This is a genomic window from Enterococcus sp. DIV1421a, from assembly GCF_051711025.1.
GTDB classification, from domain to species: Bacteria; Bacillota; Bacilli; order Lactobacillales; family Enterococcaceae; genus Enterococcus_B; species Enterococcus_B hirae.
The window spans coordinates 864,043-921,713 of the sequence record NZ_JBIOLU010000001.1 but is presented as its reverse complement, the minus strand read 5'-3'; the positions used below and the strand labels follow the sequence as shown (position 1 = coordinate 921,713).

The window sequence follows — 57,671 nt, the reverse complement described above, 5'->3', positions numbered from 1 at the left end:
ATTATAGCCAAAGGTCAATAATGGTCAATAACATTTTTTACCTTTTCAACTTTTGAGTAAATGAGGGTTATTCTTTTACCTTCATAGTCACGCGTTGTAAAATAGAATGGAAACATGTGAATCATGTGAAAGGACGTGAATCATTTATGCTTTGTCAAAATTGTGGGAAAAATGAAGCAACGATCCACTTATATGCAACAGTAAACGGACAGAGAACGCAACTTGATTACTGCCAAAGTTGCTATCAAAAAATTAAAAATCAACAAAATGGAGGTCTGACTAGTATGGCTCAAAATGATCCTTTTGGTTTTGGCAGCTTGGACGACTTATTCCGCTCCATGTCCCGCCAAATGCAACAGCAAGGAAACTATGAACAAACTCCTCCAACCCAATTCGGTGGTAACAACAACTTTAACGGCGGTCAACCACCGCAACAAGGAAATTCCGAAGGTCTTTTAGGAGAATACGGAATCAACATCACCGAACAAGCTCGTCAAGGTGACATTGATCCTGTGATCGGCCGTGATGATGAAATCAAACGTGTGATCGAGATTTTAAACCGTCGAACAAAAAACAATCCGGTATTAATCGGTGAGCCTGGTGTTGGTAAAACTGCCGTAGTTGAAGGACTTGCACAAAAAATCGTAGATGGCGATGTGCCGCAAAAATTAATGGATAAAGAAGTGATTCGTTTAGATGTGGTTTCTTTGGTTCAAGGAACTGGTATCCGTGGACAATTTGAAGAACGGATGCAAAAATTGATCGAAGAAATTAAGCAGGCTGAAAATGTCATATTATTCATTGATGAAGTCCATGAAATTGTCGGTGCTGGTTCTGCCGGTGATGGGAACATGGATGCGGGAAATATTTTAAAACCAGCTCTAGCTCGTGGCGAACTACAAATGGTTGGTGCCACTACATTAAATGAATACCGCATCATCGAGAAAGATGCAGCTTTAGAAAGACGGATGCAACCGGTTCGGGTCGTTGAACCTTCTGTTGAGGAAACAATCAGTATCTTAAAAGGATTGCAAAAACGCTACGAAGACTACCATCACGTCAAATATACCGATGAAGCAATCGAAGCTGCAGCTATTCTCTCAAATCGTTATGTTCAAGATCGTTTCTTACCAGATAAAGCGATTGACTTGCTTGATGAAACTGGCTCAAAGAAAAACTTAACGATTCAAATCGTTGATCCTAAAACCATTGATAAAAAACTTGAAGAAGCACAGGAACAAAAAATCCAAGCTTCTAAAGAAGAAGACTTTGAGAAAGCCGCTTATTATCGTGACCAAATCAGTAAATTAGAAAAGATGAAAGAACGTCAATTAACAGATGAAGAAACGCCTGTTATCACAGAAAAAGATATGGAAAAAATTGTGGAAGAACGTACGGGCATCCCCGTTGGCGATCTAAAAGAAAAAGAGCAAACACAATTGAAGAATCTTGCGACTGATCTAAAAGCACATGTGATTGGACAAGACGATGCCGTAGATCGTGTGGCAAAAGCTATTCGTCGTAATCGGGTTGGCTTGAGCAAGAAAAACCGCCCTATCGGATCATTTTTATTCGTAGGTCCAACTGGTGTCGGCAAAACTGAATTAGCCAAGCAACTGGCATTTGAATTATTCGGTTCCGAAGATTCAATGATTCGTTTTGATATGTCTGAATACATGGAAAAACATAGTGTATCTAAATTGATTGGTTCTCCTCCTGGCTATGTGGGCTATGAAGAGGCAGGTCAACTTACTGAAAAAGTACGTCGTAATCCTTATAGCTTGATTTTATTGGATGAAGTGGAAAAAGCACATCCTGATGTGTTACACATGTTCCTCCAAATTTTGGATGATGGCCGTTTGACTGACGCACAAGGTCGGACAGTAAGCTTTAAAGATACGATCATCATTATGACAAGTAATGCTGGTACAGGTAAAGTCGAAGCAAATGTCGGTTTTGGAGCAGCTCGTGAAGGGGTTACTCGTTCTGTTTTAAACCAACTAAACAATTACTTCACACCTGAATTCTTGAACCGTTTCGATGGAATCATCGAATTTAGTGCGCTATCAAAAGAAAACTTAATGACCATCGTTACCTTGATGCTAGATGAAGTCAATGAAATGTTAGCAGCACAGCAACTGCATATCGAAGTGCCGACAAATGTCAAAGAAAAACTTGTTGACTTAGGCTATGACCCAGCAATGGGCGCACGCCCTCTTCGTCGAACGATCCAAGAACAAATCGAAGATGGAATTGCTGAATTTTATTTAGACCATCCTTCAATCCATGAACTAAAAGCAAAATTGGATAAAGAAGAAAAAATTGTGATCACTTCTAAACCAGAACGTTTAGTCAAAGAAACGACAAACGAGCCAACAAACTAAACATCTGACAAAAACTTCGCTTTGCGACTGATAAAAAATGAAGCACCCATGAAAAAGCGACAGCTTTTCTCACGGGTGCTTCATTGCTCAAAGCGGATTTTTGATTGTTTTTTGACAAAAAGCAAAATACTGTTCTTTTCATTAGAAAAAAATTATAATGAAATTAAGTTGTATCTAAAATCTACATAAAAGAGGTGAGCGCCATGAAATTTGTCAATGTAACAAATAGTCATTCACGTTTGGTTTTAAACCAATTGGAAAATACAGATGCTCATATGGTGAAGGTTTACACTGCAGGCAATACAATGATTGTTTACACTGAAGCACCGGAACATAACGAGATTTTACTGATTAATGAAAAACGAAAAATACAACCCAAAGAAATTGAAGAAGTCAAAACGTACTTCCTCAATAAAATCCATGACGCCCTATATCAAGAAAACGAAATCCAAGTAATTGAATTAGATGACTTAGTTGAAATCTCGATTCCGAAACATCATCCCCACACTGAGGTTGCAATGTGATGATTACAAATAAACAAAAAAAAGAAACCTTTTTTAGAAGGATTGAAGGATAATGTTTGATTTTATCCTTGATCCAGCTCATTTATAGAGCTGGATCTTCTAAGATTGATTGGTTTCTTTTTTTGGTGTTTTTCCTAGCCGAACGATTGCTCTTACTTCGTTAACGATCGATTCATTATGCTCCCAACCTTCAACATCTAACAGCCTGCATAAACGCTGCATTTCTAACTTTTTTCTTGCTTTACGTTGTTTTCGTTGCTCCAGTGTTTCCATCCAACTCCCCCTTTTTTCTTTTTATATGTACACATCTTTATTTTAATTCATTTTATTTCAAAGAATTTACCAATTTTTTCTTTAAAATAAAAAAAACTTTCCACCAAAATTGTTGGAAAGTTTTTTTTTGCTTTTTTGGTAACCTGTAATCAATGAAATGAGGCTGCGATAGACTCTAAGATTCGTTGACTTGCGTAACCATCTCCATAAGGATTTTTTGCTTGTGCCATCTTTTCATAAGCCTTTACATCAGTTAACAATTGTTTTGTCTCGTCATAAACTGTCTCTTCGTCTGTACCAACGAGTTTTAAAGTTCCGGCTTTTACACCTTCCGGTCGTTCAGTGGTATCACGTAAGACAAGAACCGGAACACCTAAAGAAGGTGCCTCTTCTTGAACTCCGCCTGAATCAGTTAATATAAGATAACTTTTGGCTGCACAATTGTGAAAATCAATGACATCTAATGGTTCGATCAGCTGAACATTCTCATATTGTCCTAAAATAGTATCAGCTAATTCTCGTACTTTAGGATTTTTATGCATCGGAAAAATAATGGATACATCAGAAAATTCTTCAGCAATCCTTCCTAATGCTTGAAAAACGTTCGCCATTGGCTCGCCTAGGTTCTCACGTCGATGCATTGTTACTAATAATTGTTTAGTGGAGCTGCTCGAAAGATGATCGCTTTTTTGATCCGCCACGATCGTGTACCTCATCGCATCGATCGCCGTATTGCCAGTAACGAAGATGTTTGCTTCATCGTGGTGCTCTCTTCTAAGATTATCAGCACTTTCATTGGTTGGCGCAAAGTAGAGATCCGCTAAAACATCTGTGGCTTGCCGATTGATTTCTTCAGGAAACGGTGACCATTTGTTCCAAGTTCGTAATCCTGCTTCGACATGTCCGACTTTAATTTGTTGATAAAATGCTGCGGTCGCTGCAGCAAATGTTGTGGTCGTATCTCCATGAACTAAGACGATATCAGGCTGTTCTGCTTGTAAGATTGGTTCTAATGATAAAAGAACTTTCGTTGTAATAGCGGTGAGTGTTTGATTGACACTCATCACATCTAGATCGTGATCAGGAGTAATTTCAAACACTTCTAACACTTGGTCTAACATTTCACGGTGCTGGCCTGTAACCGTCACGATTGATTCAAAGCGCTCATCTTTTTCCAGCGCTTTGATCAAAGGTGCCATTTTTATTGCTTCTGGACGTGTTCCAAAGATCGACATTACTTTAATCATCATTAAATTCCTCCGGATTATTTAGTTATTCTCTCCCGGCTATTTTCATAGTACTCCCAAAGCACCACCATGTGATGAGCGCTTTACATTAAACTTTTTAATTTGACATTTGGGTACTTGTCAGCAAACCAACGTTCAGCAAATTGGTTTTCGAACAAGAATAATGGCTGATCAAAACGGTCACGTGCCAAGATATTACGACTAGAACTCATCTTCTCATCTAAATCTTCGGGCTCGATCCAACGGGCAATTTTATGACCCATAGGTGACATAATCACTTCTGCATTGTATTCATTTAGCATCCGGTATTGGAATACTTCAAATTGAAGTTGTCCAACTGCGCCAATGATGTATTCTTCCGTCAAATAAGTTTTATAAAGTTGGATCGCACCTTCTTGGACTAACTGATAGATACCTTTATGGAATGATTTTTGTTTCATCACATTTTTAGCAGTGACTTTCATAAATAATTCCGGAGTAAAGGATGGTAACTCTTCATACGCCACCTTCAATTTTCCTTCATAAAGAGTATCGCCAATTTGATAATTTCCTGTATCATAGACCCCGATAATATCCCCTGCTACAGCATTCTCGACATTCTCTCTTGAGTCAGCCATAAACTGCGTCACATTACTTAACTTCAATTTTTTACCTGTTCGTTCTAATTGAACATCCATCCCACGTTCAAAAGTTCCAGAACAGATTCGCACAAAAGCAATCCGATCTCGGTGAGCTGGATTCATATTGGCTTGGATCTTAAAGACAAAACCTGAAAATTCTTCTTCATAAGGACTAACTTCTTGTCCTGATTGTGTTTGATGTCCGTAAGGTGAAGGGGCTAATTCCACGAAGGTTTCTAAAAATGTTTGCACACCAAAATTTGTTAACGCTGAACCAAAGAAGACCGGTGTCTGATCTCCCCGAGCAATTTTTTCTTCATTAAAAGAATCTCCTGCTTCTTTCAACAATTCTACTTCTTCAAGAACTTGTTCATACAATGAATTTTCCGTCAAAGGATGGCCTTCTGGCAGCAATCCTTCTTCATCCAAGGCAACAAGGCGCTCATCATTATAGTTTTCTGGACGATAAAACTCAATACGATTATGGTGGATATCATAGAGTCCTTCTAAGCCTTTCCCCATACCAATCGGCCAATTCATTGGATAAGACTCGATATCGAGCAACTCTTCCAATTCTTCTAAAAGTTCTAATGGTTCGCGACCATCTCGATCTAATTTATTGATAAAGGTAAAAATAGGGATTCCTCTTTTTTTAACGACTTGGAATAATTTTTTTGTTTGAGCTTCAATCCCTTTGGCACTATCGATGACCATAACCGCACTATCGACAGCCATCAATGTCCGATACGTATCTTCAGAAAAATCTTCATGCCCTGGGGTATCTAAGATATTGACTCTTTTACCATGATAATCAAACTGCATCACAGAACTGGTAACTGAGATTCCACGTTGCTTCTCAATTTCCATCCAGTCAGATTTTGCAAAGTTACCAGTCTTTTTCCCTTTGACAGTTCCTGCCTGACGTATTGCGCCACCAAATAAAAGCAATTGTTCAGTAATCGTTGTTTTACCAGCATCCGGATGGGAAATAATCGCAAACGTGCGTCGGTTATCTACTTGTTGTTTTAAGTTAGGGTTATTCATGTTTTACTCCATTTCTGTTACATCATTATCATCTTATTCGTCATCCTGTTCGAGGAATGATCGAACTAGCTATCTCAACTTACCAAGTATATCATGGAAACTATCAAAAAATAAACACTTGTTATGAGTCTTCTCTCTTTCTCTGTTGAATATCATATAAACGACTTTTTCAATAAGAGAAAATAAAGCTTTTCCTGCTACTATAACAACTGAAAACAGATTAAACGAAAAAAGTTGAACTTGGAACAGGCTTTTGTTCCAAGTTCAACTGTCTATTTCAATCATCTACAGACAAATGATTATTTATTTTACCTTGTGTTTTTCATCAGATTACTTGCCTAATTTATTTTGACTCCTCTTAGATTCCTTTCGACCTTTCAATAGGAACAAGCTAACGAATACCACTAATAAAATTGTATATCCTAATTTTTGAATAACTTGGTTATTTTTTTCACCTGTTTTTGGTAATAAACCTTCCTTACCAGTCTCTTCACTAATAGAAGATTTACCTATTTCATTGTTGCCCTCTTGTGTATTTTTACCTTGCTCTGCTTTATTATTGATGTTTTTATCTTCCTCAGAGGATGATGCAGTTTCTTTATTCTCTAATTGTTCGATGGCCTGCACCAAATCGTTCATCACTAGTTCGACTTCGGCTTGCGTAGTATTTGGATCAGTTAACACTGCTTGTGCTGCTTCCAGCGCTTTACGGAACACTTGCCAACTTTCCGCTGTATAACCACTTGCAACTCGGTTTTGGTTTTCTTCAACCAATTTTTTTAATGCTGTTTTGTCTACTTTAGTTACTTCTTGCAGTTGCTCGATGGCTTTATTCACTGCTTGGATTGCTTCGTCTACTTCAGCTTGCGTAGTATTTGAATCAGCTAACACTGCTTGCGCTGCTTCCAGCGCTTTGCGGAACACTTGCCAACTTTCAGCCGTATAACCACTTGCAACTCGGTTTTGGTTTTCTTCGACCAATTTTTTTAATGCTGTTTTGTCTACTTTAGTTACTTCTTGCAGTTGCTCGATGGCTTTTCTCACTGCTTGGATTGCTTCGTCTACTTCAGCTTGCGTAGTATTTGAATCAGCTAACACTGCTTGCGCTGCTTCCAACGCTTTGCGGAACACTTGCCAACTTTCTGCCGTATAACCACTTGCAACTCGGTTTTGGTTTTCTTCGACCAATTTTTTTAATGCTGTTTTGTCTACTTTAGTTACTTCTTGCAGTTGCTCGATGGCTTTTCTCACTGCTTGAACTGCTTCATCTACTTCGCTTTGCGTTGCTCTTGGATCTGTTAATACCACTTGGGCTAATTCCATTGCCTTAGTGAAGACTTTCCAACTTTCTTTTGTATAGTCGCTTTCGTTTCGGTTTTGGTTTTCTTCGACCAATTTTTCTAATGCTGTTTTGTCTACTTTAGTTACTTCTTGCAGTTGCTCGACGGCTTTACTCACTGCTTGGATTGCTTCATCTACTTCGCCTTGCGTTGCCTTTGGATCTGTTAACACCTCTTGGGCTAATTCCATTGCCTTAGTGAAGACTTTCCAACTTTCTTTTGTATAGTCGCTTTCGTTTCGGTTTTGGTTTTCTTCGACCAATTTTTCTAATGCTGTTTTGTCTACTTTAGTTACTTCTTGCAGTTGCTCGATGGCTTTTCTCACTGCTTGAACTGCATCGTCTACTTCGGCTTGCGTTACTTTTGGATCTGTCAACACCGCTTGGGCTAATTCCATTGCCTTAGTGAAGACTTTCCAACTTTCTTTTGTATAGTCGCTTTCGTTTCGGTTTTGGTTTTCTTCGACCAATTTTTCTAATGCTGTTTTGTCTACTTTAGTTACTTCTTGCAGTTGCTCGATGGCTTTTCTCACTGCTTGAACTGCATCGTCTACTTCGGCTTGCGTTACTTTTGGATCTGTCAACACCGCTTGGGCTAATTCCATTGCCTTAGTGAAGACTTTCCAACTTTCTTTTGTATAGTCGCTTTCGTTTCGGTTTTGGTTTTCTTCGACTATTTTTTCTAATGCCGTTTTATCTACTTCTGAAGGAACTTTGATAGTAATTGATCTCGAACTTCCTTTTAACCCTTTGCTATCAAATAGAAATGCTCCTGAATCCATGGTAATTTCGGACTCTTTTTCGATAACCTCAATGATCTCTTTCTCAATCGAAAATTCAATCACCTTATTATTTTGAACAGGATTCGCAATTGACAGTCGATAAGTATCATTACTCAATTTTTCTGCAATAATGGATGCAGGTTCAGATACGTGAACAAAAGCTGCCTGTTGATTTCCACTCCAAGCGTTCAACATGAGATAGTCTTTTGTCTCAATCGCTTGGATTTCTGGTGTGTTTGCTAACACATTATAGCTTTTATGTTGCGCCATTTCTGCCATTTCTTCTGCTGTCTTTCCAGCAACAGTCAAATACTCATAAGTATCATTTTGAGCGTTACTTCCATGATTTTTGATGATTTTTACAAATTCTTTTGTATATGATTGATCATTGACAAAATATTCGTTGATATCCAAATATTTGCCAGATCGAATTTCTTTTTGAACGTCAACGTTCGACATGGTATTTGGAAAAATGTAACCTAAATTATTGAGTGGATTTGTCGAAGTAAGATTGATCCAAGTAGAATCAGCTGTTTTCTTTTGGATAATTTGCATGTTACTTGAATCCATCATTCGATTATCAAGGATCGTCTCAATTGTCGCATTCGTTGTTCCGCTGATTCCACTGCCTAAATTAATCAATTTATCTTCTAACAAAAACCATGATTTCTTTGCTACCAAATCCATATTTTCATTTTTCTTATCTAAAAACATTCCGACTGCAGCTACTTTGCCATTATTCGATCCTCCCACCCAAGACTGAGGACTCTTTTTACCAGTAGAAGCACCTTCTGCTAACACTTTTGTATCTATGGTGGTACCTGGTAAGCGATAAGAATCAATAGTGACCCAATAACCTTCATCAAATTGAGCGAGGTCACCGTTATAAAGATAAACCATCCCATCAGCCGTATGCCATCCTTTTTTATTTTCAGTATTTCCATATTCATAATTTCCAATACGACTAGAGTACATACTTATTCCGAGACTATAACTCTCGTTTTTTTGAAACACCCGATCCATTGAACCATAAACATTCACGAGATTTCGCTCTTCTTTACTAGTTATCGAAGGCTCATTCATGATTTTCTTAAGATCAATCAACGCTTCAAAGTCTCTTGGGTTTTCAAAAAAATCATAAAAATAACTACTATGCTCAAGCCATGCTTTAATAGACGAATCAATTTTCTTGCGTAAAATTTCTGGCGAAAATTTCGCTACTAATGTAAGATTGGCGATCGTTTCCTTTCCAGATTCAAATTCAGAGGTAAAGGGATTCGTCCCAGGAGCTCTAGAAATACTTCGTCCTGATACCATTGAGGGCATTTTTCCATTTACCATCAATTGTAAATAACCTTTATCGGTTACTTGAAACAAGTTATTTATATTATCATCTTTGATTTCCCAATGTATCCCTTGCAAAATCGTTTGAACCCGTCCAAAGCCTTTCAGCAATTCATTTCCATAACTTCCGTTATATGGGAAATGACTATGTTGGATTAATGAGCCGTCTGAATATAAGCCATCTCCTCCTGTCACCATTTTTAAAACGGATGGAACAGCGCTTTGAACTGCCTCTACTCGGGTATCATTTTCTAATAAAATGGCTGTTCCTAAGACGGTAATAGATATATCTGTTAAGTTCGCTCCTGTAGCCGTATAGCTAGGCCATTGAACTTTAGGATCTTGCGCATAGTGGTTTAAAGGTTCAACAAATTTAGTTAAGATTGCATCATCTTTTTCGATTAAATCATCATGTAATAAAATCAGTGTATCTGTTAATGGCTGTGCTGATCCAATTTGCCAATCCCACCAATTCCCACTCCAGTAAGTTCCATTGTAGTTTTTGGTTTCAATCATAAAATCAATTGCTTTCAAAATTTGCGTAAAAACCTCTTGATTCTTATGTAATGAACTCGAAGGATCATAATAACCTAATGTCAATTTTTTGATGTTGGTAAATTGAGTGGTATAGTCTGCTGATAATGTGTCTGAACTTTTTTTCTCCCACAAATAAGTTCTATTTTCTGACTTATTAAGTGTTTGCCATAATTCTAAACTATCTTTGGCTATTCTCGCTCGATATTTTTTTACGTCCGAATCCTGATCAAATTCTTCATGATCTTCTTTAGATCCTAGCAAGCGTGCTTTCCATCTCTCACGCATTTCACGATACTCTGCTTTTTCTTGAATAACCGTAACTGGAATCGTATCACTTAAATCCGTATTTTTGATTCTCACAGTCACCTTTGCTTCTCCGGTTTTGAGTGCTTTCATTCTTCCTTGACTGTCTACATTGACAATACTAGGATCACTACTGCTCCACTCAATTTGTTTTTCAGGAACTTGGACGCCTGTTGGTGTTAATATGTAAGTTAATTGTTTGGATCTTTTCTCGCTGATTTCGGCTGAATCAATCGAAATCTTTATCCCATCAGGTAAACGTGCTTGACGATAAGCTTCCATTGAAATAATGCTCGAACCATAATATTGACCATTCGTGTGCTTCCACATTTTTAGTTGTTGGTATTTAATATATCGAGCTGTTACATTCGCTACTTCAATATATTTTTTTGCTTCTTTCCCGCCACTTCCACGCTCCTCCTTATAGATGGATTGATAATTTTGATTGTCGTTAGAAACTAATACCTCATATTCTGGACTCTCCGCATGAAAGTGTAAAACCACCTGACCAATTGTTTTTTCTTCTCCAATATCAACAGTCAGCCACTGATTATCTGTTTTATCCGCTGACCATCTCGTCGATACATCCCCATCAACCGCTTTTTCACCTACAAATTGCGGATATTTCCAATTATCTCCTTGTTTCCCACCTTCTACTCCTGAGTAGGTAACATTCTTTTGAAACAAAAAATCTTCAGTATCTTCAGCACAAACGATTGGACTGTAAAAAAATGTAACAACAAGCGCCAATCCTGTTAAAGCAAAAATGATTGCCTTCTTCATAAAAAAATTCCTCCTTTAGTTAAATAGAATAGTCGATAAAAAATTTTAAGTCGTGAGGCAAAATGAATGATCATCAATTTTTTATCCATTCTTTGCAACTTTTGTACATACTACTTTTACTTGAGAAAACTACCTAATATTCGTTCTTAGTTTTTTAGTTTCAATTGAGATAAATCATTGGAAGAATCGCTCATATCTGCTTATTCGTAAAATATTTAAAATCTGTCTTTCTACTAAAAACACTACTTTACATTTTCCCCACCTCCTCACTGATTCACTTAAACATATAAAAAAATAGGCATGAAAAAACGACGGAAGACTCCGTACGTATTTTCCATGCCTAGTATAACCTAGTCACATGAAACTTGTGTTTGCGTTTTCATAATACTCTAGCAAAAATTTATTGTCAACCAACAAAACGTTTAAATATACTGGTTATATTATGTATAAGTTAACTGGGACCATAGGATCTTATTGTATGTTTTAGTAATCTTTAAAAAAGGGTAAAGCTCTGCCTCTCTTGCTTCTGACTACCCCTCAACTTAGGGAACCACACTGATTTACGTATCAACTTTGAAAAAAAGAAAAAAACATCCTTGCACAAAATCTCTTCTGTGCAAGGATGAAACATATCTTATCTTCTCGGCTCATTTTCATCAAAATCTTTATAAAATAAACGACGTTCCTCATCTGGTTCCACAATTTCTTCTTTAGGATCATGGAACACCACGCGAATTTTTAAAATTCTAGAACCTTCCATTTCTTCAGAAGTCAAGGTAATGTTGTCTACATCAAACGATAATTTTTCTCCCTCATCAGGGATCATGCCCAAAGCAGTAATTAAATAGCCTGCCATCGTGTCAACATCGCTCATGTGTAAGTTACTGTCAAATACTTCGTTGAACTCATCGATCAACATTCGTCCTTGGATCACGTATTCATGTTCAGCAACCTTTTCATATAATTTTTCGACTTCATCTGATTCATCATCAATTTCACCGACGATTTCTTCTAGTAAATCTTCTAAAGTTGCTAAACCAACGACTCCACCATATTCATCCAGTAAAATAGCCATCTGGTTTTGAGTTTTTTTCATTTCGTACAAGAGATCATCAATGAATATTGTCTCTGGTACAAATAAAGGTTCTTGCATGATTTTTTGAATATTTAAATGTTCAAAGCCAAATTTATGAGCAGCTTTCAATAAGTTTTTCGTATGAAGAATCCCAACAACTTTGTCTTTGTCTTCATTATAGACCGGAATCCTTGAATAATTTTCTGATAAAACTTCATTGACATTCTCTTCAACGGAGTCATTGATATCGATCATAAAAGCATCTGTTCGAGGAACCATTACTTCCCTAGCTACTTTGGTATCTAAAGAAAAAACACCTTGCAGCATTTCTAACTCTTCATTATCAAGTACACCTTCAGTTTCCAACATATACCGCATTTCATCTCTCGTCATTTTTGAATCTTCATCATCAAAAGTCATTGGTGTGACACGAGCTAGTAAACTAGTCGATGCAGATAATAACCAGACGAAAGGTTTGGTAACCACACCGATCAGACGGATGATTCCTGAAGTAAAGTTGGCTACTTCTTCTGATTTGTTCAAGGCGATTCGTTTAGGATACAATTCACCAAAAACAATCGATACGTAGGTCAAAATAGCTAAAACAATAATATTGGCAATATTTCTTGCTGCTACACTACCACCTAATAACGGTGCTAATTTTTCTGATAATGTATTGGCTAACGAAGCACCGGATAGGATATTGACTAACGTGATTCCTACCTGGATCGTTGACAGAAAGTTATTTGGGTTCTGCAATATTTTTAAAAGCTTTTGAGATTTAACATCTCCTTCTTCCGCTTTTTGCTCGACTCGATTTTTGTTGATCGAAACAACAGCAATCTCGGAAGCAGCTAAAAAAGCATTGATCAAAGTTAAAATGATCAGTAATAAAATTTGCGCTAACAGCGACTGACTCTCAGGGTCAGCATTCATAATCGCATTCTCTCCTTATATTTTTTAATTTTTTTGTTTACGATAGAAAAAAAGCGTGACTATAAAGATAGCCACGCTAAAATGTTATCACAAAGAATTTTTCTTTGCAATAAAAACAACTATGAAGCAATTAGTCGGAATTGCTGATACGTTATTCCAATGTCGTTGCAATTTTTTTCTTTTTTTCATTTTGCTGGTCTTCTTTAACAATTTTGATGACATAAGAAATAATCGTCTTACAAATGGCATAAAACGGTACACCTAAGAAAATCCCGATCAAACCAGCAATGTTTCCTGCTACTAATAACACAATGATGATCGTTAGCGGATGGATTTTTAATGATTTTCCGATGACATTTGGATAAATCACATTTCCATCCAATTGTTGAACGATCAAGACAACGACACAACAAAGCAGTGCTTTAACAGGATCATTGAATACTGTCACTAAAAATGCTGGAGCTAAGCCTAGGTAAGGACCTAGATAAGGAATCAAATTAGTCAAACCAGCGATGACGCCAAATAAAAAGGCATAATTGACCCCTAGAATCAGATACCCCAAAAAAGTAAATGTTCCGACAAAAAGACATTCAATCGCTTGACCACTAATGTAGTTAGCTAATGTTTTGTTCAATTGACCAAGTAATTCAACAATTTGATCTCTTCTCTTTTCAGGAAAGAATTTCTTGACTGTCGGAACCATTTTTTCTCCATCTTTCAACATATAAAACAAAATAAATGGAGCTGTGATGATTACGATTGTAGCAGAAGCGATCGTACCGACAAGCGATCCTAAGCTGTTTGAAATCCCGCTGAGGAACTGTTGGATAATCTTAGCATAAGAAATATCTAATTGATTCAAATAATGATTGATATCTACTTCTTTGAAGATCGGTAGTTGGGCCATATTATTTAACCAAGTCTCTACACGACTAATAAAGTCAGGAATATTCGATGCGATGGATGAAATTTGTTGGATCAAGCTAGGAATCACGCTGAGCAAAATCCAGATGATCGCTGCGACAAGCAAAAGTAATACGATTGCTACCGCCCAAATGCGTTTGATTTTGATTTTCATCAATAGTTTGACAATAGGGTTCAACAAATAATACAAAAATCCAGCAATCAAGACTGGTGCGAATAATGTTGAGAAAAACGTTCCAATTGGTTGAAAGATAAAATTGATTTTTGAAGAAACCAAGATCAACGTGGCGATAATGAGTAATTCGCAAGACCAAAACATCAATTTTGATTGTTTCAATTTTTCAAACAATATACTTCCTCCTTTCGTCTTTTTTACTAGTATATATTATTTGTGTGAAAATTTCTTTTATTCTTACTGCTATTTGTTTTTTTATCCACTTTTCATTTTATTTTCTTTACAGTATACTAAACGAATGAAAGGTGGGTTTCGGATGAAAGTCGTTCAAACAAAAGATACATTAAGTGATATTTACCTTGATGCCGTTCGTATTAGAAACCAAGTTTTTGTCAAAGAACAAGGCGTTCCTATAACTAGAGAAATTGATCAAAATGAAGCACATTGCATCCACTTTGTTCTTTATTCAGACCAAAATCTACCTTGTGGGACTGTTCGGCTATTACCATTAGAAAATGGAAAAATGAAGTTACAACGAATGGCGATTCTTGCAGATTATCGTCATCAAGGATTAGGTCAAATTTTAGTAGCTGAAGCTGAAGCTTTCGCCAAAAGTCAAGGATATAATACGATTTTGCTAGGCGCCCAAGCAACAGCTGAGAATTTCTATAAAAAATTAGGATTCACTGCTTATGGAGAACCATTTGAAGATGCTGGTATTGCTCATATCGCAATGAAAAAAGTTTTTTAATTATTGACAGGCTATCAAAGCAAGGATCATCCCTTGTCCTTTTTCTTCCATCATCAGTGTCTATGTTGAAGAACCCATAGCAAAAAAGCAGTAAGCGCAAAACTTTTGCGCTTACTGCTTTTTTTTGTTTACTTGCGCGACAATTGCTTGTAACGGTTATACCAAATATCAATATAGCCTTCGGAGAAAGGGCCCTCACCATTATTGATCCAGTCAACCAAGATCTTCACGTTTTCTTTTAGGATGAAGTCGATATCATTCGGATAATTCATCATTTGGCTATGCATCTCATATTCATCGACATCTAGTAATCGTTTCTCTCCATCAGGAAAAACTTTGATATCTAAATCATAATCAATATACTTCAATGCCTCATCGTCCAGCAAAAAAGGTGAAGCTAGATTACAATAATAGGAAACCCCCTTTTCTCGAATCATTGCTATTACATTGAACCAGTACTTTTTGTGAAAATACACAATTGCTGGTTCTCGAGTCACCCAACGACGTCCATCAGACTCTGTAACTAGAGTATGATCATTGACACCGATCATCGAATGCTCACTTGTTTTTAATACCATGGTATCACGCCACGTTCGATGCAATTTGCCGTCATGTTTGTAACTTTGAATCGTTACAAACTCACCTTCTTTTGGGACTCCCATAGCAACCCTTCCTTACGCAGCATCTCATGCTTTGTGTTTGGGTGTTCATTACACCGACATCGTAATTATTATATCAATAAAAAAGAGCTTTGCCTAGAAAGGATTACTATTGTTTCGATTTTTCTCTAATTGTTCGTTTAATTTGACCTGTACTTTTGGAAAAGCCACGTTATCGAAGTCTTCTGGTAATAACCATTGTGTTATTTCAGTTTTAGGAAATTTGTCATTTGATTGAGAAGGTATTCGACCGTAAAATAGTAATACGTGCCATTTCAAATGGCTAAAGATATGCGTTACCTCTCCCAAATGCCGCTTTTGCCAAATCAATTGTTCTTTAAAATGAAAGGGTAGCTCCGTTTCTTCTTCTGCAACTTTGTCTTGATCGAATAAGCTTGGTTCATGAGATTGAGCCCATTCAGCTTGCAACCATTCGTATTTCTCTTTTGTGACTTCGACCATCGGGAACGTCCACATGTTTGCTAATAACCTTTGCGTATGTCGTTCCTCAAAATAATAGGCTCCAGCCTCATTTTGAATCGCTGCACACACATAATAGACATCTTTCGGTTTGGCTTTCTTTGTTTTTACTGGAAACGAGGTTTGCTCATTTTTTTTGTAAGCTAAGCAAAATGATTGGATCGGACATGATTCACAATTAGGCGAAGTAGGTGTACAAATGGCCGATCCTAGGTCCATCATTGCTTGGTTAAACTCACCAGGATGCTTCTCATCAATGATCCTACGCATCGCCTCATCAAAAATTTTCCGACTAGAAGCTTTGGCGATGTCAGCTTCAATACAAAATAAGCGACTCACGACTCTCATGACATTCCCATCGATTGCTGGTTCTGGCAAGCCAAAAGCAATACTTGAAATAGCGCCTGTAGTATAAGGACCAATCCCTTTCAATGAACTGATTTCTTCTGGTGTTTGCGGCATACGTCCATCAAATTCTGTCATGATCTGTTGGGCAGCAGCTTGGATATTTCGAACGCGAGAATAATACCCCAATCCTTCCCAAGCCTTTAAAAGTTTTTCTTCTGGTGCCGCAGCTAACGCTTCAATCGTCGGAAACCATTCCATAAAGCGATAAAAATAAGCAATTACCGTATCTACACGGGTTTGTTGGAGCATGATCTCAGAAATCCAGATACGATAAGGATCACGATCATAGCGCCAAGGTAGATTGCGTTTTTCTTTTTCGTACCAGCCAACAAATTGCGTTTGAAACTGTGCGATTTCCTCTTCCGTCCATTTTTCCCATTCTTTATTCACTTGCTTCTTCCTTTTCTACGATAAATCGTTGGATCATTTCTAAATCAAATCCTTTTTGATATAAGCTTTGTTTGATTTTTAAATTACGTTTTTTCGGTTCAAATCTCTCATTTTTACGCCATAACTTGTCCCCTTGTGAAACTAATGCTTCATATTCAGCGTCTTCATCCGTTTCTTGTGGTAAATGGGCGATGGCTTGTTGGATCGCCTCTTGGGTGAATCCCTTTGTCATCAAGTTTTGTTGAATTTTTCTAAAAAGTTCTTTATGACTTTTCCCATGATTTTTATTGAATAATTTTTCTGCCGTTTGCGATGCTATCGCTATTTGTTCTTCTTCTGGATATTGCAACAGCGCCTGCTCGATGATTTCCGGTTTCAAACCTTTTTGTTGTAATTGCTGAGCTATTTTTTTTGGTCCTTTGTCACTTAGTCGTACATTTGTCCGCACGTAGTTTTCACCATAGACGAGGTCATTGATCAAATCTAATTCCTTTAAACGATCCACGATCTTATTACGGTCAGCTAGTTCTATCTCTTTTTCTTTCAAATAAGTTCTAATTTCTTTTTCCGAACGCAATTGATAACTTAGATAATTGAGCGCTTGTTGGAGACCAAAGTCAAACCCACTACTTTTCTTGATTTCCTCAATTGTTTCTTCTGTTAATTCTTGTCCCTTTAACAAGCGGTAACGCACCAAGATATCTTCTGAAACCTTCAAAGAATCCCCTTCAGATAATTCGACTTGATAAAATGGACCTTTGCCTTTACTGATCCTAGTAACTGTTATCATTGAGTTACCTCCTCGAACGTATATTCTTATCATAACATAGAAAATCCCCATCGCTATTAATAATATGTTAGAATAAAACCACACTATTAGAAAAAAGGAAGATACTTATGACAGAAACCATTGTCAAAAACGGCCAAACCATCCCTTTAAAAATCAAACGACTGGGTATCAACGGTGAAGGGATCGGTTATTTCAAACGTTTGATCATCTTTGTCCCTTATGCACTACCCAAAGAAGAAGTCCTTGTCAAGATCACAAAAGCAACACCTCGCTATGCGGAAGCTCAGTTACTCAAAGTTAAAAAGCAAAGCAAGGATCGAGTGGTTGCGCCTTGTCCAGTGTATTATGAATGTGGTGGCTGTCAGCTTCAACATTTAGCATATCAGGCACAACTTGATTTCAAAAAAGATTTGCTTATGCAAGCGCTAGAAAAATTCAAACCGGCTGGCTTTCGTTCTTACGAATTACGTCCAACGATTGGCATGGAAGAACCATGGCATTACCGAAACAAAGCACAATTCCAATTAAGAAAAAATAAGAAAACACAACAAATCGAAGCTGGGCTATATCAAGCAAATTCCCATGAACTTGTGCCATTAATCGATTGCTTAGTTCAAGAACCACAGACACAGAAAGTGATGAATACGGTCGTCGAGTTATTGAATAAGTATGACCTTCCTATCTATGATGAACGGAGCAACAGCGGCATTTTTCGGACGATCATGGTACGTGTTGGAATAAAAACGGGTGAATTACAAGTTGTCTTTATTACTCGCAGTCAAAAATTTCCACAAAAAAATGCAATCATCCGTGACATTAACCAACAATTGCCAGAGGTTGTTTCAATCATGCAAAATGTTCAACCTGCTAAAACTTCTCTCGTAATGGGCGATGAAACAATCCACCTTTGGGGAAAAGATGCTATTGAAGAACATCTCAATGAAGTTACTTTTGATCTCTCACCACGAGCTTTTTTCCAGTTGAATCCGCAACAAACAGAAGTCCTTTATAATGAAGGAATCAAAGCACTCGCGATCCAACCAAATGAAACGATCGTAGATGCTTACTGTGGTGTGGGAACGATTGGTTTAAGTGTAGCAAAACAAGCGAAAGAAATCCGTGGAATGGATGTGATTCCTCAGGCTATTGATGATGCACGTAAAAACGCTCAACGTTTAGGGTATACTAATACCCATTATGAAGTTGGAACTGCTGAAGATTTATTACCAAAATGGCTTGAAGAAGGATTTGAACCAGATGGGATCATTGTCGATCCCCCTCGTACAGGGCTTGATTCTCAGTTGATTCAATCGATCCTCAACTATCCGCCAACGAAATTAGTATATATTTCCTGCAACGTCTCAACCTTAGCACGAGATCTGGGACAATTAAGTAAGAAATTCAAAGTGGAATATTTGCAGTCAGTGGATATGTTTCCCCAAACGGCTCGATGTGAAGTCGTTGTAAAATTGACTAGAAGATCAAGTGTTACCAGCAAAAATTAGTTGAACTTTTTTCGGTACTTTTTCTGCTCGTCTGACTTAACCCAACCTAAGTAAATAAAAAACATCCAAAACACAGCTCTGTGTTTTGGATGTTTTTGTTATGCAATAGTTCATGATTGTCCACTTTTTTAATTCTTACTAATTCAATTTATCCACTAAATATTTACTTTTTGATACTTTTTAATGCACGAAACAATGTCTGGGATTGTCCTTTGAATGACATGACTTGTTCAAATATATCTTCCCCATCATTCAGCATCTTTACGGTGGTCCACCCTAGTGATTCGGTGATGGCACTTGCAACGGTGGCATTGATCGCTGCCCCTGTAACAGTTCCAACTGCTGGTACAAATTTGACAATATTTCCGACAGTACTTCTTCCTAAACTGACTACTACAAGTTCTTTAGAAACACTTTTCCCTAAACTTTCTGACCAAGGTTGTCCAAAAAGTTTATGTAGCCGAGCCATCATAGTCAATTGAACTGGAACTAATAAAAACGCATCTGAAAAAGGGATCGGGGAGCAACCGATAATTGCAGCCGTTAACGAAGCCGCGTGAATGATCCTATGACTTTTTTTGCGTGTCGTTTCATCGACTCCTTTTAAAAAATCTTTAAATACATGATCAAATTTTGCTTGATTTTTTGCAAGGATTTTTTCTGCTACGATTTTCGATTGGTCATAAGCATTAAGGATCACTCTAGCTGATTTTTGTGGCATTTTTTTTAACACTTCAGCAAAGAAAGAGTCGAACTCTTGCTGCTCAAGTGTTTCTTTAGCAAGTGGTGCAACATGATTAGTTTCATCGCTTGTATCTTGCGTATTCTTCTTAAAAAATCTCATCATACTTTTCCCCCTACTAAAAACTACCAATACTCCATTTAATGAAGCATTGTTGTAGCTCTATCATACATTAAACCTTTCCTTAACCAAAATCATTCACTCATGAACAAAAGAAGGTTGAAACAACAATGTTTAGCATCAATAATTTAGAACGAATTTCCGAAAACTGCTTCTCAAATTTAAAGATGAAAATCTCGAAACAGCTTCTCATGTTTTGAAAAATTCAGGCTTATTTCGAGGAGCTGATGATTGAACACCATTTACACATTTTTAGAAATAAAGAGACTGAAGCAAGTTTTGCCTCAGTCTCCTACACTTGTCTTTGAATAATTGGTATTTCTAGCACAGATTCGCTGAAATTGAACCCAAAAGATTCTTATGCTTTATTATTGAATATTCGCATCAATTACTTGATAAAAGGCATTGGTTGTATCACTAATATTCCATACAGCCAAGATCACGTGATAGCCTTTACGATCTTTTGGAATATTGATTGTTTGTTTGACAGTTTGTGGCGGTCTTGCACCTTTGTCATCAATTTTTGATATCAATTCAAAATCACTGATTTTCAATGGTGCATTAGGATTCCAACCAGTTTTAGTGATATAGTAATCCCAAGTACTTGTACTATGCTGCGCAGTTAAAAACCAAGTAATATTCAAGTTGCCAGTATTGATGATATTTTTATGCCATCTAGTTGCTGTTTGCTCATCTAGTGGCTCAAATCCAGTAACCCCAGCACTTGCTATTTTCCCATCGATAAAGGTATTTTTTGGTGCTTCAATACTTTGTGGCTCCCACTCTGCTCGTCCAACATTTTGGTTCAAATTACCAGCTGCTGCAGTTCCGAAATAAGCACGACTTCCAGGTGAGGTAATATAACCATGAGCATAGCCAGATGCACCAAATCCAAACAAACCTAACATAACAACGCCAACAAACATTAAGATATTAACCTTTTTCATGATGAACCTCCCATTCATTGATAGGTTCATTGTAAGCGCTTTTAATAAAAGAATCAAACATTATGCTTTTATAACTTTTAATAGATTCTTACCCATAAAGCTTCTGTAATATCTGGTTCCCATCCCTCAGTAGCTGGATGTGGTTGAATACAACGATAACGATGTCCCTTATAGGTAACGATATCGCCTATTTTATATGATTTTCCGATAACCCAAGTATCACCTTGCGTACTTTCACTTGTGGTTTTCACTGAGATTGCTTGGCTAAAGTCAGAGGTTCCTGCAGCGTTAACTGCTTTAACTTTATAGCTGTAGGTTGTATTTGCTTGTAAATTTTGATCTTTAAATGTATTCGTTGCACTTGTAGCGATGCGAATATTGTTTCGATAAACTTCATAATGAGTGACTTTTTCTTTTGAAGCATTATTAGTCCAGTTTAAAGTCACTGAATTTTGCGTAACATTACTACTAGTTAAATTTACCGGAATGGATGGTTTAGTTAGCGTTTCTACTGGGTCATTTTCTCCACCAGTCGTTCCATCAGTGAATTGTTGGGCAACAGTTAAGAACTCATATTGATTTTTGACTTGACCTTGACCACCATCGACCATGGCATCACGGTTCATTGACCAATAAGAAACCATCCCGAGTTTTCTTGATTTTGCATGTTGGACGATTTTATTGAACATATCAGTTGTAAAGTATGGATGTGTGTCTCCTTCAAATCCAACGGAAGGGGTTGTTCCTAATTTAGCATAAGCTTGAGCATCAGTTAACGTTTTGTTCGCATAACGTTTGTAGTAATCTTGTAATTGTTTTTTCGTATTGTCCACTGCATCTAGTGAACCTTGCGCATAATCGGGAACAACGCTACCGTAACACATCGTCATGATATTAACGGTAGTTAGATCAACACCTGCCTCAAGATAGGCTTGCAAGACAGATAAACCTGTAGATACCAATCCAAAGTCCATCACTGGTAATGTAAGGGTCACACTAACACCTGTTTCATCTTGGACTTTTTTAATCGCTTTAGCATTAGCTAAATTATGCGCATAATTCATTGCCCCAGCTTCTACGTCGAAATCAACACGAGTTAATCCATAACCATCAATAATTTCTTTATAAGCATTTGCTAAAATGGTTGAATCTTGTGTTGTTTCCCAAAATGCGCCAGAATTTAGACCACCAAATGATACAGCAACATCGCCACCAACTTCTCTTAATTCACGAATGGATTTTTTGATTCCTTCATATTGCCATTGATCGCTATCACTTTCGCTTAAGCCTCCAAATCCACCCCAAGCCCAGTCGATCTTACCATTTTTAATACCTCTTGATTGCATGAATCCTAAATTGAAGAATTTTTGTCCAGTGCTTTTTGCCACTGCAGCTAAATTAAGCGCTCCGTTATTTGATAGATTGTTGCCTGAAACATATGCCGTCATATCGACAAATGGTGCTACTACTTGATCCGCCCATTTGATTCCTTGACCAACGCCAAAACCAGCTTGCTTGTTCGTACTTTGTTCTGTCGCAAATGCCTCTTCCATATTCAATAATAATGGCGCAATCATCAGACTACAAAGAGCTGCTCCCGCTAACATTTTTTTGATTCTTTTATTTCTCATATCTTCTTCTCCTCTCGTGATCAGTGCTATTATCATCCGTTTTGTAATCGATTACATATATTATCTTATCAGATAAATAACATCAAAAATAACAATAAATTTGACAATTAACGTTATTTAATCTAATTGACTGTTTTCTTTAATAATGTTCGGAGTTACAACATTACAACGACAATGCTTTTCTTTATTCAATAAGAGATAGGGGTTAATATTCTAATATAATAACTGATTTAAAATAACTAAACCAAAAGCATAACCTTCCAAATCAAATTCAAGTATGTTTAAAACGTTCATGGTAAACTAGAATTATAGAAAGGAGTTAAAACAATATGGCTATACTGAAAGATTATCGTTTTTGGGTTTGTACTGTTGGCATAGTGATTTTAGGTTTCTTATCGGGGATACTAAGTGGTAATCCAGGTAGTTATTATTATTCACTTGAGCTACCTCCTTTTGCACCACCTAGTTGGATCTTTGGTCCTATGTGGACAGTGCTATATATTTTAATGGGAATTTCGTTATATTTACTATTGGTAATGAAAAACAAAAGGGTCAAACAAAAATTAATTACATTATTTGTTATTCAATTTGTATGTAATTTTATCTGGTCTGCTTTGTTTTTCAACTTGCAAAACACCTTAATTGCTGCACTAGATATTACTTTATTAGTGATCCTTCTCTCCATACTGCTTTATCAACTATGGAACCACTATCGCTTAGTGATGTGGTTACTGGTACCATATTATCTCTGGGTATTATTTGCTACGCTTCTCAACTATTCTATTTTATTTTTAAACTAGTAAAAAAAAAGCATCCGCACAGTCGGTTATGACTGTTGCGAATGCTTTTTTTACTTAATACCCATTTCCATAATTATATCCTTGTTCATTATTTTCTTGTTGGTAAGTTTGTTCATTGTTTTGGTTGTAATTCTGATTGTAGTTCTGATTGCCGTACTGATCATAATTTTGATCGGCGCTTTGATTGTATTCTTGATTATACTCGTTGTACTGATTTGTTGTTTGCGAATTTCCTGAATAAGTTGAATTATTCTCACTTGTCGCAGTCTCGTTCGAATCTTCAGCGGATTGCGAGTCATTGTAGAACATGATAGAAGCATTGTCATTTTTTAAATTAGGTAATGTCTTACTTGGTTTGATGTTTAATTGTTTTTTCAATTCGTTTTGGATACTTAATAAATCATTTTCACCTAAAATTTGATAGTAAATACTATCAATGGTTGCATCTTTACCTTGCAATTGATCTTGTTTGATCGTTTCAAATGCTGGTGTGTAATTAGTTGCTACATCTAGCATATCATCCCAATCTAGGTCAGTTGTGACATTTTTTTCGACCGCTTTTAAAATTTTCCGATAATTGCTGACGCCATCTAAACTCAATACTTTATTAACAATTTTAGTAACGACTTCACGCTGTCGTGCTTGACGTCCGATATCCCCCTTAGGATCTTCGTGACGCATCCGTGAATAAGCAAGGCCTTTCTTACCATCTAATACTTGTTTACCTACAGGAACATGAACACCATCTAATGTAAAATCAATTTTATTATTGACTTCCACACCTCCGACAGCATTGATCAAATCTTCCATTCCATCTAAATTAATGGTTACATAATGGTCAATGGGGATATCGAGTAACTGTTCGATTGAGTCCATGGCCATTTCAACGCCTCCAAAAGCATAGGCGTGATTCAACTTATCAACAGTACCATGACCAACGATATTGGTATAGATATCACGGTCTAAGCTGACGATCGTTGATTTTTTTTGTTGGGGATTCACCGTTACCACCATCATTGTATCCGATCTTCCTTGTTCGGTTCTACCTAATCCGCCAGTATCCAGTCCTAACAAAAGGACAGAAAAAGGTTCTTTGTCGTCAATACTCACTTTATCTTTACGCTTTGTTGACTGACGATTCGATCCCTTGGATATTTGATTGACTGTTTGGTTTGCTTCACCCATGAGTTTAATTCCATAAGCTGAGACTCCGCCAATAAAAACAACGAGAATTCCCAGTAAAGCTATTACGACTTTTTGCCACCGCTTCATAATGCACCTCTATCTCACATTTTCTTAAAATATTTTCTCATACAACTAATAAATCAGCAAACTACCTATTTAATCATAATAAAACTTTAAAAAAATAGTCGTGAATAAAAAACTAATTAATATGTAATTTTTTGAATTCTTAATTATCATACCATAGCATCATTACAGAGAAAAGCTTGAATCTAAGTATTTCAAAACGCTTTTATTTTGAAGCACTGAAATGCCTCTTACTCGTTCTCTTTCTTAATTACAATGGTCATCTTGGATCTGTCGTTTTATTTGCAAAAAAAGAAACGATGCCATTCAGCAGACATTGTCTCTTTTTTACAAATTGATACCACCTATTTTATACAGCTTTTAACTGTTTTTTATTAGCGATTTTACGGATGTAACGATCTATATCATGAAAATCACTCCCTGTTACAGACCCCTTCGCTAAAATTAGACTGTCTTCGATTAGTAATTCCTCTAGATAATCACTTAACTCTTGTAAAGTAGCGAACCATTTGAATCGTTGATCTTGTATTTGTTCTTCCTCAAAAATCTTTTTAAAATGCTCACCATAACCTAAGATATGATCTGCTCCACAATGTTCCATCGAATCTTTCAGTGATTCATGGATTACTTGTGCAGTACTTCCTAAGTCAGCAATCTGTCCAAGTACCAAAATACTTTTTCCTTGATAAAAGGTTCGAACTTCATCAAAATAATCGATAGCATTTTTCATCGCAGGCAAAGAAGCATTATGGGTGTCGTCAATAAATGTGAAATTCGTTCCATTCAAGGAAGCATAATTCGTTTTATCGAGAATCTTAGACAATGGCTTAAATGTAGTAAATGCTGGCAGATACGATCGAATGTCGCCTTTTATTTTCCAGACTGTCAATAAAGCAGCAAAAGCATTAGAAATCATACCTGCAGAAGCAACTGACAAGTTCATCGAAAATTCTTGTCCTAAAAAAGAAAATAAAATTTCACAATACTCTCTTTCTTGTCTCGTTTCAATTAAGAAGACATCCTTTGTTTGATCATACAAAGAGTACGTGAGAATCTCTGCTGTTCTTTTTTTGGCTGCTGTCATTAGAATCGCTAGTTCTTCCTCACCAATATCTGTATTGATGATTGCAGTGCCATCTTGCTTCAGTCCTTCAAAAATTTTTGCCTTATGTCGTGCCACTCCGATAGTATCTTTTAATGAACTAAGGTGTGCTTCTCCAATTGAGGTTACAATCGCAATCTCTGGTTGCACTAAATTAGACATTGATCCAGTGTCATAAGAGTTCAGCGCATTGACAGAGACTTCTAAGTTCAACATATCTGGCTCACTTACTAGCTTGCTTAGGTATAGAGGAATCGCAAAACGAACATTGTGGTTCCCACGATTTTCTAACACTTTTTCATTTTGGAATAAATGTGAGATCATCATTCGTGTGGATGTTTTTCCTGCCGAACCAGTGATTGCTACAATTGGTTGTACATAATTGCTTCGGATTTTCTCTGAAATTTGTAGTAAAAATTCCCAACTATTTTTAACAATAAATTGAGGCGTTCTAACAGCTGGGTCATCAATGGGGATTTCAGTAATGATTAAACCAAACTCATTTTCCCTTCCTTTGATTTGCTCGTTCCCATCTCGCCAAGCCACTGTCTTTCGATTGATGTAACTTCTTCTTTCTGGTGTCAAACAAACAAATGCTGTGGTATTATAATTGGTTCTTTTGTTTAAATGTCCAGAAAAGTACTCAAAGTTGTCAATTATTTGATCAAGATGGTCGTACTTTTGTAAATACGCACCATCGATATCAGCCAATAATTCTTGGATCTTCCACATTCTTTTACACCTACTTTGTTCTAGATTCTCTCTACCATTTTCCTCGTCTTGGTCTTGCTTGATTCACATACCTTGTTGCTGTTTTTTCAATTCTCTGTGGCGAGTCATCTTGGTCTTCTTCCCAAGGATATAACCCCTCTTCATTTTTTTGATACTGACTCCAATCATTTTCTAAAGTTTCTGATTGATGGTCTTTTTTCTTTTTCAGCCGAAACCCTAAATAGGAAAGACCAATCAATGCTAAAGCAGCAAATCGAATATAACCAACCATTATCTTCACTCCTCTTCTCTTTTTAAAGGCATAAGTAATTGATCAAACCAGATAGAAAATGCTCTGCATCATCTATTCTCATACGGAAACGATCATGACGCGCAAAAAAACCATATTTGATCACTTGCGGTTGTTTGAAAAACTGTGCAAACTCTGGAAACATGACTCCTGTTGTGATTTCATGTAACACTCTTTTTTTCATTACCGTATTGATTCGTGCTTTCGTTTCAAAAAATTCTTTCTCTATCGGAAAAAGCTTATCTTTTAAAGGACTTCTTTCTAATTTGCTGATCATTTTTGAGGCTGCTACTAGTAACTCAAGCATGGTTGGATAAGCTGTATCTCGTTGATCGATAAAGTTGATGTTGACCATTGCATTCTTAATACCAAATTCATAGTAAGTATCTTTTTCTTGATATTTAAGCATCTCATTCGTTGCATAACTTAACCAGTGATCATGGTATTTTTGATAATTATTTGCGACAAATTGTTCCATCAATCCTTCACAAATCTCAAAAATCTCAATTTGTTTTAAAATCGCATGTGCTCTTAAGAGGGAAAACAGAATTTCACCATCATAATAAATAATTCTAAAACGCTCTTTTGTCATTAATTCGGCATTCAACACATGAATCGTCTGATCATCTGGAGTGATAAATTTTTCTGAAACAGTCGTGATTAAACGACTAAGGGAACTATGAAAGATGGTCTCTTTAGTCACTTCTGAATATTTTGCCAAAGCCAAGATTGCTGTCGCCTGGGCTCCTAACTTATACTCTACTTCTTTATTCAAGTAATCTTTAATCAACAGCTGACCATTGACTTCAGAAGTAAGATTTTCCAATCCCCATAGTAATCCTTCTTTGACTCGTTGCATCAATTCCTGGTCGGATAAATATTCTGCCGATTCAGCTAATGCGTACAAAGATGAAAAATGGCGAACCGAATTATACCCTTTTAGTAACTGATCATAGCAAGGATAATAGCCATAAATGAATTTACCAGTAGGAGTCAACTGTTTGGTTAAATAATTCGTTCCTTGTTCAATCACTAGTTCCGTAATATCATCAAGATTTTCTGTAGTCACTTCTCTGACTTGATTGCCATTGCCATAATCTTTCAAAGGGAATACTTCACCATTTTCAAAATAGAAGGAGGCTGTTTCAAAAAAATAACACTTTGAACGCTCTAAGTAGCTTAAATCACTTTCTTCACGTCCATATTTACGCTTAACATAGCCACGGTAATTTTGGGAATCAATGTGTAACTCAGGATGATTTTTTCCAACTATATGTGCTTTACTTGGTTTAATGATTGCATTTGCTACTAATTCTTCTTTTAAAAAACTTCTTTTTCTGATTCCATCTATTCGCAAATTAAAATCGATGTAATTATTCCTTTTTATTTTGTTTAACCGTTCTTTGACTTGTTGAAAATCAACTTGCTCTTCTTTCGTCACTACATCCAACCTCAGATACGTTTCTGTCTCAAAATGATAGGTTCGATAAGCTGTTAGAAAATTATTCCAAATTGTTTTTAGATTGTTTCCGTAAAATTCATAAGTCTTACCACGCTTACTAAAATCTCCTACGGATACGATTAATAATTTTTTCTCCGTATGAATGACTACTTTTTCAAGTACTTCTTGGATGGTTGCTAAATCATTTTTATCTGTTTGAACTGGCATAGACTCACCCCTATCAAGAATAAAGAGGTTATAACTACATCCATTATGATTTTTAAATCTATTTCTATAGTTATAACCTCTCCGTTAATTATTAGTTATTCTTTTTATTTCTTTTCATTTTCCAAATACCCATTCCCGAAATCAATGATACTAATCCACCTAACCAAGAAACAGATGAACTTACCGTATCAGAGGTTTTAGGATACATTTTTAGTGTTGAGCCGTCATGGTAATTCAATGGTTTTGTATGACTTGTCCCACCATAGTGCAAAGGTAATTGTGGTGGATTTGAACCTGATCCACCAGAAGTGTTGATCGGCACCATTCCTGGGTCGCCGTTCTGATCCGTATCTGTACCATTTCCTGCACTTCCCATGCCGGCATCAGCATCGGCGTCAGCATCAGCATCGGCGTCGGCATCAGCGTCGGCATCCGCATCGGCATCAGCATCGGCGTCGGCATCAGCGTCGGCATCGGCGTCAGCATCAGCATCAGCATCGGCGTCAGCGTCGGCATCGGCGTCGGCGTCAGCATCCGCGTCGGCATCTGCATCCGCATCGGCATCCGCATCAGCGTCAGCATCGGCGTCGGCATCGGCATCCGCATCGGCGTCAGCATCAGCATCAGCGTCGGCATCCGCATCGGCATCGGCATCGGCGTCGGCATCGGCATCCGCATCGGCATCGGCGTCGGCATCAGCATCAGCGTCGGCATCAGCGTCAGCATCAGCATCGGCATCGGCGTCAGCATCGGCGTCAGCGTCAGCGTCGGCATCAGCGTCAGCATCCGCATCGGCATCGGCGTCAGCATCAGCGTCGGCGTCGGCATCCGCATCAGCATCGGCATCGGCGTCAGCATCCGCATCAGCGTCAGCATCCGCATCGGCATCAGCGTCAGCATCCGCATCAGCATCGGCGTCAGCATCCGCATCGGCATCCGCATCCGCATCGGCATCGGCATCGGCGTCGGCATCTGCATCGGCGTCGGCATCTGCATCGGCATCAGCGTCAGCATCGGCATCGGCATCGGCGTCAGCGTCGGCATCCGCATCAGCATCAGCATCTGCATCAGCATCTGCATCAGCGTCGGCATCTGCATCTGCATCCGCATCAGCGTCAGCATCGGCATCCGCATCCGCATCGGCGTCAGCATCAGCATCAGCATCGGCATCCGCATCGGCGTCGGCATCGGCATCAGCATCGGCGTCAGCGTCGGCATCCGCATCAGCGTCAGCATCCGCATCGGCGTCAGCATCCGCATCAGCGTCGGCATCGGCATCGGCATCGGCATCGGCATCGGCGTCAGCATCCGCATCGGCGTCAGCGTCGGCATCCGCATCGGCATCAGCGTCAGCGTCGGCATCCGCGTCGGCATCGGCATCAGCATCGGCATCGGCATCGGCGTCGGCGTCAGCATCGGCGTCGGCGTCAGCATCGGCGTCGGCATCCGCATCCGCATCAGCGTCGGCGTCAGCATCCGCATCTGCATCGGCGTCGGCTTCTTCATCGTCTGGGATCACAGCAGCAGCTGGTAAACTTGGATTGTCATTTTCATCATACGCGATTAATTGGATGTCTTCTAAAGGTGACACATCTGTGGCTGCAATTGGAATCGTAAAGTTTCCATTTTCATCAGCCTGTCCTTCTGCAATCAAATTATTCTCTTGATCATAAATACGAACTGTTGCATTAGGATCTGCCATCCCAGTTACTTCATAACCATCAGTTGAGTTCCCTGTAACAACAACATTATATGGTGGTGTTACTTCAGCAGCTTGATAAAAAACTGGCGAATAGCCATCAGAGCTAGAGGCGATATCGATAGATAAAACATCTGCTTTTACAATATTTCCAACGAAGCCAGCTTCATAAGGAACAGACATATCTACTCCGGCTGCCGCTAAATCACTATAATTAGGATCCTGAATCAATGTCGGAATCGTAACCGTCGTTTCACCTAATACGCTCGCATCAGCTAATGTTCCAATCAATGATGATCCCACACCAACTAAACCTGTTGCAGTAGCAAAAGTAAGATTAAATGCTGGTTTAATCGTTGCGGACAACGCTGTATTGATCGTACCTGCTGCTATCGTACCAAGAGCACCGCTTCCTGCATTCGGTGTCGCTTGGATTGCTTGGACAGCATCATTGATTCCATCTAAAATTTCAGTCAGCCCTTCTCGAATAACTGTTTCTAATGAGCCATCTAATTCACCATAGATATATTCGTCCCCTTGCATTTGAAGATTCAATGCTACTTCAGCTGACGTCAATGTACTAAGGTTCTCTAATAATGCTAGTTGAGCATACACTTCATCTAAATTGACTGATGCCAACGGGTTAAGGTTAACAATGTTTTCAACAGCAGACACTAGGGTAGTTACCGCCCCATCTACAATCGACAATAGTGGTTGTAGTTCTTCTCCTGGTAACAAAATATCTGTTTGGAAAGTACCCGTCCCATTTGGATTAACTAAACCTTGCATTTCAGTTGGGATTGCTAAAACTGCTCGTCTCGAGCCATTTAGAACACTTAGATCAATCCCATTATTAGCTGAAATAACAAAATCAACATTACGAGTCGTTCCAGCCAATGGAAAAGGTGCACTTGCTGTTGTTCCACTGGTATTAGACGTCGTTAGATTATTGAACAACTGGCCACTAATCAAGTCAGCATATACTTGTTGTGAACCCACAGTAAACAACGGTGTAGCAATTGAAATAGGTGCTGTCCCCAACAGCATCCCTGCAGCAATAGACGTTCCTACTAATAAGTATTTTTTGGATCGACGTTTAGCTCTAGCTTTTTGATCCATACTTTTTTTATAATCCTTTTTCATTTTTTTCCCCCTTAGATGCTTCCATTATTTACTTATGCTTTATCCCCCACTTAATCAATCACTAACAACAATTATTTCCGCTAGGAACTGGCCTCCTTTCTTTTTGTCAAAAAGATATCTTTCTGAAAAAACTTCAGTTAACTTAAGTTACAAAGATTTTAGCAATCGTTAAATTAAAAATCTATTATTAAGTTTTAATCTTTTTAAAATAACTTTATTATTTTAAAAATAAAAAGGAACTGTAGCAAATATGTAAAAATATTGCATAACATTTCGTTTTTATGCTTGGATAAATTATAATATCATTAAGGAATTTCTCTATATATCCATTCATGAAAAAAACTAACAGCCCAAATTAAAATAACGTATTTTCCACTTATTTTTTTGGCTAATTTTTATAAAAAATGATTATAATAAATTTTTTTCTCATTTTTCGTAAAAAAAAATGACAAAATTTAATAATTTGTCATTCGGAAAATTTCGAGTATAAAAATATAGGAGGGAAAAATAAATGAATTTCTCTGTCATGTTAGAAAGGAATATCCAAGTCCAATTAACGATCTTGGACAACTTATATCGCTCACAAGTTACTTGTACGTTAGAGGAATTATCGAAAACAGCTCATTGTGACAAACGTTCTGTGCTTCATCAATGTGACTATCTTAAGGTTTTATCTGACGATCACATCACAAAAAGTACAAAAGGCTTCACTTTTTCTGGAACGATCAGTGAGTATCAACTATTACTACTAAAAATCTTGGAACATTCCGCCATCTTTCAATTGTTAAAAGACCTTTGTCTTCAACCTAGAGTTGATCTGGTTTCCTTTGCCACAGAGCAAAAGATTAGTATTCCCTCCTTAAGAAGACATCTTACTCGAATCAATCAGTTGCTTACTACCTATCAATTACAATTAAAGACTTCAAAAGGCTTCGTGTATCTCAAAGGTAGCGAACCACAAGTCCGCTATCTTATTTATTTTTGTGGCAATACTATCAAGGGGTCGTTTGGCCCTTTCCAACCGTTGATTTTCATGAAACCTTTGCAGGGATTGAGTATGCTTTTCAGCTGACAAAACAAAAACCAAATAAACTGAAAATGATTGAATGGTGCTTTATTATTGCTATCACTTTCGTCCGATCAGCACAAGGAAATCAGATGAATCAGAGAGAACTTCCTGATTTTACAGAAGAGATTTGGGATAGCTTTGAAGAGATTACCCATTTCCTTAAACGAATGAGCGTGAAAGCCAAGCTCGATCTTTTGGAAGTCCAATTTTTATTTCTTTGGTTACAAGCACGCCCAGCTTTTTATTTAAAAGACGATCACTTAGAACGAGCCATGAAATTCCATCTAAAAAAAGCCACAGCGATCAAACAATTTCAAAATAGTTTCTATAGCTATATTTATGAAATTGGGTTTAAATCTACACAAATCAACCCAAAGAAAAAATTACTAAATAGTACGATCTTTGCCAACGGGATGAGCGGGTTGTTGTTCCACCGATTTTCCACCATTAAATATGACTTATCAGTCTTTGTAGAAGAAAATTACCCAGCATTCAATCGAGAAATCAATCAATTAGCTTCCCAATTCCAAAAACAGCAACAAGAGCTGTATTGGGTACAATCCTGTCATTTGATCGAAGCTTTTATGATCATTACTTCTCCAACGTACTTTGATAAAGAAATAAAGATAAAGTACGAAAGTGACTTGCCACTAAGTATTGAACTGAGTTATATGAGTATGTTGCAAGAACAATTACGAGTTTACTTAAATGTGGTTTTTACAAATGATCTTTTGTTTGAGCCAGACTTAATCATTCGAACAACCGATATGCCGTTAAAGATCCTGACCTATGAAGAAACAATCCCGTGTTTAGTCGCTCCGACTGATATGTCTAGTGAGCAGATTTATCTATTAAGCCAAAAAATCAAGAAACTAGTCAACGAATAACTAACTTGGGTTTTTATAAAATAAAAAAAAGATGGCAGACGCCATCTTCTTTTTATTATTTGAATAGACCGCTAAGCGGGCTTTTCTTCAACAAGTTATTATAATTTAGTCACTTCAGCAGCTTGAGGGCCACGTGCGCCTTCAACAATTGCAAATTCAACTTCTTGACCTTCTTCTAAGCTCTTGAAGCCGTCTCCTTGAATTGCTGAAAAATGTACGAACACATCGTCTCCGCCGTCTACTGTAATAAACCCAAATCCTTTTTCATTGTTGAACCATTTAACTGTTCCATGTTCCATAAATGTATAGCCTCCAAAAAAGTTCTTGCAAGAAACCTTGCATAAATATTATACCGAATTTAGAAAACGCTCGCAAGACTTGCTCAATTTATTTTTCATTCTTTTTTTAGGCTTGAAAATGATTATTTGGCAGATGATAATCGATTGTTTACTTCTTCCCAGTTCACAACGTTCCAGAAAGCTTCAATGTAATCAGGTCGTACATTCTTATATTTCAAATAATACGCATGTTCCCAAACATCTAAACCTAAAATAGGTGTTTTGCCTTCCATTAATGGTGAATCTTGATTGGCTGTTGAAGTGATCGCTAATTTACCATTTTCCATCACTAACCAAGCCCAACCTGAACCAAAACGGCCAGCTGCAGCTTTTTTAAATTCTTCCTTAAATGTTGCAAAATCACCAAAGGCTTCATCAATCGCTTCTTTAATTGCACCAGTTGGTTCGCCACCAGCATTTGGTGCCATGATTTTCCAGAAGAAAGAATGGTTTGCATGTCCGCCACCATTATTACGTACAGCAGTCTTGATATCTGTAGGGACAGCATCCATATCAGAAAGTAGTTCTTCGATTGTTTTTTCACCTAGTTCTGGATGTTTTTCAATCGCTGCATTTAAATTTGTTACATAAGTATTATGGTGTTTGTCATGATGCAAGTGCATCGTTTCTTCATCGATATAAGGTTCTAACGCATCGAATGCATATGGTAAATCTGGTAATGTGTAAGTCATAAAAAAATTCCTCCTCAATGTGTTTGTTCATAGTGTCTACACTACAAAGAGTAACAAAGAGCAAGGAATTCTTCAAAAATTATGCCTACTGTGGATTTTACTTCTCTTTTTCAGGAAGTTCTTCCTCAATAATGGTTGTCCCTTTAAAAATAAACAATTTACTAAAGACATAATTGGCGACTACCACGATGACTTGGGTAATAATCTTAGCAACATAATCATTTGTGTGCATCACCTGAATCAGCAGCAACATGGAACCCATATCCATACCATAAGAAAGAATCCGATAGAACAAAAATTTACTAAATTCAATAACTAAATGAAAAAAATTAGGTGACTTGGAATGAAATACCCATAATTTGTTCGTTACAAAAGCAAATAAAACAGAACAAATCCAAGAAATAGTATTTGCTATCGGCATACTTAGATGGAGCATCTGTAATGCAATTGCAAAAGTAACGATATTCACGACTGTTGCTAAACCACCAAAAAATAGGTAAATAAATATTTCCCAGTAACCTTTTTCTTCTAAAAATTGTCTCACTCGATAATAAAAATTCATCGTTCATCCTACCTTACTAATCAATTCTTATTCATCATACCTTATTTGTCGCTTGTTTTCATCTTTATTCCTTAAATTCATCTTTGTAACTAGCAAATTTTAACATTATCGTTATTTTTTATAAAAGCAGGTTCTCACATGAACCTTAAAGGAAGATTGCCATTTGGTATTTCCCCTTGTATTTCTTCTAAGACTTCGCTAGAATTGCTAATGATGACATTATGTATAGAAGGAGTAACTATGACAACAAAACAATTAATTATCAGCTCATTCACGCAATTTAAAGAGCTCAAAAATGCTAGAAAAACCCCGTTCGCTAAATCGGTTCTTTATCTTTTGGTCCTTAGCATCATCATGGCTTTGCCTATTTCCTATCAAGTGTTTCAAGTGCTAGAAAACATCAAACAAGATGGTCAGAAAATTGCCACCAAGATTCCAGATTTTTCCATAAAAAACGGGAAAATTGATGCAGCAGATCATGAAGGTTTCATCTATCAAACAAATTCTATCATCTTTACTTTTGATCCGGAAGGCAAACGATCTGAAAAAGATATTACTTCTGACTTAGTCGGAAATTTTCTTAGTGTTGGACTACTAAAAAATAAACTCGTCGTAGCTTTGCCTAATACCGGTACTACTTTTCTAAACAATAACTCACTTGAACTTGACTATAAAAATGATGCCTTAAAAAATCTAACAGGAAAACAATTGCGTACAACCTTAAGTGAAGCAACAATTCCATTTTGGATCAAGATAGTGACTTTCTTAATTTCTATTTATCCAAGCTTTTTGAATTTGATCGTTACTTTACTTTTAGCTAATTTTGCAGCTTATATTTATGCGCGTTTACGTTTGACTGGCGCTTCTTTTCTTGATTGTTTAAAAACGATGATCTATTCAATCACCCTACCAACAGTCTTAGCCACGATCTTAATGATTTTCTTACCGGCTTTTGACACAAGTGTTTTTATCGCAATAGCAGGACTTTTTATTTTTGCACAGGCGGTAAAAGGCTGGCCAAAAAGCCAAATGATGTAGTTCACGAATGTCAAACATAAGAAACGACTTTCTTCGATTAGGCGGCAACGCTAGTCAAAGAAAGTCGTTTTTTAATGTCAACTATTTTTCTAAGTAAGGATCAATATCCTTTTTTTAACGCCACTTCATTTATCTTAAGCTCTTGATTTGTGACATAGCTTTTAAGATTGGCTAGAAAGATTGTCATTAACTCATTTTGAAAATCTGAGGTTAAGCCAGCGATATGCGGCGTAATCAATACTTGATCCATTTCCCACAATGGGCTTTTTTCAGGTAATGGTTCTTCTTCAAAAACATCCAATGCTGCAAAGGCGAGTTGTTCTTCATTTAATGCCTGAACTAAATCAGCTGTTTTTAAAGAAGCCCCACGTCCAACGTTGATGAATAACGCATGGGAAGCGAATTTTTTGAATAATTCATAATTAAAGAAGCCCTTAGTCTGCTCTGTCAGAGGCAAAATATTTACAATGATATCCATATCAGCTACTACTTTTTCCACTTCGTTTAAGGAATACGTTTGACTGAATCCTTCTACTGGATGCCCGGTAGTATTTATCCCATAACTGACCATAGAAAAGCTGTCTGCTTTCTCAGCAACCATCTTGCCGATTTGCCCCGTTCCGATGATCAATAATTTTTGTTTTTCTAATGGCTGATAATGGACATGAGTTCCTAACCATTCTTTCTTTGCTTGTGCTTTTTGTGCTTGGAACAGCCCTCGAGAATAGCCTAAAATCACTCCCATGATGTGTTCAGCTATTGATTCACTATGAATACCACTACCATTTGAAAGTAAGATCCCTTTTTCAGAAAATGCCGTTAGTGGTAAAGTGTCTACCCCTGCCGAGATCGAATGTACCCATTTTAACCCTGGAGATGCTAATAGCTCTTTTTCGTATTGGCGATTCCACCCTAAACTAATTTCAACATTCATCAAATCTGTAGGTTCAAGCTCAGTTTTTATGACATAATTAGGCGCTAATTCAGTCATTTTATCAATAAATTCTTGTCTAAATCCTCGATCTAAATAAATAATTTTTTCTGCCATCTTAGTTACGCATCCCTTCTATTACTAATTGTAATCAAGTGTTTCGTGACTCAGTCTTATGAAAAAAGAGGTAAATATAAAAAAGGAGTTTTCCAAGCTAATGGTAGCTAAAGAAACGCTCCTTTGTTTTATTGTTCTTTGAAATGATAAGTTGGCTCATTTAAAGATGCATCATAATCAACAACAAGATTATACCCCTTGAAAAACCAGTCATCTGCTTCTTCAATAAAAAACAGCATCCCGTCAATGGTTTCTTCTTTGATTGGTCGTTCAGGCTGTTCGACAGACATTCCGATAGAAAAACCATCATGTACTTCTGTCTTGCCGTAGACTTTCCCAAAAAAACGAATCCCATAATTTTCAGGGATGGTTACTTCCTCTTCGAACCATTTACGTGCATTATCTGTTACTGATAATTTCATTCCTGCATCTCCTTATTGATTCATTTTATCGTCTAATATATCTACATCTTCGGTTTCCCCAATTACTAATAAATTATCATTTTCTCTGACATATTCATCTGCTGAAGGTGAAACAACGACCGAACGATCAAAGCGTCGAATTGCTACAACTGTTAGATCATAACGTTGCCTAAAATTCAGCTCCGCTAATGTTTTATTAAAAAATTTGGGATTAGAAACTCGAATTTCTGCAAGAGAAAATTGATCCGATAGTTCTAAGTAATCCAATATATTTTTTGAAACAAGATTATGAGCAATACGAATCCCCATATCTCTTTCCGGGTGAACCACACGATCTGCTCCGATTTTTTCTAACACTCTTGCATGATATTCATTTTGAGCTTTAGCTAAGATGTTGGGAACTCCCATCTCTTTGACCATTAATGTAACGAGGATACTTGCTTGGATATCTTCACCGATTGCAATAATCACATGATCAAAATTTCTGATTCCTAGTGAACGCAATGTCATTTCATCTTGTGCATTTGCTACAACTGCATGAGTAGCGATATTCATATATTCATTGACTCGATCTTCATTGCTATCAATAGCTAATACTTCTTGTCCTGCTTCAACTAAGGTTCGGCAAATACTGCCACCAAATCGTCCAAGCCCGACAATTGCAAAATTTTGTTTCACTTGCTTCCTCCCTTACCTATTTTATTTAAGTATAGCAAAGGCTTTCTAAAAACGAAAGTAAGCTTTCTTTTGTAGAATAAACAATTTATTTAACTAGTCCATGTTTGAAAGCATAAATAGCTGCTTGCGTTCGATCTTCTACTTCTAATTTTGCTAATATATTTGAGACATGGGTTTTGACTGTTTTTAAAGTAATAAATAATTCATCTGCGATCTCTTGATTGCTTTTTCCTTCTGCTATCAGCATCAGGATTTCATTTTCGCGTTTTGTCAATTCTTCATGAAGAATTGGCTCGTTTCTCTTACTTATTTTTTCCATCATTTTTGTTGTTACTTCAGGTTCTAACACTCGTTCCCCTCTTTGAGTTGCTCTGATCGCATCTGCAATTTCATGAGCGGTAGAAGTTTTTAATAGATATCCCGCTGCACCAGCTTCAATGGCTGGATAAACTTTTTCATCATCGATAAAGCTGGTTACAATAATTATTTTTGCTTCAGGCCAGTCTTTTAAAATAGCTTTAGTTGATTCAATCCCATCCATTTCTTCCATAACAAGATCCATCAAAATCACATCAGGTCGTAATTCCATTGCTTTTTCATAGCCTTCTCGACCATTTTCTGCTTCACCGATCACTTGAATGTCTTCTTGAATCGATAAATAAGAGGATACTCCTAAGCGAACCATTTCATGATCATCTACGAGTAATACTTGTATCATTTTCAATTATGCCTCCTTGATCAAAGGAACTTTGATCTCAATACTGGTGCCTTGTCCTTTAAAACTAATAATTTTAACTGTTCCACCAATACCTGCTACTCGTTCCCTAATATTATTTAATCCATAACTACCTGTTTTCGTTTCGTTCATATTAAACCCGGTACCATCATCAATCACTCGTAACAATAAGTTATTATTGATTTTGTGTAAATAAACTTCTAATTCATTTGCTTTAGCGTGACGTAAGGTATTGGATAATAATTCTTGCACGATACGAAAAAGATGATCTTCAATCGAATTGGACAATTTTACGTCTTCGATCTCCCATTTCAATGAAATTTGAATTTTATTTTGTAGTTCTTTTAATAATTGCTCAATTCCTTGTTTCAAACTCTTCTCCTCCAGATTCACTGGGCGAAGATGAAGTAGGAGCGCACGCATTTCAGATTGAGAAGCATTGATGATATCAGCAACCATACGTAATTGTTTGCGAAATATTTCTGAACTATCTGTTTTTTCGGCTTGTTCTGTTAAAGCAGACATCATCATCATCGCTGCAAATAATTGTTGTGAGACAGAATCATGGAGTTCCCGGGCTAAACGATGCCTTTCTAGTTCTAAGATTTCCTCTCTTGTCTGTCCATCCACATACTGGGGTCTGCTAGTGATAATTTGTAGTTCACTAGAAACTTCAATCATTTTTTCTTTTATTTTGGTTATTTCTTTATCAATATCTTGTACATAAATATCATCATTTGCACTGGGAATGGGTTCATTCAAATGACTAGACTCATAATTACCAGAAGATAATGCTCTTAATTTTTCTTCAATTTTACCATACTTTGCTTTTTGGATAAGTGATACTATCAAAAAAACCACTAATCCGACACCTAAGGCAATAGCAAACAAATGAAAAATCAGCGGCACATACAATAGTCTTGCACTTAAAATGGCACGCCACCAATTCGTTTGGTTACTTGCATAAAAATAAGTGAACAACGAAAACAAGATGATAAAAAAAGAAGCCGCTGAGGCATAGATTGCCATCATTAATTTTGATAATCTGCTCATCATACACGTATCACCTCAACGTCACCAAGTAATGTATTCGTGATGATTTTTAACCGTCTTGGGTTTTCATCATAATCGTTACTATAAATTTTGATGGATTCATTTTTTAATGAAAATTGTTCCTCTTCAAATAAAACATTTCCAACAAGTGTCGCATGCTCTAAACTGATGGCAATCCCTAAAGGTACCAAAATTCTCGTTCTGCCAATTCCTTTTCGAACAATAACGATATTATCATCCTTTGGTAACAATGTATTGCCAAGATCAATGATCGTATCCCCTGAAATTAAAGCAATATTGATGTCATCCCATTCATAAACATCATTACCAATACGTTGATTTCCAAATAATTGTTGTTTTTTTCGTTCATTATTATGTGTTTTTAATTGATCGGTTTGTACCATGATCATCTGTTTCTTTCGCCAAAAGGTATTTTTTGTTAGATCAATCCCAGAAATTTCAACCCCTTTTAGTCCGATAAACAAGATCGCAAATACTGCCATCAACCATAGTGCAGGGCTATTGACTAAACTAAAGAAAACGATCAAACTCCCTATAATCAATTGAAAATTTCGAAATCCAGATCGTGGATATTTTCTTAATGCTAAATATATGTTCAATGCACCAAACAATACGAGAAGAAGTAATTCTACGTTGTTCACAATTTGCCAAACTGCAAATAGTAATAATAAAGCCTCGACTACGATAAAAAAACGCCAAGAACTATTCATCTTTATTCTCCTTTCATGCACATTCTCATTCTATCATAGCTATTTTTTTAGAAATATACTATAGGACTTGAGATGTAAAGTTTGTCCTAAGTCAAATGGTTCTGGACACTCATTCCTTAGAAAAATAAATAAGCCGAAGAATCCCAAAAATCGGAGAAACGATTTTCTGATTCTTCGGCTTATTGCTCAAAGTTGTAGATGTCACAACTTCATTTTTGTTCAAGTATTTCTTATGCTTGCTCTACTTTAACGATTTTAACTAACATATCGCCACCAGGGGTAGCAATCGTTACTTCATCATTGACTAATTTACCAATCAAAGCTTGAGCAATTGGTGAATCATTAGAAATTTTACCAGAAAATGGATCAGCTTCTGCACTTCCTACGATTGTGTATTCTTCTTCTTCACCATCCGGTAATTCAATAAATGTTACTGTCTTACCAATTGATACTTCATCTGCATCAACACCGTCATTGTCAATGATTTGAGCAAAACGAATCATATTTTCGATTGTTGTGATTCGACCTTCAACAAACGCTTGTTCATCTTTAGCAGATTCATACTCTGAGTTTTCAGATAGATCACCAAATCCACGAGCGATTTTAATGCGTTCAATGATTTCTCCGCGTTTAACTGTTTTTAATTGTTCTAATTCTTCTTCTAGTTTGGCTTTGCCTTCTAGAGTCATCGGGTAAACTTTCTCAACCATGTATAACGTCTCCTTCTTGATCTATGGAATACCGCAAAAAGTAATCTTTTGAGGAATATAATCCAAAAAAGATTACCACGCTTTTCCTAAAATGTAAATGTTTTTCTATTTTAAATAAATAGTCGATGATACAAATACTATTCTACGAATTATTGACATATTTATCAACTAATTCCAAATGTTCTTCGTAAGTTTTTGCAAAATAAACATCGCCTTTTTTGATATCTGCCACAAAATAGTAGTAATCATTTTGAGTCGGCTCTAATACGGCTTCGATAGCTGCTTCACTAGGGTTATCAAATGGTCCAGGACCATAGCCTGTGTTCGTATATAGATTATATGGAGAGTCGACAGCCGTATCTTTATAAGATACCGTTTCTTTGTGTTCTCCCAAGGCATATAAAACAGAGATATCTGATTGTAAAGGCATATCTGCCTTGATACGGTTGAAAAATACTTGGGCGATGTTTTTACGATCGTTTTCTTTAATCCCTTCTTTTTCAACTAATGAGGCCAACGTCAGGACTTCTTGAACCGTCATATTTTTTTGTTTGATGGTTGTAAAATAAGGCTGTAACACGCTATTTGTCTTGTTTACCATCTGAACGACTAAATCTTTCAACGACATTTTTTTGTAGTAATCATAAGTAGCCGGGAACAAATAACCTTCTAAGCGATATTTGACATTTTGAGCTTTGCTCGCACTGTCCAATAAATCTGGGAATTTTTTATAAAGCTCATTGAAAAACGTTTCATCTTTCATCAAATCTAAAAATTCTTGTTTATCTTTTCCAGTGACTTTCGCTACTCTAGCAGCGATTTGTTCAATGTCGTATCCTTCCGGTATCACGACTTTGCCATCTGCTACTTTAGTTGGCTCTGAGGTGCCACCTTCTTGCAATTGTTTTCCGATCTCATCCAAAGTCATATTTGGTGCCATTTGATAATATCCAGCTTGAAAGCCAGTCATATTTTTAAATTTAGTATAGTAATTGAACACGATGCCGCTTTTAATCACTTGATCTTGTTCGAGTATCTCACCTATTTGTTTATTTGATGAACCGCTAGGTATTTCAATTTGAACAAGTTGATCATTTTTAGGATCCAATGGTTTCAACCCGCTATCCACATAGCGGTAAATGGTGAATCCAAGGACGCCTCCAATGATTAGCAACGTCAAAACGATCACTAAAATGATTTTACCAACGATTTTTTCTTCTTTTTTCCGCAAATTTTTTCTCTGATTAATGACTGCATTCTTTTCAGCAGATTGGTCTGATCTGTTTTTTTTCTCTTCTGGACGTTGTTTGTTTTCTGACAAAACAACTCCTCCTTACTATCAACTTCGTAACTTCATCTATTATACATGATATTTTGATTGACGTGAATTAATTTATTTAAATATTCTATCAAAATTGTAAGTAGTAAATCAAATAAAAACAGATTAAAATTAATATCAATAAATACAATAGTTATTTTAACTATTAGCGAAAATGAAAGGACCTTATGACACAATGATAAAAAAAGGCAAACATGCAAAAAAAGGGTCATTTCCTTTTTTCTCTATCATTCTAGTATTGCTCAGTATCAGCGTACTTTCCACCGGTATGATTATAGGATGGAGTATTTATACGAAAGAACAAGCTAGAAATGATTCTGATTCACTAAAACCTAAACAGACATTATCGCTTACACCTGAAGAAAAAAAATTATCAGAAAAAATCAACCACCTGTTAATTAAACATGATTACATTGGCTCAATTTATGTAAAGAAAAATAATCATGTGATTTTTGAGCGTGGCTATGGTTATGCGAACAAAGAAAATGATCAGTTAAACCGCCCTTATCTTTACTATCAAATTGGCTCGATTCAAAAAGCGATGACAGCTCTGTTAATTCTCAAACAAGTAGAATTAGGACACCTTTCTTTGAATACGAAATTGGCTAAGTTTTATCCTCAAATTTCGAATAGTCAAAAGATTTCCATTGAAGATCTACTTTATATGAGATCTGGGTTGAAACCTACAGCTAAACCTACTACCCCATTATCAGATACAGAAGTCGTTCAATTTGCGGTTCAACATCTAAAATTAGTTGACTACCATACTTATCGTTATGAACCATTAAACTTTACAATTTTAGCGGGTATTTTAATCAACTTAACTCACCAACCTTATGAAAAATTAGTAGAGAATGAGATTATCAAACCTTTGGATTTGAAACAGACCGCTTTTTATGATCAAGTCAAAAACTCTCCGCATCATGCCGTTTCCTATCAGATGTCTGCTAGTGATGATTACTGGAAGCCATTAACTGAATCGCAAACAGCGATCCATAATGAATTAGGGACTGGAAATATCAGTATGTCGGTGCTTGATTTAAATACGTTTTTCACTAAAGTTTTATCAGGTAAAATGATCCCACAGAAATTACTTTTTACATTATGGAAACCCAGTCCTACTGGCCACCCATATCGTGGTGGTGTCTATTGTGGTAATGATTATGTTTTGGCACAAGGAAACATCAATCGTTTCCATTCAGTCGCTGTTTTCAAACGTGATTTGAAAGATGCGGTTGTCATGGAAAGCAACGACCAATCAGATAAAAAAATAAAATTAACTGCTCTAGACTTGCGAAATCGAATTTATAATTTAATTGAAGGGGCCAAGATATTAGAAGAAAATTAATCCTGAAAACGAAAAAGATTATCGTCCCAAAAATTAAGTACGTTATAGTTCAAAAATTTTTTTATTAAAAAAAGTCGCCATGTAAAAGTTAGAATGTTATCTGACTTTTGCATGGCGACTGTATTTAGCCGACTATCATAGTTCTATTTCTCAAAGTTTAAGATTTCGTTCCATCCACTTTTCAAGTGTACGAATAAGAACTGTCGACTCTTATTATTCACTATATTTCAGTTTTTAAATAGCTTTTCATACCACTTAATACATCATATTTTGGTAGATAACCAATAGACTGAATCTTAGAAATATCTGCTAATGAATCGTGAATATCTCCTGAACGTTCTGGCTGATATTCTAAAGCTAATTCCGTCTCTAAAATTTGATCAATCGTCTGGATCAATGTTAATAATGTAGTTGCTTTTCCCGTTCCGACATTAAATTGTTCGCCTAAAGCCGCTTCTTTGTTAGCTACCAGAAGTAAAGCTTGGATCACATCATCGATATAGACAAAGTCTCTTGATTGGCTACCGTCTCCATATAAAGTAAATGACGTTTTTTCTCCCGCTAATTGTTTTTTATAACGATCAACTAAGATTGAAATCACACCACTGTAAGGTGAATTTGGGTTTTGGTTTGGTCCGTAAACATTGAAGAAACGAACTGCACTTCCTGGAACATCATATAAATGACAGTAATCCAAAACATATTGTTCAGCTGCAAACTTATCGATTGCATAAGGGGTTAATGGACGAATAATGGATTCCTCTTTTTTTGGTAAAGTTGGTTCATCCCCATAAACTGCTGCTGAAGAACTAAATACGATTCGTTTTAAGTTTGGTTGATATTTCCGGACCAATTCTAACAGCATCAGCACACTTTCAAAATTAACTCGATGTGTTTCTACTGGTCGGGCAACCGAATCTGCCACACTAGCAACTGCCGCTAAATGGAAAATGTAGTCAAATTGATTGGCACGGATGATTTCTTCCATCAATACTGAATCCGCTACATCACCTTCGATGAACGTGATGTTTCTATCCATCTCAAGATTTTCTACTTTTCCCATTGATAAATCATCAACAACAATCACTACATTTTCTTTACCTAAGTGATTGGCTAAGGTAGAACCGATAAAACCAGCCCCACCGGTAATCAATATTTTTTCCACTATTTTCACTCCAATTATTGATTTACATAAAAGATAAGTTTAGTGTAACACGTTTATTCTGAGAATACTATCTTATATATATGCCCTAAATAGAGCGATCATAGACTAATTGTTCCCTTTCCAATAGTTATCTCCTGTCTAACAAGAAAACCATACCATGCATAAAATATTCTAATAGTAGATAATATTTTTCTTATTTAAACGCTGCTTCTTTGTTATTGCCTTGGCAGAAGTTGGTCAAGGATGTATTTCTCTATCACCTTTTGCAAGAATAAGGGACTGTGACAAGTCTTTTGTCACAGTCCCTCACTGTCTTCTTTATATTAATGATCTTTGACTAAGTATCGCAAATCTTTTAAGTCGCTCAAAAAACCACGATGGACAATCACTAAATAAATGATATATATCACAATATAGGCAACCATACTCATATAAGTGCCATCAAACCAAAGATTACTAAAAATGAATAATAAAGTTAGACAGGTTTCTAAAAACATTTTAGCACCAATTTTAATATTCATATCTCTACACAAGAAAAATTCAGCTAAATTACAACGGAATGCTAAACTAGCAAGTATTAATCCGACAGTTAAGTTTAAATTCCCTATGATGAAAATGACGAATAGAGAAAGAAGTAAGGATAAGGTCAACGTCAAGACGTTTACCATTAGAATCGTTTTTTCTTTACGCAATGTCTTCAAATAGGTATTGATTAATAAGGACATTCTTCCTTCATAGATAACGATTGGAAATAAGATCCCCATGAATCTTAAACTAACTTCATATTCAGGTAGCCACATGCCTAAAACGATTTTTGCTGGAATATAAAAAATCAAAATAGCATACGTCAAAGGAACAAATACACCTCTTAGTGTTTGAAACAAAGAAGAGAGACGATCTCGATTTGTTCTTCTTAAAAGCGGGAACATGACGATCCCCACCGCATTGATAAAGGTCAAAAACATATTAGAGATACTTAAAGTAAAAGATAATTTACCAAAAGTCTGGATTGACCATTGTTGTTGAACAAAGAAACGGATCGTACCCATAATTAACATACTGGCAATACTACTCAACATTAATTTGCTACCAATATTAATGTTATCTAAGATTTCAGGTACTAGTTCTTTTAGACCAATCATTTTAACTTGTAGCATATCTTTTATTCGGGTCATTCCCCAAATTGTAATCACTAATTTTGAAATGATATCCATAATGATCAACCAGTAAAATTCCCGCCCACCTGTGGCAAAATATATACCGATTAAGACAACATATAAATAGCGATCATTTCTTGATAACTGTGCATACTCTTTAATCCTATTTGTTGATTGGAAAATATAGAGAATAAATGTTTTAACGATAGTCACTACAGAAACAACAGCTGTCAAAATCAAGATCAGTGCTTGGTATTCTCCAGGCATAAAGAAGTAAGCCCATAAAATAACGAAAATCGAAACAAAAAATTCAAATATCGCTAAATACCAAAACTGCGATCCTAAAGAACGTTTATCAATGTCTTTGTACTCTTCTCCACCGATTTTCAAGTAAATACCATCAATCCAACCAAAATGTAAGAATCCTACATAAGAAGAATAAAAGACATAGAGTTGCCAATAACTATATTCAGTCACTCCTAATAATTTTGGAACAAATAAATTTAAAAGGACAGAAATACCTAATGTAGCAAAGTTAGCTGCTACGGTATAATATAGATTTTTTGCGACAGCTTTTGCTTTATGGTTCATGCTGATACCTCACTTTCCTGACTTATATTTTATAAGATGATAGATATCAGTACCAAAATAAAATTTACGCTTATAGCGGAAGAAAGAAGCAAGAATTGTTGATAACTGTTCCTTTTCTAATATAGCAATACGCATTTCTAGTTCATCAATCATTGACAAGAGCATTTTTTGTTTCTTCTCAAAATCATCTATATCAGTTAAATTAGCTAAATAGTTATTCGCTGCATGTACACGTTGCAATCTTCGTCGTAACGTATTTAGTCTTTTTTGGTAGGCTGTTACTTTGTTTGCTTGGTCAATTTCTTTTTTAAAAGAGCTTTGACCATGTTTACGCCATTCAATCAACGGTTTTCTTAAGAGAAATAACCCATTGCTTAAAACAGCACTTCCCCACATGGACATATCATGGACTGCATTCTCCATTCTTGAAGCATAAAGCATCACATTCGCAATAAAGCTTTGGCGAATAGCATAGACACAGCCTGGACGTCTTAGGAATAAGTTGTTTTCATTAAAAACCACTCGTTCTTCTGATTGTCCATCTATTTTTTCTGTATCAACCCGTTTTAACTCTTCGGCTAAACCACCTGGCTCTACTAATTCATGATAATCTGATACTAAAACTTGAACTTGTTGATTCGCAAAAGTACGACTCATTTCTTCAATCTTTTTTTCATGCCAAATATCATCTTGGTCACAAGTAAACACAACATCTTTACTTGCTAAATCCAGCAGTTTAAAAAAGTTTTTTCGCCATCCAACGTTTTCTTCATTAACAATCAATTGCCAGGTAGCCTGTAACTGATTTTCTTCAATGAATTTTCGTACAATATTGACTGTCTGATCAGTTGAGCAATCATCTTTTATGATAACTTCATCAATTTTTTGAGATTGATTTTTCAAAGAATTGAGCTGTTCTATAATATTTTTTTCGCCATTATATGTAGCCATTACAACAGTTGTTTGCAGTTTTTCACGCATTTACTTCACTCCTTCTAAGATATAGTATTAGAGATGCTACTTTGTTGTTTCGTCTTACTTTTTGTAACCATTTCGAGAGGCTATTTTTCGTAAAAGTTATACGGATGGTGTGTCACGCGTTCATTTTCCGGTGGCATTGTCATGTAATCTCCGTAACGCAATGTAAGAAAATCTCCTCTATTTTTGATAGCCATTACTTTGTGTCCTTCAAATTCGACGTCTTCATATTCAGTAAACCATTGCGTTGGAAAAACACCCCAATCAATATGAATCCATTCTAAATAACCACATGTGTCCGTATCTCCAAATCGGATTTTTTTAGCAGCTTCTTGATATTTTTTTTGCCAATAGACATTATCTCCGATTTTCAATAATTTTTTATGATGAGGATAACGCACTACTAATTTTACGACTGCTTTCAAAAAATCAAAGCTTCGAGCATAAGCTAATCCCAAAGTGTCCATTAAGTTTAGACGATAATTCTCTGTTGTCTCTCTTAGAGCTTGACGTTCTGTAGCAGAATCTGGAATGCCGTCAATAGGAAAAATATCAACAAAAACGCCTAAATCAGGTTCTTCCCCACTAAAAAACTGCTTTGTTTTAGCTACAGTTTTTGGGTCAATCACTTTTGCAAATGGATATCTAAAATTTTCTCTTGTTTCAAAGGACAACAACTTGTAATTTGTATCATTTTTTAAGATCAAAAGCAATTCTTCATAATCTGGTCGGGGCATCACGATATCAATATCATCATCCCAAGGGATAAAACCTTGATGGCGTTCAACACCAATCAGACTTCCATAAAATATGGTATATTTTAGGTTGTTTTCACGACAGATTTTATCAATATAAACTAAAATATCAACTGCTTTTTTTTGTACCTCTGCCATTGTTAATTCTCTCATAAGAAGTCTCCTATATCCAATTAAATTTTTTACTAACGAACGGGAATATTTATTTGCCTTTGATCATCAAATTGACCAATAATAGAAAATATCCTTGCATCCTTTGTTTCTCTGCAAGGATTTTTCCTATTACCTTAATTATTTTTCCAGTCTGTTCAATTGTTTTTGTTGATCGAAATCATATTGCAGTTTTCCTAAATACAACCAGAAAATAAATGTTGCAGAACGTCTAGTTAGTATAATTTCAGTAATCAATAAACTAGAGACTAAGATGATCAACACAATTTGATTATCTATCAGAAATTCTAGATAATTTTTTTGCTTTGTAGCAAATAGAATCCGCAAAGACTGCCACATTTTTGATAGTAAAAACAGGACAAAAACAATTGTTCCAGAGATACCAGTTGCTGCTAATAGATAGAAAAAGGCACTGTGAGGTGTTTGCCCAGTTTTAGCAATATGAGTCTCTGGGATTTTAGCTTTGGCAATTGCCACAAAACCTTTTGGTGTTGTTCCGAAAATGGGTTCAAGTCGCATCAATTCAGTTGCACTTTTCCATAAAGCAAAACGACTGTTAGAAATATCTTTATTTTCAACAACATCCGGTCTTTCGGTAGTGACCAATTTTTCGTCAGGAATTTTTTTCTCTGAATCTTTTTCAAAAAAGTCAACGACCTTAGGACTTGTGATTTCCACACGGTTTGCTACATTGACGTAACCTGTTTTCATCAATGATACGCCACCAAAAACAACGGCTGAACTAATCGCAGCTAGGACTGTTGCTCCTACTACTTTCAATACTAACGATTGATTTTTTTTCGACTGATAAAATAAGTAAAAGAAGAAAACACCAAAAAAGGCCGCAACTACCAATTGGATCATACCAGATCTTGAACCTGAGAGAGAAATATAGCTAAATTGAACAAACATAACAAAAATAGAAAGAACTTTCACCCATAGCTTTTGATTAAAAATAGCTTTTCTAAGGGCAAAAATAATACAAACCAATGAAATAGTTGTCGCATAGTTTGGATCAACAAAAATCCCATAAAGACGATTTTCAAAAAAACCGATTCGCATGCCATAATACAATGATTTAACTGGCGTAGAAAAACTTACACGAGCAAAAAACAAATAAAGAGAAAATAGGACAAGTGCAGACCAAACAACTAAAAGAATCGTTTCAAACACAGTAAATAGTTTTTTGTTATTTTCTCTTCCCACTTCAAATACACAAAAGAAAAAGATACATTGCCAAATAATCAGTTTGATGTTTTCCGTGAAAGCATATTCTCGATTCAACAATGTACTGATTGCTAAAATTACTATAAAAACAATTAACCAATATTCAATTTTTATTTTCTTTTTTTCGAGAATCATTGGTAAAAAGTGGCTAAGGAAAATGACTCCTGATAATAACATGATAATCATCGAAAAGATGGAATCGATTTTTGGTGGTAGTGTGGAATAAACACTAACCATCCGACAGATTAAGACAAGCTCAAAAAAAACAATATAGGGCAATGCTATTTTTTGTCCTATACTATGGAATTGCTTTGAAAATTTAGTAAACATTTTATCCTCCATTAGTATAAAAGATCAATCACCGTAACGGTTAATCTTTAGTTTTAGTTATATGTTTCCTTCTAAATTCTACTGGAAACTTATATAAATGTAAGCTAATCATTAAGAGTAATGTAGAAAACTTACGACTCTTGGTAAATATCTCATTCTCCATAATGAATCGAAAGTTATGTCTTAAATAACTTACGATTTCTTTTGTTTCCGGACGATCCGTTACGTTTGCTACTATAATCTTATCGAGAACTAAAAAGTTAGCAAAACAAACACGTTGATGTGCTGCTTTTTTGATTTCTTGACTTCGGTCTTTGAGCTTTATTTCATTGTTTTCCCAAGCTTCAATAAATTCAAATTGTTTTTCTGAAAAACTTTCTGTATTGATACTTCCAAGACGATGATAATAATAGTACTTTTGTTCAGAATCAATGGCTACTTTGTGGCATTGATTCAATAAATCTACAATAATAAAAGAATCTTCATGATATTTCCCCTCTGGATAGCGGATAGTTGAAAACAGTTCTCGCTTATAGAGTTTGTTCACTGCATGAACAGAGATGATATTTCCTTGTAAAATTAATAATAACGCTTCTTCAGCAGTTACTGTTTTTTTGATTGTGGGTTTGATTATCGGATCTTTTCCCTCGTAGACATCATAAATACCACAGATCGATAAGTCTGCCTCTTCTTTGATGATTGCTTTATATAAAAGTTCATACATATCTTCTGCGATATAGTCGTCACTGTCAACAAAGCCCAAATATTTTCCTTTGGCTACTTCGATTCCCGCGTTTCTTGCGCTACTCAATCCACCATTTTGTTTGTGGACGACCCGTACACGAGCATCCTTCTTTGCATAGTCATCACAAATACGTCCACTATTATCAGGTGAACCGTCATCCACTAAAATCAGTTCAAAATCGGAAAAAGTCTGAGCAAGAATGGAATCTACACATTTTTTTAAATATTTTTCAACTTTATAAACAGGTACGATGATACTAATTTCACACATGTATTTCATCCTTAACTAACTGTACTGTATGCTTCAGTGATTCTTCTAGACTAAAGATCGGGAACCAGCCAGTATCTTTAATTTTTTCATTATTTAAAATAGCCGTATTTGCTTTAGAAAAGCCTTGTTGTTCAATTGCATCAGGTAATTCAAAAATGACTTGCTTCCCACTAATTTCAGCAAGTTTTTGAGCAAGCTCTTTTAGATGCAAATCAAAACTGTCATTAGAGATATTATAAGCTTCTCCAATCTGACCGTGAATAAGGAGATGAAGCATCGCTGAAACAGCATCACCTACATAAATATAGGAAAAATACTGGTTTCCTTCACTCTTTAATACAATATCTTCTTCATGCACTGCATTCAAGATAAATTGAGAAGAAGCCTTAGAGTCAGATAACAACATCGTTGGGCCAAATGTACGGCATAATCTTGGAATCACAATATCTAATTGATGCTTCGCAATATATGCCTGACAAAGGGACTCACTGACTCTCTTACCTTCCGGATAGCCGGCACGTAAAGTATTGCAATCAATATAACCACAATAATCTTCCGAAAACTTTTCAACGTCTCCACGATTTTCGCCATAGATCTCTACAGTTGAAAGGAAAAGCACTCTTTTCGGTTCTGTTGCTACAGCATGTTTCAATACTTGTTCTGTACCTGCAAGATTCGTCATAATCGTGCCAATTGGATCGGTTGCATAAGCTTTTGGATGGGTATTGCTTGCACCGTGGATGATATAGTCAGCCTTAATAGAAAAAGGCAACGGATCTGTCACGTCTCCTTCGATGATCTCAAAATTTTGATCAGAGATATACGGAGAGAATCGTTCTTCCAATCTTTGACGATTTCTTCCCATTGCATATACTTTAATATTAACCCCTAAATACTGGTTTGCTAACATTAACGTATCGACTAAAAAAGAACCAATCATACCTGAGGCACCAATCATGAGTAAAGATTGACCATCCAAACTTTTTAAATCAGGAGTATGTTCGACTACCTTCAGCAAATCATCTTTATATAGTGGATTATTTATTAAAGACATCCTCTTCACCTAATCTTTCATTTTTAAATATGCTTTGAAAAGCTCTAAATCATCGGTTGTGGTCAATTTGATATTTTTATCAGAACCAGCCGCAAAATACAAGGTTTCACCTAAGTCCACCATCATCGTATTGGTATAAGATGAGTCTGTCATTCCAATATTTTCTTTGACCGCCCGATTATAAGCAGAAAGTAATTTACCATATTGGTATGCTTGTGGAGTTGAAACACGTCGTAACGTATTACGATCCACATATTGTTGTGTCGTTTCTTCGGTTTTCTTAATAAAAATCTGTTCATTATACGGTAATGAAGTCACACCATTTCCATATTCCTTACATTTCACAATCACATCTGATAGGACGAGTTCATCCACCAATGGACGGATACCGTCATGAATGATAATTGTGTCATCATCCTCTGAATAATCTTTTAAAAATTGTACACCGTTATTGATTGATTCTTGTCCTTTAGATCCGCCAGTAATCACCCATTGGACTTTACTGATATTGAACTCTTTGATATAAGCCCACATGGTTTCTTCCCAACCTGATTTACATACAACAAGAATTCGATCAATCTGTGGATGGTGTTGGAATGACTCCAATGTATAAATAATGATGGGCTTCCCCTCGATATTAATAAATTGTTTTGGTATATCCTGCCCCATTCGTTTGCCAACGCCACCGGCAATAATTATAGCTGTAATCATATGAGATAAATTCCTTTCTTTTATGTGTATTTATACTAAATAGGTATTGAAAACTTGCCTATTATTTCACTATCCGTTCAATAAAAACCATATTTAACCTTTTACATTTTCTCACAACTGCCAATAACTTTCAATGTTTTCCACTGAGCCTCGGTGAAATATAAGTATTATACAAAAAAACAACACATCAAAAGAATGATAGAACATTCGATTGATGTGTTGTTTTATTTATTTTTAGTTTACTTTTTGAACATACATTTTATTTGCAGTCACATAACCATTAGCTGTTTTTAATCGTGGAAGTCCTGATGGGGTATATTCGATTGATTGGATCTCTACGATCGTTCCTTTGCTAATTGCTGCTCCTTTTTGCGTAAAACTGAGATCTTTATAGTAGTAATCATTCATCAACAGTTGAACTCTTTTAGGATTCGTCACAAAATAATTATCATTTGCATTCGCAGCAGCTGTAACATACCCTTTATTAGCTGTAACATATCCCTTATTGGTTTTTAATCGTGGGATTCCGCCAGCTGTATACTCGATACCTAAGACATCGATCACCGTACCTTTCGCAATTGCGGTACTTGGTTGTTTAAAGTCTATGTCAGAATAATAGCGATCATCCCTCAACATAACAATTTTTCTTGGATTTTCGATAAAGTAATTATCACTGTCACTCACTAATTGTGTTACATAACCTCTATTTGCTGTCAAATAGCCTTTTGCCGTTTTTAACCGTGGGATTCCACCACTTGTAAATACCACATTTTGCACTTCAATCAATTCATTTTTAGAGACTGCCTCCCCTTTTTGACTGAAATTGACATCATGATAATACGTATCATTTGTCTTCATGACCACATATCCTGGATTACTATAATAATAGTTTGAGATATTATCTGGCACTTCTTGCACATACTCTTTATTAGCCGTCAAATAGCCATCGGGCGTAAGCAATCGCGGTACTTGACCTTCACGATATACGACACCTGTAACAGAGACAAGCGACCCTTTCGTCACTGCTTTTCCTTTATGGAGAAAGTCTGTGTCTCGATAGTAAGTATCATTGGCTTTCATGACGATTCGAATAGGGTTTTTCGTATAGTAATTATCAATTGATGCTACAGTTGCGATCACGTAGTCTCTATTTGCTGTATAAAAGCCTTTATTTGTTTTTAATCGAGGTATCCCACTCTTTGTTTTTTCAATTCCCGTTACTTTGATGACCGTACCAGCTGAGACTGATTCTCCTGGTTTTGTAAACTCGACATCTTGGTAAAAACGATCATTTGTCTGAGCAATGACTTGTCCTGGATTTGTCATATAGTACATATCAGAGATATCACGATACTGTTCGACCAAATTTTTATTCGCAGTCAAATAGCCATTTTTTGTTTTTAATCGGAAAATACCAGAGTCCGTGTAAGCTAAGCTTTCTACTTCCACCACTGTACCTTTCGTGACTTTATTCAAACGCTGGGTAAAAGCTGTATCTGCATAAAAATAATCATCGGTCTTCAAACGGACTTTTTTAGGATTCGTTGTAAAATAAGAATCAATATTGCTTTGAGCCGCTACAACATATGATTTATTTGCTGTTAAATAACCGTGATCTGTAAATAAGCGTGGAATCCCACTAGCGGTTGTTTGAATACTTTTCACAGTAACTAAAGTATTTTCCTTAACAGTCATTCCAGGACTGGTAAAATTCACATCATTGTAAAAACAATCATCCTTCTTGACGATGACTCTTCCAGGATTTGTCGTATAATATTTATTTAGGTCAGGTCCGGTTCCTGTATTTGGTGTTCCAAAAAAAGAACTGTAAATCATCGACATGTCAAAAGGACGAGATTGATAATTTGCCAAACCTGGGAAAAACATTTGAGACGACCACTGCCAAGCACCATAATCATTGTTCCACTGCATCGATTGTGTTGGTGTATAAGGATATTGTGCGACCCATATACGTTCTTTATTAAAAGGAGCAGGATTGATGTACCCACTATCTAGCCAACCTCTACTAAGATATAGTGCAGCATTAGAATACCCAAGATTTTTTAGTTGTTGATTGAAAGCCAAAGCATTTTTTTGTGTATCACGTCCTTCGGAAATCAAGTTGGGATCTTCTGCATCATCAAACATGATCGTATTTTTGGGCAAACCTAATTTTGACGCTGCTTGTGCAAAATATTTTGCCTCTGCCTGAGCTGTTTGAACAGATGTATACACGCTGTAATGATAAGCAGACACACTAAGCCCCGCAGCTTTAGCATTGTTGATTTGGCTTTGCGCATACGGGTTAGTATATGATGTTCCTTCGGTGAGCTTGACGGTTACTCCCGTTACCCCGTAACTTTTGATTTTTTGATACTCAGCAACAGAGATTGTCCCATTCCAACTAGCGACATCAATGAAGTCTTTTCTTGGTAAATTGGGATTATCTGCATATACATTATCAGGATACATCATTCTCGACATAATCCCATACTGATTTCCAGACGGTTGCATGGCATAAGTACCTTTTTTATGATTTGTCCCTCTTTTCCCGAGTTCAGCATCTTCTCTTGGATCAACTTGATTGGCATCTGTCTGGTCCTGGGTAGAATCACTCGTAGAATTGGCGGTCTCGGAACCCGAAGTGCTGGTACTTTCTTGAGTGGGGATTGTCGAGCTGCTGGTCATACTGGATTCTGTCGAAGAAGTCTCAGCCGTAGATGTTTCCGTAGTTGTCGAACTATCCGATTGTTTTGTATCGTTAGTTGTGGTAAGTGTTGCTGAATCAGACGAGTCGTTCATTTGCTTTTCTTCAGTTCCCACTTCATTCATAGCCTTCTGTTCTTGACTAGATTGAGAAGTTTTAGCTATATTTTCAATTGCATAAGTATTGGAAATAGAGCTATTTAATAATAATGTACATAAAAGTACACCAGAAAAAATCCGTTTCATCTCTTTTCTCCTTCATACTGTATCGTTTACTTTGTAAGCTTTTTTAGTATCAACAAGAACAGCTTCATGATGAGGCTGTTGTTCTTCTTCAGGGGGCAATTGCATGTAGTCACCAAAGACCTGTTTCAAATAGCGGTCATACCCAACAGGAATTGGCATTTTTGTCTCTTCAAAGGGAACAACAATCGCTGATTTAAAATCTTCCAAATGGTAAATATTTCCCATATATTTAGGTCCGACACATAATTCTGTGACATAAGGTGTCGATCCGAATGAGTACTTACTCATTTGTTTTTCTGCAAAACGCCAAATCTTATAGCGGATTTTGGGCGAAGAGAACGTACTTAAAAGCACCTTGCTACCTGTTGCCATCATTCCCCCATGTTTTTCGGGCACAACCTGAGAACAAAACAATGCATAAACGAGCGCCCACATTTTTTGGATTTTCCGTTGCGCACTTTTTTCAGGCGCACCGTCCAAAGGAAAAATATCAATCGGTATACCATGAGGAATAGCCATTCCTTCTTGATACGTTTTGACAAATGTGGTATTTGCATCTCGAATGGTCATAAATGAATTATGATCATTGTAATTCTCAGAAGCAACCAATAGCGGATAGCGTTCAACATCAGCATATTTTGGCCATAGTTCTTTTATTTTTTCATAATCTTGTCTAGGCATAAAAAAATCCAAGTCATCATCCCAAGGAATAAAACCTTGATGACGGATAGAGCCAATACAGCCACCGCCACAAAAATAACAAAGTAGGTCGTGTTTATTACAAAAATCGACAAAATATTGAGCGATTTCTAACACTACCTGCTGGACATTTCTTAATTCAGGATCATTACTATACATACTTACAGCTCCCTCTATTTTTATTTTATCATAACTATTTTTTTATCCGAAATAGAATCTGTCTAAATTTGCAAAAAAAGAGTGTGGGTCAAAAGGAAAACCTAAAGACCCAAACTCGAATAAATAGTGTGTTAGAAGAAACTGTTATCCTAACACTTTTATAAATGTGAGAATAAAGCCATGACAGCTGTCACTGCTTTTTTATTTCGATTGAAAAGCAAATGATATCACCCTGCTATTCCGGTCGCTTATTTAATACACTCGTTTTAGTGTTGCCATCAATCCTGGCATCTTTATTTCAACAAAACTTCCGATGCGTACAGCAGTTAAAAAGAATGAACAAGGCAGGTTATACAATTGCTTCGTTACTTTTTTTACTGTAGAGTCGGTGCAAGCAATTTTTTTCGCCTCAACAATAGTTGGATCCGTTAATATTTGCTTTGCTTCAGCTTTTTTTTCTTTTGCTGTCCGTGTCGAAGTGCCATAGATAGAAAAGATGACCGACGTCGTTCCTTTTAAATGGAGAGCTGCCATTCCTGGCTTATCGACTTCATTCGTCACTTCATTTGCTAATTGGTAGAACTCTTTGAAGGTACTAAATTTATTGGGACGGTACTGATTCGTGATTCCTTTGCCACCT

General features: G+C 36.4%; 48 protein-coding genes (1 of these 48 running past the window's edge). 9 read left to right on the top strand and 39 right to left on the bottom strand.

Annotation, left to right across the window (positions count from 1 at the left end; genetic code table 11):
- Positions 1-146 precede the first annotated feature (146 nt).
- Both IGK21_RS04340 and IGK21_RS04335 read left to right on the top strand, forming a co-directional pair.
- Entirely contained in the window at positions 147-2,384 is a 2,238-nt protein-coding gene (locus IGK21_RS04340) for an ATP-dependent Clp protease ATP-binding subunit (protein ID WP_034867873.1), read from the top strand.
- Positions 2,385-2,587: 203 nt separating this feature from the next.
- On the top strand, positions 2,588-2,908 hold the full coding sequence (locus tag IGK21_RS04335; protein ID WP_010719687.1) for a DUF1827 family protein: 321 nt from the start codon (positions 2,588-2,590) through the stop codon (positions 2,906-2,908).
- 99 nt (positions 2,909-3,007) lie between these two features.
- On the opposite strand, the gene IGK21_RS04330 is transcribed toward IGK21_RS04335, so the two are convergent.
- The 6 genes from IGK21_RS04330 to IGK21_RS04305 all read right to left on the bottom strand — a co-directional run bounded on the left by IGK21_RS04330 (position 3,008) and on the right by IGK21_RS04305 (position 14,464).
- The gene (locus tag IGK21_RS04330; RefSeq protein WP_010719688.1) at positions 3,008-3,181 is read right to left on the bottom strand and encodes a hypothetical protein; all 174 of its coding nucleotides are present in this window, start codon (positions 3,179-3,181) and stop codon (positions 3,008-3,010) included.
- A gap of 149 nt (positions 3,182-3,330) precedes the next feature.
- A complete protein-coding gene (wecB, locus tag IGK21_RS04325) occupies positions 3,331-4,431 on the bottom strand; it encodes a non-hydrolyzing UDP-N-acetylglucosamine 2-epimerase (RefSeq protein ID WP_301554822.1) in 1,101 nt (366 codons plus the stop codon).
- An 80-nt stretch (positions 4,432-4,511) separates the two neighbouring features.
- On the bottom strand, positions 4,512-6,092 hold the full coding sequence (locus tag IGK21_RS04320; protein WP_010738143.1) for a peptide chain release factor 3: 1,581 nt from the start codon (positions 6,090-6,092) through the stop codon (positions 4,512-4,514).
- Between the two features lie 330 nt (positions 6,093-6,422).
- Complete coding sequence (locus IGK21_RS04315; RefSeq protein ID WP_438718965.1) at positions 6,423-11,180, bottom strand: polysaccharide lyase family 8 super-sandwich domain-containing protein; 4,758 nt, start codon at positions 11,178-11,180, stop codon at positions 6,423-6,425.
- 634 nt (positions 11,181-11,814) lie between these two features.
- The gene (locus IGK21_RS04310; protein ID WP_181914872.1) at positions 11,815-13,191 is read right to left on the bottom strand and encodes a hemolysin family protein; all 1,377 of its coding nucleotides are present in this window, start codon (positions 13,189-13,191) and stop codon (positions 11,815-11,817) included.
- 151 nt (positions 13,192-13,342) lie between these two features.
- Positions 13,343-14,464, bottom strand: a complete 1,122-nt coding sequence (locus tag IGK21_RS04305) for an AI-2E family transporter (RefSeq protein WP_010719694.1) — start codon at positions 14,462-14,464, stop codon at positions 13,343-13,345.
- Positions 14,465-14,606: 142 nt separating this feature from the next.
- Here IGK21_RS04305 and IGK21_RS04300 point away from each other — a divergent pair, with 142 nt between their 5' ends.
- Positions 14,607-15,041: a GNAT family N-acetyltransferase gene (locus IGK21_RS04300; protein WP_010719695.1), complete on the top strand. Its 435-nt coding sequence runs from the start codon at positions 14,607-14,609 to the stop codon at positions 15,039-15,041.
- Positions 15,042-15,169: 128 nt separating this feature from the next.
- Here the strand turns inward: IGK21_RS04300 and ntdP are convergent, their stop codons facing one another.
- From ntdP to recX, 3 genes are all read right to left on the bottom strand, one after another.
- On the bottom strand, positions 15,170-15,703 hold the full coding sequence (gene ntdP / locus IGK21_RS04295; RefSeq protein WP_010719696.1) for a nucleoside tri-diphosphate phosphatase: 534 nt from the start codon (positions 15,701-15,703) through the stop codon (positions 15,170-15,172).
- Positions 15,704-15,796: 93 nt separating this feature from the next.
- Positions 15,797-16,978 carry an A/G-specific adenine glycosylase gene (gene mutY / locus IGK21_RS04290; protein ID WP_081128626.1) on the bottom strand — a complete coding sequence of 394 codons (1,182 nt, stop codon included), beginning with the start codon at positions 16,976-16,978 and terminating at the stop codon, positions 15,797-15,799.
- Positions 16,971-17,768, bottom strand: coding sequence for a recombination regulator RecX (recX, locus tag IGK21_RS04285; RefSeq protein ID WP_181914871.1), 798 nt, complete (start codon positions 17,766-17,768; stop codon positions 16,971-16,973). The genes mutY and recX overlap by 8 nt, the downstream gene beginning before the upstream one ends.
- 107 nt (positions 17,769-17,875) lie before the next feature.
- Between recX and rlmD the strand changes: the two genes are divergently transcribed.
- Entirely contained in the window at positions 17,876-19,273 is a 1,398-nt protein-coding gene (gene rlmD / locus IGK21_RS04280; RefSeq protein WP_181914870.1) for a 23S rRNA (uracil(1939)-C(5))-methyltransferase RlmD, read from the top strand.
- A gap of 163 nt (positions 19,274-19,436) precedes the next feature.
- Here rlmD and IGK21_RS04275 read toward each other — a convergent pair whose 3' ends face one another.
- The 3 genes from IGK21_RS04275 to IGK21_RS04265 form a co-directional block, all read right to left on the bottom strand.
- Entirely contained in the window at positions 19,437-20,117 is a 681-nt protein-coding gene (locus tag IGK21_RS04275; RefSeq protein ID WP_181915171.1) for a YcjF family protein, read from the bottom strand.
- Positions 20,118-20,503: 386 nt separating this feature from the next.
- A complete protein-coding gene (locus IGK21_RS04270; RefSeq protein ID WP_010719701.1) occupies positions 20,504-21,082 on the bottom strand; it encodes a lytic polysaccharide monooxygenase auxiliary activity family 9 protein in 579 nt (192 codons plus the stop codon).
- A 77-nt stretch (positions 21,083-21,159) separates the two neighbouring features.
- Positions 21,160-22,713, bottom strand: coding sequence for a carbohydrate-binding protein (locus tag IGK21_RS04265; RefSeq protein ID WP_181914869.1), 1,554 nt, complete (start codon positions 22,711-22,713; stop codon positions 21,160-21,162).
- A gap of 329 nt (positions 22,714-23,042) precedes the next feature.
- On the opposite strand from IGK21_RS04265, the gene IGK21_RS04260 reads away from it, so the two are divergent.
- Entirely contained in the window at positions 23,043-23,513 is a 471-nt protein-coding gene (locus tag IGK21_RS04260; RefSeq protein ID WP_010719703.1) for a TspO/MBR family protein, read from the top strand.
- Between the two features lie 54 nt (positions 23,514-23,567).
- On the opposite strand, the gene IGK21_RS04255 is transcribed toward IGK21_RS04260, so the two are convergent.
- The 5 genes from IGK21_RS04255 to IGK21_RS04235 all read right to left on the bottom strand — a co-directional run bounded on the left by IGK21_RS04255 (position 23,568) and on the right by IGK21_RS04235 (position 31,416).
- Positions 23,568-24,785, bottom strand: coding sequence for an LCP family glycopolymer transferase (locus IGK21_RS04255; protein WP_010738153.1), 1,218 nt, complete (start codon positions 24,783-24,785; stop codon positions 23,568-23,570).
- A 346-nt stretch (positions 24,786-25,131) separates the two neighbouring features.
- Positions 25,132-26,616 carry a Mur ligase family protein gene (locus tag IGK21_RS04250; protein ID WP_034698897.1) on the bottom strand — a complete coding sequence of 495 codons (1,485 nt, stop codon included), beginning with the start codon at positions 26,614-26,616 and terminating at the stop codon, positions 25,132-25,134.
- 31 nt (positions 26,617-26,647) lie between these two features.
- Positions 26,648-26,887, bottom strand: coding sequence for a hypothetical protein (locus IGK21_RS04245; RefSeq protein ID WP_034698894.1), 240 nt, complete (start codon positions 26,885-26,887; stop codon positions 26,648-26,650).
- 22 nt (positions 26,888-26,909) lie between these two features.
- Entirely contained in the window at positions 26,910-28,574 is a 1,665-nt protein-coding gene (locus tag IGK21_RS04240; protein WP_081204215.1) for a hypothetical protein, read from the bottom strand.
- Positions 28,575-28,665: 91 nt separating this feature from the next.
- A complete protein-coding gene (locus tag IGK21_RS04235) occupies positions 28,666-31,416 on the bottom strand; it encodes an adhesive domain-containing protein (protein WP_438718961.1) in 2,751 nt (916 codons plus the stop codon).
- 511 nt (positions 31,417-31,927) lie between these two features.
- Here IGK21_RS04235 and IGK21_RS04230 point away from each other — a divergent pair.
- Positions 31,928-32,488: a helix-turn-helix domain-containing protein gene (locus tag IGK21_RS04230; RefSeq protein WP_223609963.1), complete on the top strand. Its 561-nt coding sequence runs from the start codon at positions 31,928-31,930 to the stop codon at positions 32,486-32,488.
- 86 nt (positions 32,489-32,574) lie between these two features.
- A complete protein-coding gene (locus IGK21_RS04225) occupies positions 32,575-33,372 on the top strand; it encodes a hypothetical protein (protein WP_252703153.1) in 798 nt (265 codons plus the stop codon).
- Positions 33,373-33,470: 98 nt separating this feature from the next.
- Here IGK21_RS04225 and IGK21_RS04220 read toward each other — a convergent pair whose 3' ends face one another.
- The 3 genes from IGK21_RS04220 to IGK21_RS04210 form a co-directional block, all read right to left on the bottom strand.
- Positions 33,471-33,671 (bottom strand): cold-shock protein, encoded by a 201-nt coding sequence (locus IGK21_RS04220; RefSeq protein WP_010719711.1) that lies wholly within the window; start codon positions 33,669-33,671, stop codon positions 33,471-33,473.
- Positions 33,672-33,793: 122 nt separating this feature from the next.
- The gene (locus IGK21_RS04215) at positions 33,794-34,402 is read right to left on the bottom strand and encodes a superoxide dismutase (protein WP_034867853.1); all 609 of its coding nucleotides are present in this window, start codon (positions 34,400-34,402) and stop codon (positions 33,794-33,796) included.
- A 97-nt stretch (positions 34,403-34,499) separates the two neighbouring features.
- On the bottom strand, positions 34,500-34,964 hold the full coding sequence (locus IGK21_RS04210) for a GtrA family protein (protein WP_010719713.1): 465 nt from the start codon (positions 34,962-34,964) through the stop codon (positions 34,500-34,502).
- Between the two features lie 240 nt (positions 34,965-35,204).
- On the opposite strand from IGK21_RS04210, the gene IGK21_RS04205 reads away from it, so the two are divergent.
- Positions 35,205-36,002, top strand: a complete 798-nt coding sequence (locus IGK21_RS04205; protein WP_181914867.1) for a DUF1189 domain-containing protein — start codon at positions 35,205-35,207, stop codon at positions 36,000-36,002.
- Between the two features lie 100 nt (positions 36,003-36,102).
- Here the strand turns inward: IGK21_RS04205 and IGK21_RS04200 are convergent, their stop codons facing one another.
- From IGK21_RS04200 to mltG, 8 genes are all read right to left on the bottom strand, one after another.
- Complete coding sequence (locus tag IGK21_RS04200; protein ID WP_181914866.1) at positions 36,103-37,050, bottom strand: phosphoglycerate dehydrogenase; 948 nt, start codon at positions 37,048-37,050, stop codon at positions 36,103-36,105.
- Between the two features lie 128 nt (positions 37,051-37,178).
- Entirely contained in the window at positions 37,179-37,472 is a 294-nt protein-coding gene (locus IGK21_RS04195) for a HesB/YadR/YfhF family protein (RefSeq protein ID WP_181914865.1), read from the bottom strand.
- 12 nt (positions 37,473-37,484) lie between these two features.
- Positions 37,485-38,150, bottom strand: a complete 666-nt coding sequence (locus IGK21_RS04190; protein ID WP_010719717.1) for a potassium channel family protein — start codon at positions 38,148-38,150, stop codon at positions 37,485-37,487.
- An 85-nt stretch (positions 38,151-38,235) separates the two neighbouring features.
- Positions 38,236-38,868: a response regulator transcription factor gene (locus IGK21_RS04185; RefSeq protein WP_010719718.1), complete on the bottom strand. Its 633-nt coding sequence runs from the start codon at positions 38,866-38,868 to the stop codon at positions 38,236-38,238.
- Positions 38,869-38,874: 6 nt separating this feature from the next.
- Positions 38,875-39,942 (bottom strand): two-component system sensor histidine kinase LiaS, encoded by a 1,068-nt coding sequence (gene liaS, locus IGK21_RS04180; protein WP_181914864.1) that lies wholly within the window; start codon positions 39,940-39,942, stop codon positions 38,875-38,877.
- Complete coding sequence (gene liaF / locus IGK21_RS04175) at positions 39,939-40,670, bottom strand: cell wall-active antibiotics response protein LiaF (RefSeq protein ID WP_010719720.1); 732 nt, start codon at positions 40,668-40,670, stop codon at positions 39,939-39,941. Before liaF ends, liaS begins: the two co-directional genes overlap by 4 nt.
- Positions 40,671-40,900: 230 nt before the next feature.
- On the bottom strand, positions 40,901-41,380 hold the full coding sequence (gene greA / locus IGK21_RS04170) for a transcription elongation factor GreA (protein ID WP_010719721.1): 480 nt from the start codon (positions 41,378-41,380) through the stop codon (positions 40,901-40,903).
- Between the two features lie 142 nt (positions 41,381-41,522).
- Positions 41,523-42,701 (bottom strand): endolytic transglycosylase MltG, encoded by a 1,179-nt coding sequence (gene mltG / locus IGK21_RS04165; RefSeq protein ID WP_010738164.1) that lies wholly within the window; start codon positions 42,699-42,701, stop codon positions 41,523-41,525.
- A gap of 196 nt (positions 42,702-42,897) precedes the next feature.
- On the opposite strand from mltG, the gene IGK21_RS04160 reads away from it, so the two are divergent.
- Positions 42,898-44,067, top strand: coding sequence for a serine hydrolase domain-containing protein (locus tag IGK21_RS04160; RefSeq protein ID WP_438719469.1), 1,170 nt, complete (start codon positions 42,898-42,900; stop codon positions 44,065-44,067).
- A gap of 220 nt (positions 44,068-44,287) precedes the next feature.
- On the opposite strand, the gene IGK21_RS04155 is transcribed toward IGK21_RS04160, so the two are convergent.
- The 11 genes from IGK21_RS04155 to IGK21_RS04105 all read right to left on the bottom strand — a co-directional run.
- On the bottom strand, positions 44,288-45,232 hold the full coding sequence (locus tag IGK21_RS04155) for an NAD-dependent epimerase/dehydratase family protein (protein WP_096709297.1): 945 nt from the start codon (positions 45,230-45,232) through the stop codon (positions 44,288-44,290).
- Positions 45,233-45,555: 323 nt separating this feature from the next.
- Entirely contained in the window at positions 45,556-46,980 is a 1,425-nt protein-coding gene (locus IGK21_RS04150) for a lipopolysaccharide biosynthesis protein (RefSeq protein ID WP_010738167.1), read from the bottom strand.
- A gap of 9 nt (positions 46,981-46,989) precedes the next feature.
- Entirely contained in the window at positions 46,990-47,961 is a 972-nt protein-coding gene (locus IGK21_RS04145; protein ID WP_096709483.1) for a glycosyltransferase, read from the bottom strand.
- Between the two features lie 80 nt (positions 47,962-48,041).
- Positions 48,042-48,866 carry a LicD family protein gene (locus IGK21_RS04140; protein ID WP_034698873.1) on the bottom strand — a complete coding sequence of 275 codons (825 nt, stop codon included), beginning with the start codon at positions 48,864-48,866 and terminating at the stop codon, positions 48,042-48,044.
- Between the two features lie 138 nt (positions 48,867-49,004).
- On the bottom strand, positions 49,005-50,441 hold the full coding sequence (locus IGK21_RS04135) for an O-antigen ligase family protein (protein WP_010738170.1): 1,437 nt from the start codon (positions 50,439-50,441) through the stop codon (positions 49,005-49,007).
- A 40-nt stretch (positions 50,442-50,481) separates the two neighbouring features.
- On the bottom strand, positions 50,482-51,456 hold the full coding sequence (locus tag IGK21_RS04130; protein WP_010719729.1) for a glycosyltransferase family 2 protein: 975 nt from the start codon (positions 51,454-51,456) through the stop codon (positions 50,482-50,484).
- The gene (locus IGK21_RS04125) at positions 51,449-52,510 is read right to left on the bottom strand and encodes an NAD-dependent epimerase/dehydratase family protein (RefSeq protein ID WP_010719730.1); all 1,062 of its coding nucleotides are present in this window, start codon (positions 52,508-52,510) and stop codon (positions 51,449-51,451) included. The genes IGK21_RS04130 and IGK21_RS04125 overlap by 8 nt, the downstream gene beginning before the upstream one ends.
- Before the next feature lie 9 nt (positions 52,511-52,519).
- On the bottom strand, positions 52,520-53,221 hold the full coding sequence (locus IGK21_RS04120; protein WP_010719731.1) for an IspD/TarI family cytidylyltransferase: 702 nt from the start codon (positions 53,219-53,221) through the stop codon (positions 52,520-52,522).
- A gap of 234 nt (positions 53,222-53,455) precedes the next feature.
- On the bottom strand, positions 53,456-56,173 hold the full coding sequence (locus IGK21_RS04115) for a DUF5776 domain-containing protein (RefSeq protein ID WP_181918545.1): 2,718 nt from the start codon (positions 56,171-56,173) through the stop codon (positions 53,456-53,458).
- A gap of 12 nt (positions 56,174-56,185) precedes the next feature.
- Positions 56,186-57,031 carry a LicD family protein gene (locus IGK21_RS04110; protein WP_010719733.1) on the bottom strand — a complete coding sequence of 282 codons (846 nt, stop codon included), beginning with the start codon at positions 57,029-57,031 and terminating at the stop codon, positions 56,186-56,188.
- 252 nt (positions 57,032-57,283) lie between these two features.
- Positions 57,284-57,671, bottom strand: partial view of a glycosyltransferase family 2 protein gene (locus tag IGK21_RS04105; protein WP_181914861.1) — the 3' portion only. The gene runs 653 nt beyond the window's last position; 388 of the gene's 1,041 nt are visible here — the last part of the coding sequence; its start codon lies off the right edge, out of view; it ends in the stop codon at positions 57,284-57,286.

What these genes read in the sequence shown, in the direction of transcription:
- IGK21_RS04120 (WP_010719731.1), bottom strand. Translation starts at nt 53,221, where the DNA reads ATGATTACAGCTATAATTATTGCCGGTGGCGTTGGCAAACGAATGGGG.
- IGK21_RS04335 (WP_010719687.1), top strand. Translation starts at nt 2,588, where the DNA reads ATGAAATTTGTCAATGTAACAAATAGTCATTCACGTTTGGTTTTAAAC.
- IGK21_RS04110 (WP_010719733.1), bottom strand. Translation starts at nt 57,031, where the DNA reads ATGTATAGTAATGATCCTGAATTAAGAAATGTCCAGCAGGTAGTGTTA.
- IGK21_RS04195 (WP_181914865.1), bottom strand. Translation starts at nt 37,472, where the DNA reads ATGAAATTATCAGTAACAGATAATGCACGTAAATGGTTCGAAGAGGAA.
- recX (WP_181914871.1), bottom strand. Translation starts at nt 17,768, where the DNA reads ATGATAACAGTTACTAGGATCAGTAAAGGCAAAGGTCCATTTTATCAA.
- IGK21_RS04260 (WP_010719703.1), top strand. Translation starts at nt 23,043, where the DNA reads ATGGCTATACTGAAAGATTATCGTTTTTGGGTTTGTACTGTTGGCATA.
- IGK21_RS04275 (WP_181915171.1), bottom strand. Translation starts at nt 20,117, where the DNA reads ATGAGATTTTTTAAGAAGAATACGCAAGATACAAGCGATGAAACTAAT.
- IGK21_RS04215 (WP_034867853.1), bottom strand. Translation starts at nt 34,402, where the DNA reads ATGACTTACACATTACCAGATTTACCATATGCATTCGATGCGTTAGAA.
- IGK21_RS04185 (WP_010719718.1), bottom strand. Translation starts at nt 38,868, where the DNA reads ATGATACAAGTATTACTCGTAGATGATCATGAAATGGTTCGCTTAGGA.
- IGK21_RS04240 (WP_081204215.1), bottom strand. Translation starts at nt 28,574, where the DNA reads ATGCCAGTTCAAACAGATAAAAATGATTTAGCAACCATCCAAGAAGTA.
- IGK21_RS04205 (WP_181914867.1), top strand. Translation starts at nt 35,205, where the DNA reads ATGACAACAAAACAATTAATTATCAGCTCATTCACGCAATTTAAAGAG.
- IGK21_RS04265 (WP_181914869.1), bottom strand. Translation starts at nt 22,713, where the DNA reads ATGAGAAATAAAAGAATCAAAAAAATGTTAGCGGGAGCAGCTCTTTGT.
- IGK21_RS04310 (WP_181914872.1), bottom strand. Translation starts at nt 13,191, where the DNA reads ATGAATGCTGACCCTGAGAGTCAGTCGCTGTTAGCGCAAATTTTATTA.
- IGK21_RS04115 (WP_181918545.1), bottom strand. Translation starts at nt 56,173, where the DNA reads ATGAAACGGATTTTTTCTGGTGTACTTTTATGTACATTATTATTAAAT.
- IGK21_RS04125 (WP_010719730.1), bottom strand. Translation starts at nt 52,510, where the DNA reads ATGTCTTTAATAAATAATCCACTATATAAAGATGATTTGCTGAAGGTA.
- IGK21_RS04270 (WP_010719701.1), bottom strand. Translation starts at nt 21,082, where the DNA reads ATGAAAAAGGTTAATATCTTAATGTTTGTTGGCGTTGTTATGTTAGGT.
- IGK21_RS04340 (WP_034867873.1), top strand. Translation starts at nt 147, where the DNA reads ATGCTTTGTCAAAATTGTGGGAAAAATGAAGCAACGATCCACTTATAT.
- liaF (WP_010719720.1), bottom strand. Translation starts at nt 40,670, where the DNA reads ATGAATAGTTCTTGGCGTTTTTTTATCGTAGTCGAGGCTTTATTATTA.
- liaS (WP_181914864.1), bottom strand. Translation starts at nt 39,942, where the DNA reads ATGATGAGCAGATTATCAAAATTAATGATGGCAATCTATGCCTCAGCG.
- ntdP (WP_010719696.1), bottom strand. Translation starts at nt 15,703, where the DNA reads ATGGGAGTCCCAAAAGAAGGTGAGTTTGTAACGATTCAAAGTTACAAA.
- IGK21_RS04250 (WP_034698897.1), bottom strand. Translation starts at nt 26,616, where the DNA reads ATGTGGAAGATCCAAGAATTATTGGCTGATATCGATGGTGCGTATTTA.
- IGK21_RS04235 (WP_438718961.1), bottom strand. Translation starts at nt 31,416, where the DNA reads ATGAAAAAGGATTATAAAAAAAGTATGGATCAAAAAGCTAGAGCTAAA.
- IGK21_RS04200 (WP_181914866.1), bottom strand. Translation starts at nt 37,050, where the DNA reads ATGGCAGAAAAAATTATTTATTTAGATCGAGGATTTAGACAAGAATTT.
- IGK21_RS04245 (WP_034698894.1), bottom strand. Translation starts at nt 26,887, where the DNA reads ATGGTTGGTTATATTCGATTTGCTGCTTTAGCATTGATTGGTCTTTCC.
- IGK21_RS04130 (WP_010719729.1), bottom strand. Translation starts at nt 51,456, where the DNA reads ATGTGTGAAATTAGTATCATCGTACCTGTTTATAAAGTTGAAAAATAT.
- IGK21_RS04330 (WP_010719688.1), bottom strand. Translation starts at nt 3,181, where the DNA reads ATGGAAACACTGGAGCAACGAAAACAACGTAAAGCAAGAAAAAAGTTA.
- rlmD (WP_181914870.1), top strand. Translation starts at nt 17,876, where the DNA reads ATGACAGAAACCATTGTCAAAAACGGCCAAACCATCCCTTTAAAAATC.
- IGK21_RS04255 (WP_010738153.1), bottom strand. Translation starts at nt 24,785, where the DNA reads ATGAAGCGGTGGCAAAAAGTCGTAATAGCTTTACTGGGAATTCTCGTT.
- IGK21_RS04145 (WP_096709483.1), bottom strand. Translation starts at nt 47,961, where the DNA reads ATGCGTGAAAAACTGCAAACAACTGTTGTAATGGCTACATATAATGGC.
- IGK21_RS04210 (WP_010719713.1), bottom strand. Translation starts at nt 34,964, where the DNA reads ATGAATTTTTATTATCGAGTGAGACAATTTTTAGAAGAAAAAGGTTAC.
- IGK21_RS04300 (WP_010719695.1), top strand. Translation starts at nt 14,607, where the DNA reads ATGAAAGTCGTTCAAACAAAAGATACATTAAGTGATATTTACCTTGAT.
- IGK21_RS04225 (WP_252703153.1), top strand. Translation starts at nt 32,575, where the DNA reads ATGAATCAGAGAGAACTTCCTGATTTTACAGAAGAGATTTGGGATAGC.
- IGK21_RS04150 (WP_010738167.1), bottom strand. Translation starts at nt 46,980, where the DNA reads ATGAACCATAAAGCAAAAGCTGTCGCAAAAAATCTATATTATACCGTA.
- wecB (WP_301554822.1), bottom strand. Translation starts at nt 4,431, where the DNA reads ATGATGATTAAAGTAATGTCGATCTTTGGAACACGTCCAGAAGCAATA.
- greA (WP_010719721.1), bottom strand. Translation starts at nt 41,380, where the DNA reads ATGGTTGAGAAAGTTTACCCGATGACTCTAGAAGGCAAAGCCAAACTA.
- IGK21_RS04320 (WP_010738143.1), bottom strand. Translation starts at nt 6,092, where the DNA reads ATGAATAACCCTAACTTAAAACAACAAGTAGATAACCGACGCACGTTT.
- IGK21_RS04220 (WP_010719711.1), bottom strand. Translation starts at nt 33,671, where the DNA reads ATGGAACATGGAACAGTTAAATGGTTCAACAATGAAAAAGGATTTGGG.
- IGK21_RS04230 (WP_223609963.1), top strand. Translation starts at nt 31,928, where the DNA reads ATGAATTTCTCTGTCATGTTAGAAAGGAATATCCAAGTCCAATTAACG.
- IGK21_RS04135 (WP_010738170.1), bottom strand. Translation starts at nt 50,441, where the DNA reads ATGTTTACTAAATTTTCAAAGCAATTCCATAGTATAGGACAAAAAATA.
- IGK21_RS04315 (WP_438718965.1), bottom strand. Translation starts at nt 11,180, where the DNA reads ATGAAGAAGGCAATCATTTTTGCTTTAACAGGATTGGCGCTTGTTGTT.
- IGK21_RS04140 (WP_034698873.1), bottom strand. Translation starts at nt 48,866, where the DNA reads ATGAGAGAATTAACAATGGCAGAGGTACAAAAAAAAGCAGTTGATATT.